General features: G+C 69.2%; 45 protein-coding genes and 1 pseudogene. 15 read left to right on the top strand and 31 right to left on the bottom strand.

The window, feature by feature from the left end:
• Positions 1-87: 87 nt before the first annotated feature.
• From ACFYWI_RS26945 to ACFYWI_RS26900, 10 genes are all read right to left on the bottom strand, one after another.
• The gene (locus tag ACFYWI_RS26945) at positions 88-1,635 is read right to left on the bottom strand and encodes an alpha/beta hydrolase (RefSeq protein WP_389237318.1); all 1,548 of its coding nucleotides are present in this window, start codon (positions 1,633-1,635) and stop codon (positions 88-90) included.
• Between the two features lie 89 nt (positions 1,636-1,724).
• Positions 1,725-2,933, bottom strand: coding sequence for a DNA polymerase III subunit delta' (locus tag ACFYWI_RS26940; protein ID WP_389237315.1), 1,209 nt, complete (start codon positions 2,931-2,933; stop codon positions 1,725-1,727).
• A gap of 345 nt (positions 2,934-3,278) precedes the next feature.
• Positions 3,279-6,428 carry a dTMP kinase gene (tmk, locus tag ACFYWI_RS26935; protein WP_389237313.1) on the bottom strand — a complete coding sequence of 1,050 codons (3,150 nt, stop codon included), beginning with the start codon at positions 6,426-6,428 and terminating at the stop codon, positions 3,279-3,281.
• Between the two features lie 132 nt (positions 6,429-6,560).
• Positions 6,561-9,410 carry a type I DNA topoisomerase gene (topA, locus tag ACFYWI_RS26930; RefSeq protein WP_389237311.1) on the bottom strand — a complete coding sequence of 950 codons (2,850 nt, stop codon included), beginning with the start codon at positions 9,408-9,410 and terminating at the stop codon, positions 6,561-6,563.
• 200 nt (positions 9,411-9,610) lie between these two features.
• Entirely contained in the window at positions 9,611-9,808 is a 198-nt protein-coding gene (locus ACFYWI_RS26925) for a hypothetical protein (RefSeq protein WP_389237309.1), read from the bottom strand.
• A 198-nt stretch (positions 9,809-10,006) separates the two neighbouring features.
• A complete protein-coding gene (locus ACFYWI_RS26920) occupies positions 10,007-11,506 on the bottom strand; it encodes a methyltransferase (RefSeq protein WP_389237307.1) in 1,500 nt (499 codons plus the stop codon).
• A 120-nt stretch (positions 11,507-11,626) separates the two neighbouring features.
• Complete coding sequence (locus tag ACFYWI_RS26915) at positions 11,627-12,262, bottom strand: small secreted protein (RefSeq protein WP_389237305.1); 636 nt, start codon at positions 12,260-12,262, stop codon at positions 11,627-11,629.
• Positions 12,263-12,482: 220 nt separating this feature from the next.
• Positions 12,483-14,888: a sodium-translocating pyrophosphatase gene (locus ACFYWI_RS26910; protein WP_389237303.1), complete on the bottom strand. Its 2,406-nt coding sequence runs from the start codon at positions 14,886-14,888 to the stop codon at positions 12,483-12,485.
• Positions 14,889-15,230: 342 nt separating this feature from the next.
• Positions 15,231-15,674, bottom strand: a complete 444-nt coding sequence (locus tag ACFYWI_RS26905; RefSeq protein WP_389237301.1) for an ATP-binding protein — start codon at positions 15,672-15,674, stop codon at positions 15,231-15,233.
• 92 nt (positions 15,675-15,766) lie between these two features.
• Positions 15,767-16,120: an STAS domain-containing protein gene (locus ACFYWI_RS26900; RefSeq protein ID WP_389237299.1), complete on the bottom strand. Its 354-nt coding sequence runs from the start codon at positions 16,118-16,120 to the stop codon at positions 15,767-15,769.
• A 78-nt stretch (positions 16,121-16,198) separates the two neighbouring features.
• Between ACFYWI_RS26900 and ACFYWI_RS26895 the strand changes: the two genes are divergently transcribed.
• On the top strand, positions 16,199-18,871 hold the full coding sequence (locus ACFYWI_RS26895; protein ID WP_389237297.1) for a DEAD/DEAH box helicase: 2,673 nt from the start codon (positions 16,199-16,201) through the stop codon (positions 18,869-18,871).
• 40 nt (positions 18,872-18,911) lie between these two features.
• Here ACFYWI_RS26895 and ACFYWI_RS26890 read toward each other — a convergent pair.
• The 7 genes and pseudogenes from ACFYWI_RS26890 to ssd form a co-directional block, all read right to left on the bottom strand.
• Positions 18,912-19,133 (bottom strand): annotated as a pseudogene (locus ACFYWI_RS26890) (Rv3654c family TadE-like protein); the annotation flags it as partial.
• Between the two features lie 35 nt (positions 19,134-19,168).
• Complete coding sequence (locus ACFYWI_RS26885) at positions 19,169-19,555, bottom strand: TadE family type IV pilus minor pilin (protein ID WP_389237295.1); 387 nt, start codon at positions 19,553-19,555, stop codon at positions 19,169-19,171.
• Between the two features lie 19 nt (positions 19,556-19,574).
• On the bottom strand, positions 19,575-19,805 hold the full coding sequence (locus ACFYWI_RS26880; protein ID WP_389237383.1) for a DUF4244 domain-containing protein: 231 nt from the start codon (positions 19,803-19,805) through the stop codon (positions 19,575-19,577).
• Positions 19,806-19,835: 30 nt separating this feature from the next.
• Positions 19,836-20,672 carry a type II secretion system F family protein gene (locus ACFYWI_RS26875; RefSeq protein WP_389237293.1) on the bottom strand — a complete coding sequence of 279 codons (837 nt, stop codon included), beginning with the start codon at positions 20,670-20,672 and terminating at the stop codon, positions 19,836-19,838.
• On the bottom strand, positions 20,669-21,502 hold the full coding sequence (locus ACFYWI_RS26870) for a type II secretion system F family protein (protein ID WP_389237381.1): 834 nt from the start codon (positions 21,500-21,502) through the stop codon (positions 20,669-20,671). Before ACFYWI_RS26870 ends, ACFYWI_RS26875 begins: the two co-directional genes overlap by 4 nt.
• A 14-nt stretch (positions 21,503-21,516) precedes the next feature.
• A complete protein-coding gene (locus ACFYWI_RS26865; RefSeq protein WP_389237291.1) occupies positions 21,517-22,665 on the bottom strand; it encodes a TadA family conjugal transfer-associated ATPase in 1,149 nt (382 codons plus the stop codon).
• Entirely contained in the window at positions 22,662-23,762 is a 1,101-nt protein-coding gene (ssd, locus tag ACFYWI_RS26860; protein WP_389237289.1) for a septum site-determining protein Ssd, read from the bottom strand. The genes ACFYWI_RS26865 and ssd overlap by 4 nt, the downstream gene beginning before the upstream one ends.
• A 547-nt stretch (positions 23,763-24,309) precedes the next feature.
• Here ssd and ACFYWI_RS26855 point away from each other — a divergent pair.
• Positions 24,310-25,155, top strand: a complete 846-nt coding sequence (locus ACFYWI_RS26855) for an HAD family hydrolase (protein WP_389237287.1) — start codon at positions 24,310-24,312, stop codon at positions 25,153-25,155.
• Positions 25,156-25,513: 358 nt separating this feature from the next.
• Here the strand turns inward: ACFYWI_RS26855 and ACFYWI_RS26850 are convergent, their stop codons facing one another.
• The gene (locus ACFYWI_RS26850) at positions 25,514-26,344 is read right to left on the bottom strand and encodes an oxidoreductase (RefSeq protein ID WP_389237285.1); all 831 of its coding nucleotides are present in this window, start codon (positions 26,342-26,344) and stop codon (positions 25,514-25,516) included.
• Between the two features lie 102 nt (positions 26,345-26,446).
• Between ACFYWI_RS26850 and ACFYWI_RS26845 the strand changes: the two genes are divergently transcribed.
• Entirely contained in the window at positions 26,447-27,433 is a 987-nt protein-coding gene (locus ACFYWI_RS26845) for an ATP-binding protein (RefSeq protein ID WP_389237283.1), read from the top strand.
• Positions 27,434-27,555: 122 nt separating this feature from the next.
• Here the strand turns inward: ACFYWI_RS26845 and ACFYWI_RS26840 are convergent, their stop codons facing one another.
• Positions 27,556-28,776 carry a hypothetical protein gene (locus ACFYWI_RS26840; protein WP_389237281.1) on the bottom strand — a complete coding sequence of 407 codons (1,221 nt, stop codon included), beginning with the start codon at positions 28,774-28,776 and terminating at the stop codon, positions 27,556-27,558.
• A 285-nt stretch (positions 28,777-29,061) separates the two neighbouring features.
• On the opposite strand from ACFYWI_RS26840, the gene ACFYWI_RS26835 reads away from it, so the two are divergent.
• The 5 genes from ACFYWI_RS26835 to ACFYWI_RS26815 all read left to right on the top strand — a co-directional run bounded on the left by ACFYWI_RS26835 (position 29,062) and on the right by ACFYWI_RS26815 (position 36,785).
• Entirely contained in the window at positions 29,062-31,422 is a 2,361-nt protein-coding gene (locus tag ACFYWI_RS26835) for a SulP family inorganic anion transporter (RefSeq protein WP_389237279.1), read from the top strand.
• Positions 31,423-31,698: 276 nt separating this feature from the next.
• Positions 31,699-33,657, top strand: coding sequence for an acetate--CoA ligase (gene acs, locus ACFYWI_RS26830; RefSeq protein WP_389237277.1), 1,959 nt, complete (start codon positions 31,699-31,701; stop codon positions 33,655-33,657).
• 239 nt (positions 33,658-33,896) lie between these two features.
• Positions 33,897-35,294 (top strand): Na+/H+ antiporter NhaA, encoded by a 1,398-nt coding sequence (nhaA, locus tag ACFYWI_RS26825; protein WP_389237275.1) that lies wholly within the window; start codon positions 33,897-33,899, stop codon positions 35,292-35,294.
• A 49-nt stretch (positions 35,295-35,343) separates the two neighbouring features.
• Positions 35,344-35,847 carry a phage holin family protein gene (locus ACFYWI_RS26820; protein ID WP_389237273.1) on the top strand — a complete coding sequence of 168 codons (504 nt, stop codon included), beginning with the start codon at positions 35,344-35,346 and terminating at the stop codon, positions 35,845-35,847.
• The gene (locus ACFYWI_RS26815; protein ID WP_389237271.1) at positions 35,844-36,785 is read left to right on the top strand and encodes an alpha/beta fold hydrolase; all 942 of its coding nucleotides are present in this window, start codon (positions 35,844-35,846) and stop codon (positions 36,783-36,785) included. The genes ACFYWI_RS26820 and ACFYWI_RS26815 overlap by 4 nt, the downstream gene beginning before the upstream one ends.
• 37 nt (positions 36,786-36,822) lie before the next feature.
• Here the strand turns inward: ACFYWI_RS26815 and ACFYWI_RS26810 are convergent, their stop codons facing one another.
• From ACFYWI_RS26810 to nth, 4 genes are all read right to left on the bottom strand, one after another.
• Complete coding sequence (locus ACFYWI_RS26810; protein WP_389237269.1) at positions 36,823-37,011, bottom strand: hypothetical protein; 189 nt, start codon at positions 37,009-37,011, stop codon at positions 36,823-36,825.
• Between the two features lie 146 nt (positions 37,012-37,157).
• A complete protein-coding gene (locus ACFYWI_RS26805) occupies positions 37,158-38,357 on the bottom strand; it encodes a MarP family serine protease (protein ID WP_389237267.1) in 1,200 nt (399 codons plus the stop codon).
• Between the two features lie 80 nt (positions 38,358-38,437).
• Positions 38,438-39,127: an NUDIX hydrolase gene (locus tag ACFYWI_RS26800; RefSeq protein ID WP_389237265.1), complete on the bottom strand. Its 690-nt coding sequence runs from the start codon at positions 39,125-39,127 to the stop codon at positions 38,438-38,440.
• Between the two features lie 106 nt (positions 39,128-39,233).
• Positions 39,234-40,076, bottom strand: a complete 843-nt coding sequence (nth, locus tag ACFYWI_RS26795) for an endonuclease III (RefSeq protein ID WP_389237263.1) — start codon at positions 40,074-40,076, stop codon at positions 39,234-39,236.
• A 305-nt stretch (positions 40,077-40,381) separates the two neighbouring features.
• Between nth and ACFYWI_RS26790 the strand changes: the two genes are divergently transcribed.
• Positions 40,382-41,056 (top strand): Crp/Fnr family transcriptional regulator, encoded by a 675-nt coding sequence (locus ACFYWI_RS26790; protein WP_187741560.1) that lies wholly within the window; start codon positions 40,382-40,384, stop codon positions 41,054-41,056.
• A 68-nt stretch (positions 41,057-41,124) separates the two neighbouring features.
• Here ACFYWI_RS26790 and ACFYWI_RS26785 read toward each other — a convergent pair whose 3' ends face one another.
• The 5 genes from ACFYWI_RS26785 to ACFYWI_RS26765 form a co-directional block, all read right to left on the bottom strand.
• Positions 41,125-42,009 (bottom strand): prohibitin family protein, encoded by an 885-nt coding sequence (locus tag ACFYWI_RS26785; RefSeq protein WP_389237260.1) that lies wholly within the window; start codon positions 42,007-42,009, stop codon positions 41,125-41,127.
• Between the two features lie 80 nt (positions 42,010-42,089).
• Positions 42,090-42,929, bottom strand: a complete 840-nt coding sequence (locus ACFYWI_RS26780) for an MBL fold metallo-hydrolase (protein WP_389237258.1) — start codon at positions 42,927-42,929, stop codon at positions 42,090-42,092.
• A gap of 106 nt (positions 42,930-43,035) precedes the next feature.
• A complete protein-coding gene (locus ACFYWI_RS26775) occupies positions 43,036-43,899 on the bottom strand; it encodes an NUDIX hydrolase (RefSeq protein WP_389237256.1) in 864 nt (287 codons plus the stop codon).
• Between the two features lie 277 nt (positions 43,900-44,176).
• On the bottom strand, positions 44,177-44,647 hold the full coding sequence (locus ACFYWI_RS26770) for a RidA family protein (protein ID WP_389237254.1): 471 nt from the start codon (positions 44,645-44,647) through the stop codon (positions 44,177-44,179).
• Positions 44,644-44,805, bottom strand: a complete 162-nt coding sequence (locus tag ACFYWI_RS26765; protein WP_389237252.1) for a DUF4177 domain-containing protein — start codon at positions 44,803-44,805, stop codon at positions 44,644-44,646. Before ACFYWI_RS26765 ends, ACFYWI_RS26770 begins: the two co-directional genes overlap by 4 nt.
• Before the next feature lie 96 nt (positions 44,806-44,901).
• Between ACFYWI_RS26765 and ACFYWI_RS26760 the strand changes: the two genes are divergently transcribed.
• Positions 44,902-45,864, top strand: a complete 963-nt coding sequence (locus tag ACFYWI_RS26760) for an ArsA family ATPase (protein ID WP_389237250.1) — start codon at positions 44,902-44,904, stop codon at positions 45,862-45,864.
• Positions 45,861-47,198: an ArsA family ATPase gene (locus ACFYWI_RS26755; RefSeq protein ID WP_389237248.1), complete on the top strand. Its 1,338-nt coding sequence runs from the start codon at positions 45,861-45,863 to the stop codon at positions 47,196-47,198. Before ACFYWI_RS26760 ends, ACFYWI_RS26755 begins: the two co-directional genes overlap by 4 nt.
• 12 nt (positions 47,199-47,210) lie before the next feature.
• On the opposite strand, the gene ACFYWI_RS26750 is transcribed toward ACFYWI_RS26755, so the two are convergent.
• Positions 47,211-47,555 (bottom strand): WhiB family transcriptional regulator, encoded by a 345-nt coding sequence (locus tag ACFYWI_RS26750; protein WP_187283156.1) that lies wholly within the window; start codon positions 47,553-47,555, stop codon positions 47,211-47,213.
• A gap of 395 nt (positions 47,556-47,950) precedes the next feature.
• On the opposite strand from ACFYWI_RS26750, the gene ACFYWI_RS26745 reads away from it, so the two are divergent.
• Positions 47,951-50,194: a transglycosylase domain-containing protein gene (locus ACFYWI_RS26745; protein ID WP_389237246.1), complete on the top strand. Its 2,244-nt coding sequence runs from the start codon at positions 47,951-47,953 to the stop codon at positions 50,192-50,194.
• Positions 50,195-50,357: 163 nt separating this feature from the next.
• Here the strand turns inward: ACFYWI_RS26745 and ACFYWI_RS26740 are convergent, their stop codons facing one another.
• Positions 50,358-50,822, bottom strand: a complete 465-nt coding sequence (locus tag ACFYWI_RS26740) for a GatB/YqeY domain-containing protein (protein ID WP_389237244.1) — start codon at positions 50,820-50,822, stop codon at positions 50,358-50,360.
• A 22-nt stretch (positions 50,823-50,844) separates the two neighbouring features.
• Between ACFYWI_RS26740 and ACFYWI_RS26735 the strand changes: the two genes are divergently transcribed.
• Both ACFYWI_RS26735 and ACFYWI_RS26730 read left to right on the top strand, forming a co-directional pair.
• Positions 50,845-52,347, top strand: coding sequence for a recombinase family protein (locus ACFYWI_RS26735; RefSeq protein WP_389237242.1), 1,503 nt, complete (start codon positions 50,845-50,847; stop codon positions 52,345-52,347).
• A gap of 455 nt (positions 52,348-52,802) precedes the next feature.
• Positions 52,803-53,315 (top strand): hypothetical protein, encoded by a 513-nt coding sequence (locus tag ACFYWI_RS26730; RefSeq protein WP_389237379.1) that lies wholly within the window; start codon positions 52,803-52,805, stop codon positions 53,313-53,315.
• On the opposite strand, the gene ACFYWI_RS26725 is transcribed toward ACFYWI_RS26730, so the two are convergent.
• The gene (locus tag ACFYWI_RS26725; RefSeq protein WP_389237240.1) at positions 53,251-54,063 is read right to left on the bottom strand and encodes an IS5 family transposase; all 813 of its coding nucleotides are present in this window, start codon (positions 54,061-54,063) and stop codon (positions 53,251-53,253) included. The two genes, ACFYWI_RS26730 and ACFYWI_RS26725, sit on opposite strands and share 65 nt — an antisense overlap.
• Positions 54,064-54,822: 759 nt before the next feature.
• On the opposite strand from ACFYWI_RS26725, the gene ACFYWI_RS26720 reads away from it, so the two are divergent.
• A complete protein-coding gene (locus ACFYWI_RS26720) occupies positions 54,823-57,246 on the top strand; it encodes an ATP-binding protein (RefSeq protein WP_389237238.1) in 2,424 nt (807 codons plus the stop codon).
• The last annotated feature ends 425 nt before the right edge of the window (positions 57,247-57,671 follow it).

The raw sequence follows: 57,671 nt of genomic DNA, 5'->3' as shown, positions 1-57,671 counted from the left end.
AGGACACGTTCGCATCCGCAGCGGCGCCAAGTCTACAGGGTTGTTTCGGGTGCCCCTGACCACCTCCCGGAGCCCCCGCGCGGCTGGTCAGCAGCGCTTGCCGTCCGGCGGAGGCGTCCCCTCGAGGAGGAAGGTGTTGATCGCCGTGTCGATGCAGCCGCTGCCGCGGCCGTACGCCGTGTGGCCGTCGCCGTCGTACGTCAGCAGCGTCCCGGACGAGAGCTGCTTCGCCAGGCCCTGCGCCCACTTGTACGGGGTGGCCGGGTCCCGGGTGGTGCCGACGACCACGATCGGCGGTGCGCCCTTCGCCTCGATGCCGTGGGCCTTGCCGGTGGCCGGGACGGGCCAGTAACCGCAGTTCAGGGAGGCCCAGGCGAAGCCCTTGCCGAAGACCGGGGAGGCCTTCTCGAACTCGGGCAGGGCCGACTGCACGGCCTCGGGGCCGGTGAAGGCCGGCGGAAGGTCCAGGCAGTTCACGGCGGCGTTGGCGAACATCAGGTTCGCGTACGAGCCATCGGCGTCGCGCTCGTAGTAGCTGTCGGCCAGCGCGAGCAGCGGCGCGCCCTCGCCGGCCTGGGCGCTGGTGAGGGCCTCGCGCAGCTGGGGCCAGGAGGACTCGTCGTACATCGCGGCGACCACACCCGTTGTGGCCAGCGATTCCACGAGCTCGCGGCTCTCGCCGGTCGGGACGGGCTTCTTGTCGAGCTCCGCGAAGAACGCCTTGAGGCGGGTGGTGGCGTCCGCGACGGACTCGCTGCCCAGCGGGCAGTCCGGCTGCTCGATGCAGTCCGCGGCGAAGGATCTGAAGGCCGTCTCGAAGCCGGCCGTCTGGTCACGGTTCAGCTCGCGGGCAGGGAGGGCGGGGTCCAGCGCGCCGTCGAGGACGAGACGGCCTGTGCGGTCCGGGAACAGTTCCGCGTACGTCGCGCCGAGGAAGGTTCCGTACGAGGCCCCCACGTACGACAGCTTCTGGTCGCCCAGCGCAGCGCGCAGGATGTCCATGTCGCGGGCCGCTTCGATGGTGGAGACATGGGGCAGGACCTGGCCGGAGCGCTTCTCGCAGCCCGCGGCGAAGTCCTTGTACGCCTTGGCCAGCCGCGTTCGCTCGGCCGCGTCGTCGGGAGTCTGGTCGACCTGGATGTACGCGTCCATCTCCTTGCTCGTGAGGCATTCGACGGGTTCGCTGCGGGCGACACCGCGCGGGTCGATGGCAACCATGTCGTAGCGGGCCCGGACGGGGGCGGGGTAGCCGATGCCCGCGTACGCCTGGAGATAGCCGATGGCGGAGCCGCCGGGACCGCCCGGGTTGACCAGGAGCGAGCCGATGCGCTTGCCGGGTCCGGTGGCCTTCTTGCGGGCCACGGCCAGCTTGATGGTCTCGCCCTCGGGCTCGGCGTAGTCGAGCGGGGCCTTCATCGTGGTGCACTCGAAGCCAGGGACACCGCAGGCCCGCCACTTCAACTGCTGGGTGTAGTACGGCTCGAGCGCGGGGGACGAACCGGAGGCGGCGTCGGAGGCGGAAGGCGAGGCCGCGGAGCCACCGGGCAACGAGCTTTCGGCGGTGCAGCCGGAGGCGAGCAGGCCGGCTGTGGCCAGCGTGAGGGCGGTGGTGCGCAACAGGCGCCTGGTGTCCATCTCCAGGAGCGTAACGGCCGCGGGGCGTCTGTGCCTGTTTGTGCTCGTTAGGGTGATCCGGTCAATCGCCCGGCGCCGCCCGTACGGCGTCAGCCGGCGCGCAGCGCCACGGTCATGGCCTCGATCGCCAGCAGCTGCGCCACATTGCTCTCCAGCGCCTGGCGGCATGCGACCACGGCCTCTATCCGGCGCAGCGTGCTCTCCGGGGTGGAGGCGCGGGCGATGCGGTCCAGGGAGTCCCGTACGTCCTCGTTGGCGAGCTCGACCGAGGAACCGAGCTGGAGCGCCAGCACATCGCGGTAGAAGCCCGTCAGATCGGTCAGGGCGAGGTCGAGGCTGTCCCGCTGCGTACGGGTCTTGCGGCGCTTCTGCTTGTCCTCGAGATCCTTCATCGCGCCGGCCGTCCCGCGCGGCATACGCCCCCCGGCGGCCGCGCCGAGCGCCGCCTTGAGGTCCTCCGTCTCCTTGATGTCGATCTCCTCGGCGAACTGCTGGGCGTCCTCGGCGGCGGCGTCGATCAGTTCCTGGGCGGCCTTGAGGCAGCCGCCGATGTCGTCGACGCGCAACGGCAGCTTGAGAACAGCGGCACGGCGGGCACGGGCCCGCTCGTCGGTGGCGAGCCGGCGGGCGCGGCCGATGTGCCCCTGGGTGGCGCGGGCGACGGAAGCAGCGACGTCGGGCTCGATGCCGTCGCGCCGGATCAGCACGTCGGCGACGGCGGCCACCGGGGGCGTACGGAGGGTGAGGTGGCGGCAGCGGGAACGGATGGTGGGGAGCACGTCCTCCAGGGACGGCGCGCACAGAAGCCAGACCGTCCGGGGCGCGGGCTCCTCGACCGCCTTCAGCAGCACGTTGCCGGCGCCTTCGGTGAGGCGGTCGGCATCCTCCAGGATGATCACCTGCCAGCGGCCGCCGGCCGGGGAGAGCTGGGCGCGGCGTACGAGATCACGGGTCTGTGCGACACCGATGGACAGCAGGTCCGTACGGATCACTTCGACGTCGGCGTGCGTACCGACGAGGCTGGTGTGGCAGCCGTCGCAGAATCCGCAGCCGGGTACGCCGCCGAGGGCACGGTCGGGGCTGGTGCACTGCAGTGCGGCGGCGAAGGCCCTGGCGGCCGTCGCCCGCCCGGAGCCGGGCGGGCCGGTGAACAGCCAGGCGTGCGTCATCCTCGACGCGGCGGTGGAGGCCTGCGCGGAGGCGTGCTCGGCGGTGACGCGGGCGTCGGCGTCCCGGGCGGCGGCGGCCAGCTCCGTCTGCACCCGCTCCTGGCCGACCATGTCGTCCCATACGGCCATGTGCCGTCACCGCCCTTTCGTACTGCGGTCTCCCATTGTGGGGGAGGGGGCCGACAATCCCTGCGGTGCGGGCCGGGGACGCGCTCTTTCCCTACCAGGCTCCGTCCCGGAACGTGGCGGCGAACACCGGGGCGCCCTCGGGGACGGAATGCGGGACGCCCGGCACCACACCACGCCCGATTCGCAGGGCGCGGCGCGCACTTCTCCGGCCCCGCGTCGGCTGAGGGGCGGACCGTCAGCGGCGACGCCGCCCCACCGGACTCATCGGACCCGGAGCAACCGGCCGCCAGGCTGCGCTCGGCCCCTCGCGCACTGCGCGAGGGGCCGAGCCGCGTCCCGCCGGGGTCAGCGGCGCCGGCCCCCGCGGTCGTCCTCGTCGTCGGGGCGCGGGCCCAGGAGTTCGTCCGCCAGGGTCGGGAGGTCGTCCAGAGGGGTTTCCTCCGCCCACTCCGAGCGGCGGCGCCCGCGGGGCGCGTCGGGGTCGACCTGGGGGATCTCACGGGTGCGTTCGTTCGAGGGTTCGTCGCGGAAGATGCCCGGCGGAACCCGGTCCGCGGGATTCTCGCCCGCCGCGGCGCCGTCCCGGACCGGCGGCAGCACCGCGGTTTCATCGGCCGCGGCGGAAGCCTCCGAGTCCCGCACGGGAGGCATGACAGCGGTCTCGTCGGCCCCCCGCGCATCGCGGACCGGCGGAAGCACAGTCGTCTCTGCCGCGTCCGGGACCTTGGGAAGCACCGTCGTCTCATCGGCGCCGGGCCTCGCGACCTCCTGCGTCACCTCGTCCGGCTTCACGACCGGGGTGGGCATCGTCGTCTCGGTCGGAGAAGCCGCCGGAGCCGGGGCTGCCGACGAAGCGGCCGTAGCTGCCGCGGCTGCCGCAGCCGCCGCCTCGGCCTGACGGCGCGCCTCCTCCGCCCTCAGCAGTGCCTCTTCCGCCTTGCGCTGCTTCTCCAGGCGGCGCGCCTCCGCCTCGGCCCGCAGCCGGGACTCCTCCTCCGCCTGCTTGCGGCGGCGTTCCTCTTCCTGGCGGCGGGTCTTCTCCTCGGCCTCTCGCCGACGGCGTTCTTCCTCGGCGCGCAGGCGCGCCTCCTCCGCCCGCTGCCGGGCCTCTGCCGCCTGCCGTTCGGCCTCGCGCTGCCGCGCCTCTTCCAGCTCGCGGCGCTTGCGCTCCTCCTCCTCGGCGCGGAGCTTGGCGAGCTGTTCCTGACGCTCGCGCTCCAGGCGCTCCTCCTCAGCCTTGCGGGCGGCCTCTTCCTCGGCCTTGCGGCGTGCCTCTTCCTCGGCCGCCCTGCGTGCCTCTTCCTGGGCCTTGATCTCGGCCTCGGACAGGGGCAGCAGCTGGTCGAGACGGTGCCGTACGACGGTGGCGACCGACTCGGGCTCCTGGCCCGCGTCGACCACGAGATAGCGTCCGGGATCGGCCGCGGCCAGCGTCAGGAATCCGGCACGTACCCGCTGGTGGAACTCCGCGGGCTCGGACTCCAGCCGGTCCGGCGCCTCGGTGAAGCGCTCGCGCGCGGTCTGCGGGGAGACGTCCAGCAGTACGGTCAGGTTCGGCACGAGGCCGTCCGTGGCCCACCGCGAGATACGGGCGATTTCGGTCGGCGACAGATCGCGGCCCGCGCCCTGGTATGCGACCGACGAGTCGATGTAACGGTCCGAGATGACGATCGCTCCGCGCTCCAGCGCCGGGCGGACCACCGAGTCGACGTGCTCGGCGCGGTCGGCCGCGTACAGCAGTGCCTCCGCGCGATTCGACAGACCGGCCGACGAAACGTCGAGCAGGATCGAGCGCAGCCGCTTGCCGATGGGCGTCGCGCCGGGCTCGCGGGTGACGACCACCTCGTGGCCCTTGGCGCGGATCCACTGGGCGAGTGCTTCGACCTGGGTGGACTTTCCGGCTCCGTCGCCGCCTTCCACCGCGATGAAGAAACCGTTCGCCGCGGGTGCCTGCGCGGGGTCTGCGCCGCGGCGCAGCGCGTCGCCGAGGTCGCGGCGCAGCGGCACGCCCGACCGGTCGTCCGTCTTGGCGAGAACGATCACCGCGACGGGCAGCAGCAGCGCGCCGACGAGCATCAGCGTGAACGCAGCCCCGCCGTGCGCGAAGACGAAGTCGCCGCTGGCCAGCCGGTGCGGCCCGATCGCGGCGGAGAGCAGCGGCGCGGCGATCGCGGCGAGCGCGATGGCGACGCGTACGACCGCTTGGAGGTGCTCGTTGATCCGGGCCCGCCGGAACTCCTCGGTCTCCTGGTCGATGAGCGTGTGCCCGGTGGCGGCGGCGACACCGGCCGAGAAGCCCGCGATTGCCGCGATGAACAGCACGGTGGCGGTGTCCGGCACCAGCCCCATCGCCAGCAGCCCGATACCCGTCGACGCGAGCGCGAGGGCGAGCAGCCGGCGCCGGGAGAGCGAGGGCAGCACGGCCTTGGCGCCGCGGATGCCGAGCCCGGTGCCGCCGATCAGCGCGAGGATGAGCAGGGCGAAGGCCGCGGGACCGCCGCCGAGGTCCGCGGCGTGCAGGACGGCGACGGCCGCGGCGGACGCGATCGCGCCGGTGACGGCGGCGCAGGCAAGGACGAACAGCGGCAGGGCGCCGGTGCGTCCCTTGTCCGGAGCGCTCCCGGTGGCGGGCCGGCGCAGGCCCTCGAGCGGCGAACGCGGACGGGGGGTCTGCCCGCCGGGCAGCTCCACGAAATACAGAGTCGACACGGACGCGGCGAACAGGCCGGCGGCGAGGTAGGAGCCGAGAGCGGCCTGATGCAGCGAGAACCATTCGATGCCGGAGCCGAGCGCGTTGCCGACCAGCGTGGCCACCAGCAGAGCGAGGGCCGCCACGGGGATCACGGCGAAGCTGGTACGCAGCCACAGCCTGCGCAAGGCGTCGAGGTGGTCGGGCAGCGGACGTACGGCCGCGCCCTCCGGCGGGGGCGCGGGCAGCAGCGCCGGAGCGGCACCCTCCCGGGCGACGGTCCAGAACCGCTCGGCCACTCCCATGACGAACACGGTGACCAGCACCATCGCGAGCGCCTTGTCGGGCGTCCAGTCGATCCACAGGGGTGCGATGACGAGGAGGACGAGCCGTACGGCGTCCGCACCGATCATCGTCCAGCGCCGGTCGAGCGGCCCGCTCGGCGAGGTGAGCGTGGTCATCGGGCCGAGCAGTACGGCTCCGAACAGCAACGTGGCCAGTACACGCGCACCGAACACGGCGGCGACGGCGAGGGCCGCCCCGCGGTAGCCGTCCCCGAACGCGCCGGCCTGCACCGCCGCCTGGAGCGCCAGCAGTACCAGCACAAGCATTGCGAGTGCGTCCCCGACACCGCCGGTCACCTGCGCGTTCCACAGCCTCCTCAGCGGCGGGAAGCGCAGTAGGGCGCGCACGGCGCGCTCGCGTGAGTCCGCGGCAAGGGCCTCGGACGCATCGGAGTCTGAGGCAGTCTCTGCAGCGGTACTCATGACCGCCTGCTGCTCGGCTGGCTGCTCGGCTCGCGTCATCCGCCCAGCCTATCCGGAGCGACTCGCTCCCCGGAGGCCCGCCCGAACATACAGGCGTACGATGCGGGCGCTTTGCGCACAGAACGGGAATCCTCCCGCCCGCGCAAAGCGCCCTGCGCGCCCGAAGAAGTCCTACTCCTCCGTCGACGCCTTGGCCGACGCGGCAGTCTTCTTCGCCGCGGCCGCGCTCGTCGTCTTCTTGGCGGCCGTCTTCTTCGCGGTCGTCTTCTTCGCCGCTGTCGTCTTCTTCGCGGCAGTCTTCTTGGCCGTCGTCGCCTTCTTCGCCGGGGCCTTCTTCGCGGGAGCCTTCTTGGCCGTCTTCTTGACCGGTCCCTTGGCGCGCTTCTCGGCCAGCAGTTCGTAGCCGCGCTCGGGCGTGATGTCCTCGACGCTGTCGCCGGTCCGCAGGGTCGCGTTGGTCTCGCCGTCGGTGACGTACGGGCCGAAGCGGCCGTCCTTGACGACCACCGGACGCTCGCTGACGGGGTCGGTGCCCAGCTCCTTCAGCGGCGGCTTGGCGGCGGCCCGGCCCCGCTGCTTGGGCTGCGCGTAGATCGCCAGCGCCTCTTCCAGCGTGATCGTGAAGAGCTGGTCCTCGCTCTCCAGGGAGCGCGAGTCCGTGCCCTTCTTCAGATACGGGCCGTACCGGCCGTTCTGCGCGGTGATCTCGACGCCGTCCGCGTCCTTGCCCACCACACGCGGCAGGGACATCAGCTTCAGCGCGTCCTCGAGCGTGACCGTGTCCAGCGACATGGACTTGAAGAGGGAGGCCGTGCGCGGCTTGACCGCGTTCTTGCCGGTCTTCGGGGTGCCCTCGGGCAGGATCTCGGTGACGTACGGACCGTAACGGCCGTCCTTCGCGACGATCTGGTGCCCGGTGACCGGGTCCGTGCCGAGCTCGAAGTCTCCGCTCGGCTTGGCCAGCAGCTCCTCCGAGTACTCCACGGTGAGCTCGTCCGGCGCCAGGTCCTCGGGGACGTCGGCGCGCTGATGGCCCTCCGCCTCCTTCTCACCGCGCTCGATGTACGGGCCGTAACGGCCGACACGCAGAACGATCCCGTTGCCGACGGGGAAGCTGGAGATCTCCCGGGCGTCGATCGCGCCCAGGTCCGTCACCAGTTCCTTGAGGCCGCCGAGGTGGTCGCCGTCGCCGTTGCCCGCCTCAGAGGCGGCGCCGGTCGACTCGCCCACGCCGAAGTAGAAGCGCTTCAGCCACGGCACCGCCTGCGCCTCACCGCGGGCGATGCGGTCGAGGTCGTCCTCCATCCTCGCGGTGAAGTCGTAGTCGACGAGCCGGCCGAAGTGCTTCTCCAGCAGGTTGACCACGGCGAAGGACAGGAAGGACGGAACGAGCGCCGTCCCCTTCTTGAAGACGTAACCGCGGTCGAGAATGGTGCCGATGATCGAGGCGTACGTCGACGGGCGGCCGATCTCGCGCTCTTCCAGCTCCTTGACCAGCGAGGCCTCGGTGTAGCGGGCGGGCGGCTTGGTCGCGTGGCCGTCGACCGAGATCTCCTCGGCCGACAGGGCGTCGCCCTCGGCGACCTGCGGCAGGCGCCGCTCGCGGTCGTCCAGCTCCGCGTTCGGGTCGTCGGCGCCTTCCACGTAGGCCTTCATGAAGCCGTGGAAGGTGATGGTCTTGCCCGACGCGGTGAACTCGGTGTCCCGGCCGTCGCCGGCGGTGCCGCCGATCCGGACGGTGACGCTGTTGCCGACCGCGTCCTTCATCTGGGAGGCGACGGTCCGCTTCCAGATCAGCTCGTACAGCCTGAACTGGTCGCCGGTGAGTCCGGTCTCGGCGGGAGTGCGGAAACGATCACCCGAAGGGCGAATCGCCTCGTGCGCCTCCTGAGCGTTCTTGACCTTGCCGGCGTACACCCGCGGCTTCTCGGGCAGGTAGTCGGCGCCGTACAGCTGCGTCACCTGTGCCCGCGCCGCCGAGACGGCGGTGTCGGAGAGCGTGGTGGAGTCCGTACGCATATAGGTGATGAAGCCGTTCTCGTACAGCTTCTGCGCGACCTGCATGGTGGCCTTGGCCCCGAAGCCCAGCTTGCGCGAGGCCTCCTGCTGCATCGTCGTCGTACGGAAAGGAGCGTACGGAGAGCGGCGGTAGGGCTTGGACTCGACCGAGCGGACCGCGAACGACGTATCGGCGAGCGCGGCGGCCAGGGCCCGGGCGTTCGCCTCGTCCAGGTGCAGCACCTGGGCGGACTTGAGCCGCCCGTCCGAACCGAAATCGCGGCCCTGCGCGACGCGCTGCCCGTCGACCGTGTTCAGGCGGGCAGTGAAGAGGGAGGGGTCCGAGACGTCGCCGGCCCGGCCGGTGGAGAACGTACCGGTCAGGTCCCAGTACTCCGCGGAGCGGAACGCGATGCGCTCACGCTCCCGCTCGACGACGAGCCGGGTCGCGACGGACTGGACACGCCCGGCGGACAGCCGCGGCATGACCTTCTTCCACAGGACCGGCGAGACCTCGTAGCCGTAGAGACGGTCGAGGATACGGCGGGTCTCCTGGGCGTCGACCATGCGCTGGTTGAGCTCGCGCGGGTTGGCGACGGCCTCGCGGATCGCCTCCTTGGTGATCTCGTGGAAGACCATCCGGTGGACCGGGACCTTGGGCTTGAGGACCTCGAGGAGGTGCCACGCGATGGCCTCGCCCTCGCGGTCCTCATCGGTGGCGAGGTAGAGCTCGTCGGATTGGGCGAGCTGCTCCTTGAGCTTCCTGACCTGCGCCTTCTTGTCGGCATTGACGACGTAGATCGGCTGGAAGTCGCGCTCGACGTCGACGCCGAGGCGGCGCACCTCACCGGTGTACTTCTCCGGGACTTCGGCGGCGCCGTTCGGCAGGTCGCGGATGTGCCCGACGCTCGCCTCGACAACATAGCCGGGGCCGAGGTAACCCTTGATCGTCTTCGCCTTGGCAGGCGACTCGACGATCACGAGTCGGCGGCCGCCCTGTGCGGTCTCGCTGGTCGGGGACAACTTCGCTCTTCTCTCCGGTCGACGCTCGATGGGCGCTCACGGCAGTACGGCACTGCTGCGGCGCTGCTGTCGCTGCGGAGTGTGACGGTACAACCCGCCCCCGTGTCAAACGGCAAAAGCCCGCAACGGCCACTCGAACGGTAACCCGACTCCAGCCATTCCTGCCGCCCGGACCGGCAGGTCGTCGGCCGGGGGCCCGGTCAGAGGCGGCCGAAGCACCACACCCCGAGAGCGAGGAAGACCACGCCGAAAAGCGTCCCGAAAGCGACGGCCGTGGGGGCGCTCACTCCATGGGCGACGGGCGCGCGGTGCAGAAGACGCATCCCCGTCCACAGCAGCAGTGCGCCTCCGAACAGCGCGAATGCCGTCCCGGCGAAGATCGCCGGCCCGCTCTCCATGTCCGTACCCGGTCCTTCCCTGGCGCCGAGGTGTGCTCGGACCGAGGCTGGCACCTGCGGGCGTCGTGAGCACGAACTGCGGGTGAACGGAGTGTGGGTTCACCCACACGGTCGCGGGCGGTGACGGGAATCATGCGGGAAGCCGCCGGGAAACAGGCGGGTGAAGCCGCCGCAAACCGAACATTGGCCGGATTTCCCTCATGAAGCGGCCGGTTCCAGGAACCCCTCCTCCACCAGCAGCCGTAGTGCCTGCGGCGTACGGTCACGCAGCAGCACCGGGTCCTCGTCGATCAACTGGGCGATCGCATCCAGAATCCGCCCCGCGCTCAGCGTCCCGTCGCACACCCCCGCGAAACCCGCCCCGACCGTGTCGACCTTGGTGGCGCGCCGCATGCCGCGGTTCTGGCGCAGCACCACATGCTCGGGGTCCTCGGCGCCGGGCAGCCCGACCTGCTCCTGCACGACTTCCGGCGCCAGCGTGAAGTGCTCGGCGAGCAGCGCCGCGTCGTCGTGCGTGCGCAGATAGTCCTGCCGGTCGAAATGGGCCCGCACACTGCCGCCGAGGGGCTGCTCGACAGGGTGCGGCCACTCCTCGGTGACGATCGACGGGCGCTCGGCACCGGACTTGCGCAGCGTGATCCAGCCGAAGCCGACCGCCTTGGTCCTGCGCGCCTCGAACTCGTCCAGCCACGCGTCGTACCGCACCGCGTACTGCGCCGGGTCGGCGCGGTGGTCACCGCTGTCGCGCAGCCACAGCTCGGCGTACTGCGTCACGTCCTGCACCTCGCGCTGCACGATCCAGGCGTCGCAGCCGCGGGGCACCCAGGAGCGCAGCCGCTCCTGCCAGTCCTCCCCCTCAACGTGCTGCCAGTTGGCGAGGAACTGCGCATAGCCCCCGTCGTTCAGCCTCGCTCCCGCCTGCTGAACGAGCGAGCGGCACAGGTCGTCTCCGCCCATCCCGCCGTCGCGGTAGGTCAGCCGGGCACCGGGAGAGATGACGAACGGCGGATTCGACACGATCAGGTCGTAGGTGTCGTCCCCGACCGGCTCGAAGAGCGAACCCTCACGCAGCTCGGCCTCCTGCGCTCCGGAGAGCGCGAGCGTGAGCCGGGTGAAGTCCAGCGCGCGGGGATTGAGATCGGTGGCCGTCACCCGCGTCGCATGCTGGGTCGCGTGCAGCGCCTGGACACCGGAACCGGTGCCCAGGTCGAGCGCGGCGGTCACCGGCATCCGCACGGTGATACCGGCGAGCGTGGTGGACGCTCCGCCGACACCGAGAACGACTCCCTCGCCCTGGCCGCTCGCACCGCCCGCGCCGCCGACCGCACAGCCGAGGTCGGACACGATGAACCAGTCCTGGCTCTCCGGGCCGCCGTACGGCCGGACATCCACGGTGGCCCGGATCTCGTCGCCGTCGCGCACCACCCAGCCGCCGGCGAGGCACTCCTGCAACGGAAGTGCTGCTCGCGCCCGCTCGTACGGCACGGGGCACTGGAGCAGAAACAGCCGTACGAGCGTCTCCAGGGCGCTGTCGCCGCGCGTGGCGCGCAGGGCGGGCACGGTCTCGCTGCGGGCCAGCGCGGCATACGCGGGTGCGCCGAGCAGATCGAGCAGTCCGTCGGCGGTGAAGGCGGCGGCGAGCAGAGCTTCGCGGAGCCGGGGCGAGTGGTCGGGCGCGGGGAGGCTGGTCGTACTCACCCGCCCATTGTGGCCGTAGCCACCGGCGAACGCCGCACGGCCCGGCCCCTGTGCGGGGGGACCGGGCCGTGAGCCTGTACTTGTGGCGGCTGCGCGCCTGCATGTGCGGCGGCTGCGCGCCTACGACTTGGCGGAGCGTGACGCCGACGCGGACGGGGAAGCCGCCACCTTGCTGGGTGACGGGGTCGAGGACGCGCCCGGCGCCGGGCTCGCAACCTTCACCCTCTTGCAGCCCGGCTGCTTCGCCATGGCCTTGCCGACTTCGCTCTGTGCCAGCTTCTCCAGCGCGGCGTTGTCCATCCGGTCGATCCTCTTCAGGCCGTCCGCGATCTCCTGCAGGCCGTCCGCGAACTTCTGCTGGTCCTTCGGGTCGAGACTGTCGACCTTCTTCTTCAGCTCGAGATACGCCTTGGCGGTGGTGTCGAACTCCTTGGCGGCGTCCTGCTGGAGCTTCTCGCCGGTGTCGACCGGCGGCGTACCGGCGTTCCTGACCGCCTGGGCCAGAGCCTTGTCGACGTCGGCGATGTCCTGGAAGGCCTTGGAGTCGGCGGCCTGGATGTCGGCCGGTTTGCCGTCGGCGGCCGTCGAGGCGATGGCCTGCTGGGCGGCTGCTCTCTTCTGGAACTGCGGCTGGGCCTGGTCGCAGAACTTCTTGGCCCAGGCGTCCACCTTGTCGTTGCCGTCGTCCGTGCAGCCCGACAGCGCCAGTACCAGTACCGCACCGCCGGACAGTGCGGCTGCAAGCTTCTTGTTCAACGGATCGGTCCCTTCCGAGGCTCTCGGCCCCGGAACATACACGCCGAATGGGCGACGGCCGCATGCCGTACGTCCGGTCAATGGGCTATTGCAGCCATTTGCACCAAGGGAGACAAGGCTCACCCGGGAGCGGACGAACGGGCGGGCAGCGCATCAACACGCGCTGCCCGCCCGGTCTTTGAGCCTTCGAACCGTGAACTTTCGAAGGCTCGGGGTGACGTCAGGAAACCACCGCCGGATCGGGCTTCTTCGCGCTCCGCTCCGCGGAGTTGCCTTCGTCACCCACGGCGATACCGCGCCGCTTGGAGACGTACACGGCTCCGACGATGACCAGGATCGCGAGCACCGCGACGACCGCCCGTACGCCCGCGCTGGCATCGTCCCCGTAGCTGAACTGGACGACCGCGGGCGCAATCAGCAGCGCCACCAGGTTCATCACCTTCAGCAGGGGGTTGATGGCAGGACCCGCGGTGTCCTTGAACGGGTCACCCACCGTGTCACCGATGACCGTCGCGGCATGCGCCTCGCTCCCCTTGCCGCCGTGGTGGCCGTCCTCGACCAGCTTCTTGGCGTTGTCCCACGCGCCACCGGAGTTGGCGAGGAAGACGGCCATCAGCGTGCCCGTGCCGATCGCGCCGGCGAGGAACGAGCCGAGCGCCCCGACGCCGAGCGAGAAGCCGATCGCGATCGGGGTCAGTACGGCGAGCAGGCCGGGCGTGGTCAGTTCGCGCAGGGCGTCCTTGGTGCAGATGTCGACGACGCGCCCGTACTCCGGCTTCTCGGAGTAGTCCATGATCCCGGGGTGCTCACGGAACTGCCGCCGCACCTCGTAGACCACGGCGCCCGCGGAGCGGGACACCGCGTTGATCGCGAGCCCGGAGAAGAGGAAGACGACCGCGGCGCCGAGGACCAGTCCCACCAGGTTGTTGGGCTGCGAGATGTCCATCACCAGATTCATCGGCGCGCCGTCGCCGACCTTCTCTCCGACCTCCCGGGCCGCGGTCGCGATGGCGTCGCGGTAGGACCCGAAGAGTGCCGCTGCCGCGAGAACGGCGGTGGCGATGGCGATGCCCTTGGTGATGGCCTTGGTGGTGTTGCCGACGGCGTCCAGGTCGGTGAGGACCTGGGCGCCCGCACCCGTGACGTCACCGGACATCTCGGCGATGCCCTGGGCGTTGTCGGAGACCGGACCGAAGGTGTCCATGGCGACGATGACGCCGACGGTGGTGAGCAGGCCGGTGCCGGCCAGCGCCACAGCGAAGAGCGCCAGCATGATCGACGTACCGCCGAGCAGGAACGCCCCGTAGACAGCGAGGCCGATCAACAGCGCGGTGTAGACGGCGGATTCGAGGCCGATGGCAATACCGGCCAGCACGACGGTCGCAGGTCCGGTGAGCGAGGACTTGCCGATGTCGCGCACGGGACGCCGGTTGGTCTCGGTGAAGTACCCGGTCAGCTGCTGGATCAGCGCGGCCAGCACAATGCCGATGGCGACGGCCACGAGCGCCAGGACGCGCGGGTCGCCGTCGTGCGCCCTGACCACGGCGTCGGTGACACCGGTCAACTCGGCGTAGGACGAAGGCAGATAAGTGAAGGCCGCAAGCGCCACCAGAGCAAGCGAGATCAGCGCGGAGATGAAGAAACCGCGGTTGATGGCGGTCATCCCGCTGCGATCGGCGCGCCGCGGGGCGACCGCGAAGATGCCGATCATCGCGGTGACCACGCCGATCGCCGGCACGATCAACGGGAAGGCGAGTCCGGCGTTGCCGAAAGCCGCCGTGCCGAGGATGAGCGCCGCGACAAGCGTGACGGCGTACGACTCGAACAGGTCGGCAGCCATACCCGCGCAGTCACCCACGTTGTCGCCCACGTTGTCGGCGATGGTGGCGGCGTTGCGGGGGTCGTCCTCGGGGATGCCCTGCTCGACCTTGCCGACGAGGTCGGCGCCGACGTCGGCGGCCTTGGTGAAGATGCCGCCGCCGACACGCATGAACATGGCGATGAGTGCGGCGCCGAGGCCGAAGCCCTCGAGCACCTTGGGAGCGTCCGCCGCGTAGACGAGAACCACGCAGGAGGCACCGAGCAGGCCGAGGCCCACCGTGAACATGCCGACCACGCCTCCCGTTCGGAAAGCGATCTTCATGGCCTTGTGCGCGACGGCTGTCAGATCCTTTTCCGGCTCGCCTTCCCTCGGCGTCGCCTCACGCGCGGCCGCGGCCACACGCACATTGGCTCGTACGGCAAGACGCATGCCGATGTATCCGGTGGCTGCCGAGAAGAGCGCGCCCACCAGGAAGAACACCGAACGCCCGGCCCGCTGTGACCAGTCGTCGGCCGGAAGAAGCATCAGCAGGAAGAACACCACGACGGCGAAGATGCCGAGCGTGCGCAACTGCCGTGCGAGATAGGCATTTGCGCCTTCCTGCACCGCTGCCGCGATCTTCTTCATGGAATCGGTGCCCTCGCCGGCGGCCAGCACCTGGCGCACCAGCAGCTGGGCGACGACCAGCGCCGCCAGCGCGACGGCCGCGATGACAAAGACGATCAACCGGTTGTCGTCCGTGAGTACCGCTGCGGCGAGAGAAGTGGGTTGATCGATCAGTTCAGGGTTGAAGAGCCCCGCCATTCGTCCTCCTTGACGCTCAGAGCTCAAGATGTGGACGGATTGTAGGGAGCGGAACCTGATCAAAACAGTGCGCGGTAAATGTAATTGACCTTGACTTGCTACTCAGCAAATGATCGCGCCCTGAAACTGGCCCCGAAAGCAGTAATGGGGCAAAAGCATTGACGCTTGATCGACGATCTAGGAAATGCGAAAGAGGCCCTGCTCAGCAGGACCCCTTTCGGATCAAAATGACTGAAGAATCAAAAGATCAATAGGCTGAACGGGTGATGGAGGAATGGCAGGGCTGCGATCGGCCGAACGGGTGAGTGGCGGAACGAACGGCCGAAGGGCGACGGGTCGCCGTCAGCGCGTCGCGGCACCCGGCGTCACCGGCCAGCTCATCCGGATCACCCCGCCGTCGTCGGTGGAGGAGACCTCCACGTCGTCGACGAGGCCGCTGATCACGGCGAGGCCCATCTGATCCTCGCCCTCGCCGTCCACGTCCTCGTCCGCCGTGGAACGCACGCCGGGGACGTCCGTGGCCCCGCCCACCGCGCTCGGGACCTCGTCACCGACCTCGATGGAGAAGGTCTTCTCCTCCTCGGACAGCACGACCCTGACCGGGGCGGTGATGCCATGGCTGCGATGCAGCCCGACCGCGCGACTGCATGCCTCACCCACCGCGAGCCGGACCTCGTCCAGCACCGCCTCGTCGACCCCGACCCGGCGAGCCACGGCAGCGGCCACGAGACGGGCCGTCCTGACGTGCTCCGGCTGGGCACTGAAGCGGAGCTCAACGGTGGCCATGCAAGATCCCCCTCGGACGTACGAGCGTGCCTCTCAGGGGCCCGGGCTGGATGCCCGGTGCCCCTCCTGCTTCCGACAGTCGCCGGCCGACGTCAGTCGGTCGCGGCGACGGCTTCGTCGACCGTGGTGTGGATGGGAAACACCTTGGTCAGGCCCGTGATCCGGAAGATCTTGAGAATGCGCTCCTGGTTGCAGACCAGGCGCAGCGACCCCTCGTGCGCACGCACACGCTTGAGGCCGCCCACGAGCACGCCGAGGCCGGTGGAGTCGAGGAAATCCACGCCCTCCATGTCGACAATCAGGTGGTAGTTGCCGTCGTTCACCAACTCGACCAACTGCTCCCGCAGCTTGGGCGCGGTATACACATCAATCTCGCCACCGACCTCGCCGACCGTACGGTCGCCACCAGGGCCGGACACATTGCGAGTCGACAGGGACAGGTCCACGGATCCTCCAGCACCTTGCTATCGGGCGCCCGTCCCTCAGGACTCCCCGACGGAGCCGGAGAACGGTCGCCAGCCGCCATGGCATTCAATCACTTACCAGCAGCCATGCACGACGCCTTGGGACCATTGTCCGTCACGCCAGTGCGACACTCGGTGCCGATGGCCAAGAAAGTTCGTCCCAGTCGACCTCCCGAGAGCGGGGAAACCCGCCCCTCCCCCGGTACGGTCCTCGACCGGCTCACCGCAGGGGCGAACCGGGCTGCGCGCATCACTCATACGGAGCACCTGCCCCCGCGACCGGGCAGGCATGCCGTCTGGCCGGACCGCATCCGGGCGGAAGTGATCAACGCCATCCAGCAGGCCGGCATCGACCACCCGTGGGCCCACCAGGCGACCGCCGCCGAGCACGCCCTGGACGGCGAGTCGGTCGTGATCGCCACCGGCACCGCCTCCGGCAAGTCCCTGGCCTATCTCGCGCCCGTCCTCAGCACCCTGCTCGACGGGTCCGAGGCCGCGAACGGCCGGGGCGCCACCGCCCTGTACCTCGCGCCGACCAAAGCCCTCGCCGCCGACCAGTGCCGCGCCGTGAAGGCCCTTGCCGCGCCCCTCGGCAACCGCGTCCGCCCCGCTGTCTACGACGGCGACACCCCCGTCGAGGAACGTGAGTGGGTCCGGCAGTACGCCACCTACGTCCTCACCAACCCGGACATGCTCCACCGCGGGATACTCCCGTCCCACCCGCGCTGGTCCTCCTTCCTGCGCTCCCTGCGCTATGTCGTGATCGACGAGTGCCACACCTACCGGGGCGTCTTCGGCTCCCACGTCGCCCAGGTGCTGCGCCGCCTTCGCCGCGTATGCGCCCGCTACGGCGCGAACCCGGTCTTCCTGCTCGCCTCCGCCACCGCGGCGGAACCCTCACAGGCCGCCGGCCGGCTGACCGGTCTGCCCGTCCAGGAGGTCGCCGACGACGCCTCCCCGCGCGGCGAGCTCGTCTTCGCTCTCTGGGAGCCGCCACTCACCGAGCTCCACGGCGAGAAGGGCGCCCCGGTCCGCCGCACCGCGACCGCCGAGACCGCCGATCTGCTCACCGATCTGACCGTGCAGGGCGTCCGCAGCGTCGCCTTCGTACGCTCGCGGCGTGGCGCCGAGCTCATCTCCGTGATCGCGAAGGAAAGGCTGGCCGAGGTCGACCGCTCCCTGCCCCGGCGTGTCGCCGCCTACCGCGGCGGCTACCTCCCCGAGGAACGCCGCGCCCTGGAACGAGCACTGCACTCCGGCGAGCTCCTCGGCCTGGCCGCCACCACCGCGCTCGAGCTGGGCGTGGACGTGTCCGGCCTCGATGCCGTCGTGATCGCCGGCTATCCCGGCACCCGTGCCTCCCTGTGGCAGCAGGCGGGCCGGGCAGGACGCTCGGGCCAGGGTGCCCTGGCCGTCCTCGTGGCCCGCGACGACCCGCTGGACACCTTCCTCGTCCACCACCCCGAAGCGCTCTTCCAGCAGCCGGTGGAGTCCACGGTCCTCGACCCGGACAACCCGTATGTCCTCGCCCCCCATCTGTGTGCGGCGGCGGCCGAACTCCCTCTCACGGAGACCGATCTGGAGCTCTTCGGCCCGGCCGCCGCCGGTCTGGTGCCTCAGCTCGAAGCCGCGAAGCTGCTGCGCCGGCGCACCTCCGGCTGGCACTGGACCCGGCGTGAACGGGCCGCCGATCTCACCGACATCCGCGGCGGGGGCGGGCGCCCGGTGCAGATCGTCGAGGCCGCCACCGGCCGGCTGCTCGGAACGGTCGACGAGTCGGCCGCCCACACCGCCGTCCACGACGGAGCCGTCCACCTCCACCAGGGCCGTACGTATCTGGTGAAGCACCTCGACCTGGAGGACTCGGCAGCCCTCGTCGAAGAGGCCGACCCTCCGTACTCGACCACTGCCCGCGACACCACCTCCATCTCCGTGCTCGAGACCGACACCGAGATCCCGTGGGGCGACGGGCGCCTGTGCTTCGGCTCCGTCGAAGTCACCAACCAGGTCGTCTCCTTCCTGCGCCGCAAACTCATCACCGGCGAGGTCCTCGGCGAGTCGAAGCTCGACCTCCCGCCCCGCACCCTGCGTACCCGGGCCGTGTGGTGGACGGTCACCGAGGACCAGCTGGACGCCGCCCGGGTGAACCCGGAACAGCTGGGCGGTGCCCTCCACGCCGCCGAGCACGCCTCCATCGGCATGCTGCCGCTGTTCGCCACCTGCGACCGCTGGGACATCGGCGGGGTCTCCGTCCCGCTGCACCCCGACACGCTGCTGCCCACGGTCTTCGTCTACGACGGCCACCCGGGCGGCGCGGGCTTCGCCGAGCGGGCCTTCCACACGGCCCGCGAGTGGCTGACCGCGACCCGTGAGGCCATCGCCTCCTGCGAGTGCGAGGCGGGCTGCCCGTCCTGCATCCAGTCCCCCAAGTGCGGCAACGGCAACGATCCCCTGCACAAGCGGGGCGCGGTCCGTCTGCTCACGGAACTCCTCCGCGAAGCCCCGGCCGCCCCTGCTGAGCCCCCGCAGCCCGGGGACCCGGCCACCCCGGGCCGGCCGCCGCAGCCCACGGACCCAGCTGTCCCGGCCGAGCCTCCGGAGCCCGGGGACCCGGCCGCACCTGGCGAGCCGTCGCAGCCCACGGACCGGGAAGACCGTGCGCGCCCGGGCCGGCCTCCGCAGTCGAGGCAGCCCGGGGGCCCTGGAGCTGCGGCGGGCCCGCCCGGGACCTGATCGTCGGGGCGTACGGGCCGAAGCGCGCCTGCGCCGTCACATCGGCGATCTCGCCCGTCACGGCGCACCGCACCACCTCCGCGCCCTGTGCTTGGGCCACCGCTGCCGCCTTCCCGCAGGCGATGGCCGCACCCCGCAGCGCGTGGTCGGCCGCGGCCAGCGCCGCCAGATCGGCGGCGGCGCCCGCGCGATGCCGGGCGACCACGGCCTGGCCCATCGCGAGCACCACCGCGAAGACCGCACACAGTGCCGTGGCCGCCATCGCCACCCACACGGTCGCCGACCCCCGATCCCGATTCACGGCGCCACCCCCAAAGCCCCCGGCGCCAGAACCGGTACGGCGGCGCCCCTGGCCTCGGTTCCCTCGGGCGCGGTGTCCTCGGCCGGCGCGGCCGCCTCCGCGCCGAGCGTGAGGGCCAGCGGGCCGGGCCCCGCCGTGTCCGCCTCGACGCGCACCCGCCACAGGTCTCCGGCCCTTGTGAGGCTGACCCGGGCGCCACTCGGAGCCGCGGACCGGGCGGCGGCGACGGCCGCCGCCCGCGGTTCCGACCTGGCCGCCGCACGGGCTCCCGCCCGCGCCGCATCGACACACTGGATCTGCGCACAGGCAGCCATCAGGGCCCACACCAGGGCTACGGCGAACAGCACCAGAGCCGGTACCGCAACGGCCGCCTCCGCCGTCACGGATCCTCGGTCACGGGCGTCAGAACTGCGCATTGAGCGCTTTTCCGATCACCGATTCGAGCGCGCCCGAGACGGTCCCGCTGGTGACGATCTTGTACAGGACGGCCGCGAACGCACAGGCGGCGATCGTCCCCATCGCATACTCGGATGTCGTCATCCCCTTGTCCGTACGCCACTTGCCCGTGAACCGGGCGTCCGTACGCATCCTGCGCGCGAGCCGGCGCAGTCGTCCTCGCATCGTCGTCCACATGTTCAACCCCAACTTCTCGCTGTTGATCGGTCAGTTGCCGTGCAGCAGGCCGCCCGCCAGAGCGATCACCACGGGCGCCACCCCGATCGCCAGAAACGCGGGCAGGAAGCACAGCCCCACCGGCGCGGTGATCAACACCTGCGCCCTTCGGCCACGGATGGCCACCGTCCGGGCCCGGTCGGCCCGGAAGCGCTCCGCCAGCCGCGCCACCGGCTCCGACGCCGGCGCTCCCGTGGAGTCGGCACGCTCCAGGCAGTGGGCCATCGGCCCGGCACCCGGTATCCGGCCGAACCACCCCCAGGCCTGGGCCGGTTCACCGCCGAGTCGCAGCTCGGCGGCCACCCGCGCCAGCCGCTCGCCGACCGGTCCGCCCAGGGACTCCCCCACCGCCTCCGCCGCCTCGCGTGGAGCGGCTCCGGCCGAGATGCATGCGGCCAAGAGGTCTGCGGCGAGCGGCAGTTGTCGTACCGAACCGGTAGGGCCTGCCCCCGTGTCCATGTCCGTGACACGGACAGCGACAGCGGTGCCTTCGTCCGCGCCCGCAGCCGCCGCACCCTGGATCTGCCCCCGCCGCCGCTGCCGGCGCCACACCCCATACGCCCCGGCCGCTCCCACCACAGCGCCGATCACCCCACCGGCAAGAACAAACCCGACGAGCATCGCCCCCGCGGGCCCCGCCCAGCGTCTGGCCCATTCTCCGTACTCCGGCCGCCATCGGCGCCGTGAGCGCTGCAGCGACAGCAGCGCTGCAGCCCTTGTGCGCACCTGGCGTTCACGCCGCCGGGCCGCGATCGCGAGGGCCAGGCACGCCGCCGCGGCGAGCACCGACACCGCCGTCCCCAGGCTGTGCCCGGCATCCCCGGTCATGCCTCCTCCCCGGTCCGCACGATCCGCGCGGCCCAGCAGAGACCCGCCGTCTCCAGCAGTCCGCCGATCACCAGGCACCCGATCCCCGCCGGAGTGTGGAAAAGCACCTTCAAAGGGTCCGCCCCGAGCGCCGCCCCCATCGCCAGGCCGGCCACCGGAAGCAACGCCAGAAGCACGATCGTCGACCAGGCCCCGGCCAACTGGGCACGCAGGTCCTCCCGCTGGTCCCGCTCGGCCCGCAGCGCCGCCTCCAGCCGGTCGAGCCCCGCGGCCAGCCCCGCGCCGCTGTCCACGGCCACCCGCCAGCAGGCCGCCACTCCCGCCAGCCCGTCCGCGCCCGGCTCCCCCGCCGCTTCTCGCAGCGCCTGCGGCACATCTCCCCCGAAACGGGCTGCCGCCAGGACCCCGGCCTCCGCGCCGCCCAGGACACCCGTGGACCTGACAGCCGACAGCAAAGCCTGTCCCGGCTGCAGCCCGGCCCGCAGCTCGCTCGCCACCGCGCCGCACAGCCCGATGACCCCCTCGGCCCGCCGCTCCTCCTCCTTCCGGCGCTTCACGGCACGCAACCGCCGCCGCGCCAACGGCACCGCCAACGCCCCTGCGACCAGGGGCAGGAGTGACTCCCCGAGCACGGCGAGCACCATCCCGACCGGGACACACAGCCACTCCCGCCGCTGCCTGATCACAGGCAGTACCCGCTCCCACGACCACCACGGAGGCATCTGCACCGGGCCGCCCCCAGCGAACAGCAGCCGCGCCCGCCGCAGGCCCTGGTCCCGACCGCCCACGAACCAAGCGGCGGCCCCCGCACACACCGCCGTCGCGCACATCGATGCGATGGCCGTCACAGCGCAGCCCCGATCAGCAAGCGCAGCCGCTCCCAGCCCTGCTGGTGGACGAAGCCCTCCGCACCCCACCGCAGCGCGGGCACCGTGACCACCAGTCCCGCCGTATCCCGCTCCAGCACACGGACCTCGTCGATCCGCCGTCGGCCTGCCCCGTCCCGTACGAGATGGATCACCACGGAGAGGGCAGCTGCCAATTGGCTGTGCAGCGCCGCCCGGTCGAGCCCCGCCGCCGTACCCAGCGCCTCCAGGCGGGCCGGCACATCCGCCGCCGCATTGGCGTGCACGGTGCCGCAGCCGCCCTCGTGACCGGTGTTGAGCGCGGCGAGCAGCTCGGTGACCTCCGCGCCGCGTACCTCACCGACGACCAGCCGGTCGGGCCGCATACGCAGGGCCTGGCGCACCAGGTCCTGCAGAGTCACCCGCCCCGCCCCCTCTTGATTGGCGGTGCGCGACTCCAGTCGCACCACATGCGGATGGTCGGGCTTGAGCTCCGCCGAATCCTCGGCCAGCACGATGCGCTCCCGCTCCCCCACCAGCCCCAGCAGGCTGGACAGCAGGGTCGTCTTGCCCGAGCCCGTGCCACCGCTGATCAGGAACGAAAGCCTGGCCTCGATCAGCGCCCGCAGCACACGGTCCCCGCCCGGCGGCATCGTCCCCGCCGCGACGAGCTCGCCCACCGTGAACGCCCTGGGCCGCACCACACGCAGCGACAGGCACGTCGACCCCACCGCCACCGGCGGGATCACCGCGTGCATCCGCGTCCCGTCCGGCAGCCGTGCGTCCACCCAGGGCCTCGCGTCGTCCAGCCGCCGCTCGGCCACAGCGGCGAGCCGCTGGGCCAACCGCCGTACCGACGCAGCGTCCGCGAAGGTCACCCGGGTGAGCTCAAGTCCCCGGCCCCGGTCCACCCACACACGGTCGGGTGCGGACACCAGCACATCCGTCACGGCCGGATCCGCCAGCAACGGCTCCAGCGGCCCCGTGCCCACCAGCTCGCAGCGCAACTGCTCGGTGCCGCCGAGCACTTCGGCGTCACCCAGCAGCCGTCCCTGCGCCCTCAGGGCCGCTGCCACCCGCGCCGGGGTGGGTTCGGCCCCGCTCTCCGCGAGCCGCTGCCGTACGGCATCGAGCAGTCCCGCGCTCATGAGTCCCCACCCCCCGCCAGCGCCCGATCCCAGAACGCCGTGCAGAACCTGGCGAGCGGCCCGCGTCCGCCGCCCGGCGGAGCTCCGCCGTCCTGTGCGGCCAGCAGCCCCGCCTCCAGGGGCAGTTCACCGGCGAGCGGCAGCCCCAGGGCGCCTGCCACCCATTGCTCGTCCAGCCCCGCGGCGTACGGCCCGCGCACCACCGCGCGCAGGTCCGGGAGCACCATGCCCACGGTCGAAGCCACCCGGTTCGCCGCGGCGACCGCACGCAGTTCGCCCGGCACCACCAGCAGCCCCAGATCCAGCTGGGCCAGCGCCTCCGCCACCCCCTCGTCGACCCGGCGCGGCAGGTCCACGACCACCACCCCGCCGCGCCGGCGCGCGGCGGCCAGTACCGACCGCATCGCCTCCGGCGGGATGACCACCGAATCGCCGCGGTCCCAGCTGAGCACCCTCAGGGCATGGAGCTCGGGAAGCGACTCCTCGAGCGCCCCGCCCGCGACTCGCCCTTTGGACGCGGCGAAATCAGGCCATCGCCTGCCCTCGGCCTGTTCACCGCCGAGCAGCACATCGAGCCCTCCGCCCAGCGGATCGCCGTCCACCAGCATGGTGCGCCGGCCGCTGCGCGCCGATGTCACCGCCAGTGCGCACGCCAGCGTCGACGCTCCGGCGCCACCGCGCCCGCCGATCACGCCGACGGTCAGCGCCTGACGCCCGACGCCCTCGACGACATCGGCGATCCGGTCGACGAGCCAGCTCTCCGCGTCGGGCAGCCGCAACACGCAGTCGGCGCCGATCTCCACCGCACGCCGCCATACGTCCGGGTCGTCCTGGTCGCGGCCTACCAGCAGCACGCCGCGTCTGCGCGTGGCTCCGCGACAGCGCGCGGCCGCGTCGTCCCCGACGAGGACCAGAGGTGCACCCTCCCAGCTGCCTCGTCGCTCCGGCACCGAATGGTGCACATCCGGCTCGGCCCCCGCCGCGGCGCACAGCCGCAGCAGATCGTCGAGCAGGTCCATGTCCTCGGTCACGATCAGCGGTCCGTCCCGCCGGCCTTCGGCGACCGGCGGACGGTCCGATGTGAGGGATCCAGCCACGATCTCCACCCCTCCCACTGCGATCTCGCATCACAACGAGATCCGCGATTCCTTCGATCCGCGAACTCCGCGGCTGGAATGAGCGTGCAGTGCCCTGAAAAACCATGTGGATCTTGCTGAAAAACTGTGGACAACCGGCCACTTGTGAATAACTCGATCGCCCATACCGGTGACTGACGGGCCGCTCGCGGACGGACCTTCCCGCACTCCTCCGGGCGGCTCGTGCAGACTTTCCTCGATGGCTCCCGGAGAGCAGCCTTACGGCTACGCAGAGTGACAAAATCGGGGCGTCGGAGTCCGGTGCCGGCGAGGCGTGCGCGAGCCGGGACAGAGCGGGGCAGGGGCCCGAGAAGAGGAGAAAACCCCTCCGGACATGCGACGACCCCCGCCGGGGGGGAGAGCGGGGGTCGTCTCTCCGGCCGACTCGGGGGGGGAGGAGCCGGACCGGGTTAGCACGGTCGCGAACGATCCGTGACTTCCATGGTGTACCCGAGAGCCTTCTCAGGCAAACCCACGCGCCACAGCGTACGCCGAATGGCGGGCACCTATGCTCAGGCTCGTGGAAAACCACTCCTTGCCGCGCACAGCCGCCTTCTTTGACCTGGACAAGACGGTCATTGCGAAGTCATCGACTCTGACCTTCAGCAAGTCCTTCTACCAAGGCGGCCTGATCAACCGGCGCGCCGTACTGCGCACCGCCTATACCCAGTTCGTTTTTCTCGCGGGCGGTGCGGACCACGGCCAGATGGAGCGGATGCGCGAGTACCTGTCCGCGCTCTGCAAGGGCTGGAACGTCCAGCAGGTCAAGGAGATCGTCGCCGAGACGCTCCACGGCCTCATCGACCCGATCATCTACGACGAGGCGGCGTCGCTCATCGAGGAGCATCACATCGCCGGCCGGGACGTCGTCATCGTCTCCACGTCCGGCGCCGAGGTGGTGGAGCCGATCGGCGAGCTGCTCGGCGCCGACCGGGTGGTGGCCACCCGCATGGTGGTCGGCGACGACGGCTGCTTCACCGGTGAGGTGGAGTACTACGCGTACGGACCGACCAAGGCGGAGGCGGTCAGACAGCTCGCCGAGTCCGAGGGGTACGACCTGGCGCGCTGCTACGCCTACAGCGATTCGATCACCGACGTGCCGATGCTCTCCTCGGTCGGCCACCCGTACGCCGTCAACCCGGACCGGGCACTGCGCCGCGAGGCGACCGCGCGGGGCTGGCCGATCCTGTTCTTCGACCGTCCTGTCCGGCTCAAGCAGCGACTGCCCGCATTCCGGGTCCCGCCGCGTCCCGCGCTCGTCGCGGTGGCCGCCGTGGGAGCGGCGGCGGCCACGGCCGGTCTGGTCTGGTACGCCAGCCGCCGACGCGGTGGCGCTGCCGGCACCATTGCCTAGCCGAACCGGTTCGCCCTTATTTGAACCTAAAAGTAAAGAAGCACGGCCAGGACTTCCGCTTCGCCCCGTGCCGGAGTACAAAGGATTTAACGGCCCGCGAGACCAAGGACATCCGAAAGGATCACCTTTAACGCATGAAGGCCCCACGGACCGAAGCATGAAAACCGAGCACCCACGCGACGTCGACCCGTCGATTACGGGCCAGCCGCACCAGGTGACGGGCAAAGTTCCCGACCTGATGGGCAACATTACGAGGACGCATGGTAACTGGGTAGACATGCCAGCGGCGGTACCACCATTGGTACCGCCGCAACCCTGTTCCAGGGGTTTTCCGTGCGCCCGGTGATGCGGGTGAGACTCAGGCCGCGCCGCGCTGCAGCGCCTCGCACACGGCCGTCGACTCCCTGACACCGAGTTCCACCGCACGTCCGCAGTGGGCGATCCAGGCAGCCATGCCGTCCGGCGTCCCCGACAGATAGCCCTCGAAGGCCGCGACATACGCGGCACGTCCCTGCTCCGCGTGACCGACCTCGGCAGGGCAGATCGACTTCGGGTCGAGCCCGCTGCCGATCAGCACGATCCGCTCGGCCGCCCTCGCGACCAGCCCGTTGTACGAGCCGAAGGGACGCAAGGCCAGCAGTTCGCCGTGGACCACGGCCGCCGTCACGAGAGCCGGCGCCGAACCGCCCGCGATGATCAGCTCCGACAGTCCGTCCAGGCGGCCCGCCACCTCTTTCGCCTCCGGCAGCGGCGCCTCGATCAGGGGCTCGTCGACACCCTCACCGGCCAGACGCGGACGGCCCACCGTCTCGTCCTCACGCGAACCGCTCGCCGCCACCAGATGAAGCCGGGCCAGGACGCGCAGCGGCGACTGGCGCCAGATGGACAGCAGCTGTCCGGCTTCGGAGGTCAGCCGCAGTGCCGCGCCGACCGTGCGCGCCTCGGGCTCCACGCCGAAGTCGGTACGGCGGCGCACCTCCTCAAGCGCCCAGTCCGCCCCCGACAGCGCGGCGGAGGCGCGGGCGCCGCGCAGCGCGGCCTCCGAAGTGATCTCGTTGCTGCGGCGACGCATGACGCGGTGTCCGTAGACCCGGTCGACCGCCTTGCGTACGGAGTCCACCGAGTCGGCGACGCCCGGAAGGGCGCCGAGGGCGGCGAGAGGGTCGGCCGCCGAGGCATTCGTACTCATAGGTAACGAGGCTACGCGCCCTGCGCGCGCGCCCCACGTTGGAGTGGTCTTCCTCACGCAGCCCGTGCACAGCGTGCAAGCGTGGCACTACGCTAGGTGAACATGAAGATCGCTTTCGTAGGGAAGGGCGGCAGCGGCAAGACAACCCTGTCCTCGCTCTTCATCCGCCACCTGGCCGCCAATGAAGCTCCTGTCGTCGCGATGGACGCCGACATCAACCAACACCTGGGCTCCGCGCTCGGCCTCGACGAGGCGCAGTCGGCTGCGCTGCCCGCGATGGGGACGCAGCTCTCGCTGATCAAGGACTATCTGCGCGGTACGAATCCGCGGATCGCCTCCGCCGAAACGATGATCAAGACCACCCCGCCCGGGCAGGGGTCGCGGATGCTGAGGATCACCGAGGACAACCCGGTGTACGACGCGTGCGCCCGCACCGTCCGGCTCGACGACGGCGACATCCGGCTCATGGTGACCGGCCCGTTCAGCGAGTCCGATCTCGGGGTGTCCTGCTACCACTCCAAGGTGGGCGCGGTGGAGCTCTGCCTGAACCACCTTGTGGACGGCGCCGACGAGTACGTGGTCGTCGACATGACTGCCGGTTCGGACTCGTTCGCGTCCGGCATGTTCACCCGTTTCGACATGACCTTCCTGGTGGCCGAGCCGACCTGCAAGGGGGTCTCCGTCTACCGCCAGTACAAGGAGTACGCACGGGACTTCGGCATCGGTCTGAAAGTCGTGGGCAACAAGGTGCAAGGCCAGGACGACGTGGACTTCCTGCAGGACGAGGTGGGTGAGGACCTGCTCGTCACCTTCGGCCACTCCGACTGGGTGCGCGCGATGGAGAAGGGGAGGCCGCCGCGCTTCGAACTGCTGGAGGCCGGCAACCGGATGGCGCTGCAGACCCTGCAGAACGTGGCCGAGGACTCCTACGCGCTCCGCGACCCGGAGCGCTACATGCGGCAGATGGTCCATTTCCATCTGAGGAACGCGGAGAGCTGGGGGAACGCGAAGACGGGGGCCGACCTGGCAGCGCAGGTCGACCCGGCGTTCGTGCTCGGCCGGCACGCGCCGGTTCCGCAGCCCAGCTGACGCTGCCCCCGTTGTGCGGTGCGGCCCCGGCCTGTGGGTGCAGGCCGGGCCCGATCGGCGGCCGTAGGACGCCGGGGTCAGCTCCGGTCGGCCGAGCGCGCCTGCCCGCTCGGGGCGGAGGGTCAGCTCCGGTCGGCCGACTGCGCGGCCAGATATCCGGACCAGCCGCCCTGGGGAGCCTCACCGACACCGAGCCGGCGCAGCTTCTCCAGCACCTCCGGGTCCTGGGCGTCCATCCAGTCGGCCAGCTGACGGAACGACACACACTTCACGTCGCGTTTCACGCACACCGCCGCGATCGTCTGCTCGACGGCGCGCATGTAGGTGCCACCGTTCCACGACTCGAAGTGATTGCCGACGATCAGCGGTGCGCGGTTGCCCTCGTAGGCCCGGTCGAAGGCCTTGATCAGGCCGTCCCTCATCTGGTTGCCCCAGTACTCGTGGTACGAGGGATCGCCACTGGAGAGACCCGACTGGTTGACCATGAAGTTGTAGTCCATCGAGAGCGTCTCGAAGGCACGGCCGGGCACCGGGACCATCTGGAGCGGGAAGTCCCACAGGTCCAACTTCTTCTTCGGCCAGACCTGGTTGCCGATTCCGCTGGTGTCGTAGCGGAAGCCGAGGTCGCTCGCGGCGCGCACGAAGTTCTCGCGGCCTTCGAGGCACGGGGTGCGGCCGCCGATGAGCTCGTTCTCGTAGTCGAACGGCAGCGGCTCCTCGCCGGTGAGGCCGGAGTTCGTCTTCCAGTTCTTCACAAAGGACTTGGCCTGGCTGATCTCGCTCTTCCACTCCTCGACCGACCAGGTGCCCACTCCGCCGTCGTCGCCGCAGAAGTGACCGTTGAAGTGGGTTCCCACCTCGTTGCCGTCCAGCCATGCGCCGCGCAGCTCACGGACGGTGTTCCTGATTCCCTGGATGTCGTTGAAGCCGATGTCGGATCGGCCGGGGTCATGTTGGGGCGGGTCGTAGAGAGTCGACTTGTCCTTGGGCAGGAGATAGACGCCGCTGAGGAAGTACGTCATGGTCGCGCCGTACTTCTTGCCGGCCGCGCGGAAGCGGGAGAACAGCTTCTGATCGTCCTCGCCGGCACCGTCCCAGGAGAACACGACGAACTGCGGGGGCCGCTGACCGGGCTTCAGGCGCTGGGGCACGGGCAGTCCGGGCTGGACTCCGGTAAAGGCGGTCGACCCGTCACCGATGAGACGCACTGCGCTCTGGGGGCCCGAGGCCCCCTCCTTCTCCGAGTTCCGCGAGCCGCTCGAACCGAAGCACCCGGCGAGCCCTGCGATGAGCGTCGCCGTGGCAACCGCCCCGATGGTGATCCTCTTTGTGGGGGCCAACATTCGTCCACCCTCTTTCTTATGCCCATACGACTGTCCGACTCCGATGCCTACGGAGCCGACAAGGTCGCATCGCGAGGGTGAAGGCGAAGGAGCGACCAGCCGTATCAAATGATTAATCACCGATTCGGGTGAACAATTGCCCTATTTGCCCTGAAAAGAATGCCCGACTCTTTACTCTGCATTACGATCCATTTACCGAGTGTTGAGTATCCCGCCGCTGCACGCCGTGACCCACGGCCGCGTCCCCCTTTCCGCGACCGCGCTGCCCCGGAGGAGACGGGAACCATGTCTGCCTGCGTCCCCACCCGCACCCCAGAAGAAGGGCCGTCCCGCTCAGGCCGGCCGTCCTCCACACCCCCGACGTCCGGTCAACAGCGACCGCACGGCCACCCACCCCCCGGCACAAGCCGCCGCTTCCATATCGCGGGCGCCGACCTCTCCGCGTCCATCTCCGTGTTCCTGATCGCGCTGCCGCTCTCCCTCGGCATCGCACTGGCCACCGGCGCACCGCTCCAGGCCGGGCTCGTGGCGGCAGCGGTCGGTGGCATCGTCGCCGGCCGGCTCGGTGGATCGCCGCTTCAGGTCAGCGGCCCGGCGGCCGGGCTGACCGTCGTCACCGCCGAGCTGATCCAGCACTACGGCTGGCGCACCACCTGCGCCATCACCGTCCTCGCCGGCCTTTGCCAACTGGGGCTCGCCGCGCTGCGGGTGGCCCGCTCGGCCCTCGCCGTCAGCCCGGCGATCGTCCACGGCATGCTGGCCGGCATCGGCGTCACCATCGCCCTCGCCCAGCTCCACATCGTTCTCGGCGGCACACCGCAGAGCTCCGCCGTCGACAACGTGCGCGCCCTGCCCGCCCAGTTGGCCGAGCTGCAGCAGGCCGCCCTGTCGACAAGCGTGCTGACCGTCGCCGTACTGCTGCTGTGGCCGCGGATCCCCGGGCGCACCGGCCACCTCGCCCGGAAGATCCCGGCCGCTCTCGCCGCAGTGGCCTTCGCGACCGCGCTGACCGTCTTCGCCGGGCTGAGCCTGCCACGGGTGGATCTGCCGTCCTGGCGCAGTCACGCCCTGCCCGAGCTGCCGCACGGGCCGACGCTCGGCCTCCTCGCCGCCGTGCTCACCATCACGTTGGTGGCCAGTGTGGAGTCACTGCTGTCGGCGGTCGCCGTCGACAAGCTCGCGGCGGCACGCAAGACGCCGCACGTACGCATTCCGCGGGCCAGGCTCGACCGGGAGTTGGCCGGGCAGGGTGCGGCGAACGTGGTCTCCGGCGCACTCGGCGGGCTGCCCATCACCGGTGTCGCGGTTCGCAGCGCCGCCAATGTGTCCGCGGGCGCTGTCAGCCGCCACTCCACCTTGCTGCACGGACTGTGGATCGCGGTCGCCGCCCTGCTGCTCGTCCCGGTGCTCGATCTGATTCCGCTGGCCGCCCTGGCTGCCCTGGTGATGGTCATCGGCGTCCAGATGGTCAACATCACGCATCTGCGCAACGTGAAGCGCAACCGCGAAATCGTGGTGTACGCGGTGACCCTGGGTGCGGTCGTACTGACCGGCGTGCTCGAAGGGGTGGTGATCGGTATCGCGGTGGCGGTCATCGTCGCGCTGCACCGGTTGACCCGGACCCGGATCACCGCGGAGGTGCACGAGGGCGTCCACCGAGTGCGGGTGCGCGGGCAGTTGACGTTTCTCGCGGTACCGAGACTGAGCCGGATCCTGGGGCAGGTTCCCCATGACGCGCGGTGTGTCGTCGAGCTGGACGGCTCCTTCATGGACCATGCGGCCCACGAAACCCTCCACGACTGGCAGAGCGCCCATCTCGCGCAGGGCGGGAGCGTGGAGTTCACCGGGCGTGCGGGAGCCAGGATCAGCGAGCCGGCCTCCGAGACACACGGCTGCTGCCGGCCCTGGACACCCTGGCGCAACCACCACTGCGACGACCGACCGCCGCAGTCCGACACCCATCAACTGGCCAGCGGGCTCAGCTCGTTCCAGCGCAACACGGCACCCCTGGTCCGCGACGAGCTCGCACGCCTGGCCCGGGAGGGACAGCAGCCCTCCCAGCTCTTCCTCACCTGCGCCGACTCCCGGCTGGTGACCAGCATGATCACGGCAAGCGGTCCGGGCGATCTGTTCACCGTGCGCAATGTGGGCAATCTGGTGCCCCCGCCGGGCGAGGAGTCCGGCGACGACTCGGTGGCGGCCGCGATCGAGTACGCGGTCGATGTGCTCGAGGTGGACTCGATCACCGTCTGCGGGCACTCCGGCTGCGGGGCGATGCATGCCCTGCTCAGCAGCCCGGCCGGCGGCGCCGGTACGCCGCTGCGGCGCTGGCTGCGCCATGGGCAGCCGAGCCTGGAGCGGATGCGGAGCAGACACCGTTCGTGGGCCCGGATCTCCGGACGGCTGCCCAACGACGCGGTCGAGCAGCTGTGTCTGACGAATGTGATCCAGCAGCTGGAGCATCTGCGGAAGCATGAGTCGGTGGCGCGGCGGCTCGCCGAGGGCACACTGCGGCTGCACGGCATGTACTTCCATGTGGGCGAGGCCCAGGCGTATCTCCTGGCGAGCAGCGACGAGCACGAGGTCGACGAGGTGTTCCACCGGGTCGCCCCCGCCCCGTCGGCGCTGCACGGGACCCGCGTCTGAGATCCGGCCTCACGGGTCCGTCCCGGCCGCCTGCGAGCCGCGTGGCTGAACCTCCCGCGCGTGGCGTACGTGAGAACGTATGGCCCCTCCTTCCCGCCGCCCGGGGACGAGGGGCCATCCCATAGGTCTAAACCAATATCCGGAGGGCTCTTGTCACCGGGCCCTCTGGCTGATGAGCTATGGCCTGGGACACATACGCACAGAAGACGCCCTGGGAAAGGGAGATGTCGTGAGCAACGAAAGCCTGGCCAACCTGCTCAGGGAGGAGATGGCCCCGTGAACGAGCATTCTTCTCTCTCCAACCTGCTCAAGGAGGAACGGCGGTTCGCGCCGCCGGCCGATCTGGCCGCGCACGCCAATGTGACCGCTGAGGCGTACGAGCAGGCCGCGGCGGACAGGCTTGGCTTCTGGGCCGAGCAGGCGCGACGGCTCAGCTGGGCCACCGAGCCGACCGAGACCCTCGACTGGACCAACCCGCCCTTCGCCAAGTGGTTCGCGGACGGCAAACTGAACGTCGCCTACAACTGTGTGGACCGCCACGTCGAGGCGGGCAACGGCGACCGGGTCGCCATCCACTTCGAGGGCGAGCCCGGCGACAGCCGCGCCGTCACCTACGCCGAGCTCAAGGACGAGGTCGCCAAGGCCGCCAACGCCCTGACCGAGCTGGGGGTGCGCAAGGGCGACCGGGTCGCCGTCTATCTCCCGATGATCCCCGAGGCCGCGGTCGCGATGCTGGCATGCGCCCGGATCGGCGCCGCCCACTCCGTGGTGTTCGGCGGTTTCTCCGCCGACGCCGTCTCCTCCCGTATCCAGGATGCCGACGCCAAGCTGGTGATCACCGCCGACGGCGGCTACCGGCGAGGCAAGCCCAGCGCGCTCAAGCCGGCCATCGACGAGGCCGTCGCCAGGTGCCCGCAGGTCGAGCATGTCCTCGTCGTACGGCGCACCGGTCAGGACACCGCCTTCACCGAGGGCCGCGACGTGTGGTGGCACGACATCGTGGGCCGTCAGTCCGCGGAGCACACCCCGGAGGCGTTCGAGGCCGAGCACCCGCTCTTCATCCTCTACACCTCCGGCACGACGGGTAAGCCGAAGGGCATCCTGCACACCTCGGGCGGCTACCTCACCCAGGTGGCGTACACCCACGACGCCGTCTTCGACCTCAAGCCCGAGTCCGACGTCTACTGGTGCACCGCCGACATCGGCTGGGTGACCGGGCACTCGTACATCGTCTACGGCCCGCTGGCCAACGGCGCGACCCAGGTCATGTACGAGGGCACGCCCGACACCCCGCACCAGGGGCGGTTCTGGGAGATCGTGCAGAAGTACGGCGTCACGATCCTCTACACCGCACCGACCGCGATCCGCACGTTCATGAAGTGGGGCGACGAGATCCCCGCCAAGTTCGACCTGAGCAGTCTGCGGATCCTCGGGTCGGTCGGTGAACCCATCAACCCCGAGGCGTGGATGTGGTACCGGGAGCACATCGGCGCCGGCAGGACCCCGATCGTGGACACCTGGTGGCAGACCGAGACCGGAGCGATGATGATCTCGCCGCTGCCGGGTGTCACCGAGACCAAGCCCGGTTCGGCCCAGCGGCCGCTCCCCGGCATCTCCGCCACGGTCGTGGACGACGACGCCAACGAGGTGCCCAACGGAGGTGGTGGCTATCTCGTCCTCACCGAGCCGTGGCCGTCGATGCTCCGCACCATCTGGGGTGACGACCAGCGCTTCATCGACACGTACTGGTCGCGCTTCGAGGGCAGGTACTTCGCGGGCGACGGCGCCAAGAAGGACGACGACGGAGACATCTGGCTGCTGGGCCGCGTCGACGACGTGATGCTGGTGTCCGGCCACAACATCTCGACCACCGAGGTCGAGTCCGCGCTCGTCTCGCACCCGAAGGTCGCCGAGGCGGCGGTCGTGGGCGCGGCGGACGAGACGACCGGCCAGGCGATCGTGGCATTCGTGATCCTGCGCGGTTCGGCGAGCGAGGACGAGGGCCTCGTCGCGGAGCTGCGCAATCACGTGGGCGCGACGCTCGGCCCGATCGCGAAGCCCAAGCGGGTCCTGCCGGTGGCGGAACTGCCCAAGACCCGCTCCGGCAAGATCATGCGCCGTCTGCTGCGTGACGTCGCGGAGAACCGTCAGCTGGGTGATGTCACCACGCTCACGGACTCGTCCGTGATGGACCTGATCCAGACGCGCCTGCCGAGTGCGCCGAGCGAGGACTGAGTCGGTGGTGAGGGAGGGGTCCGGCCGTGCGGCGGCCGGACCCCTCCCTCATGGGTACCGGGAGCAACCCCGCGCGCCTGCCGTCCCCTCCGTACCTAAAGTGAAATTTGCCGGATGCGTCCCCGCGGTCTCGCGTAGAGTAAAGGCAGCGTCAAACACGCGACCGTAAGAACGAGGTGCGCCGGGAAGTCTGGTCGGCATGTGCTTTACCGTGCCCAACAGACCGGAGGTTCCACGACGTGGCCGCGCCCGACTCCACCCGCCGTATGTTTCTCGGGCGGCTCCCTCTGCCCGAGCGGAACTACCTCGCGGACGCGCTGCGAACCGAGACCGTCGGTGGTGTACTCCTCCTCCTCGCCGCGATCGTCGCGCTGATCTGGGCCAACACACCACTCGGCGACAGTTACACATCCGTGCAGGACTTCCATCTGGGCCCCGCTTCCCTGGGGCTCGACCTGTCCGTCCAGCACTGGGCCGCTGATGGACTGCTCGCCGTCTTCTTCTTCGTCGCCGGTATCGAGCTCAAGCGTGAACTCGTCGCCGGTGAACTGCGCGACCCTCAAGCCGCCGCGCTGCCGGTCATCGCCGCGATCTGCGGCATGGCCATGCCGGCGCTCGTCTATCTCCTGGTCACCACCGCCGGCGGCGGCTCCACCGACGGCTGGGCCGTCCCGACCGCCACCGACATCGCCTTCGCGCTCGCCGTCCTCGCCGTGATCGGCACCTCGCTGCCGTCCGCACTGCGCGCGTTCCTGCTGACTCTCGCCGTCGTCGACGACCTCTTCGCGATCCTCATCATCGCCGTCTTCTTCACCGAGGACCTCAACTTCGCCGCCCTCGGCGGTGCCTTCGCCGCACTCGCCGTCTTCTGGTTCCTGCTGCGCAAGCAGGTGCGCGGCTGGTACGTCTATGTGCCCCTCGCCCTCGTCATCTGGGGGCTGATGTACAACAGCGGCGTCCACGCCACCATCGCCGGTGTCGCCATGGGCCTGATGCTGCGCTGCACCCGGCGCGACGGTGAGCAGCACTCCCCGGGCGAACAAATCGAGCACCTCGTACGCCCTCTCTCGGCCGGCCTCGCCGTACCGCTGTTCGCCCTGTTCTCGGCGGGTGTCACCGTCGGCGGCGACGCGCTCGGCCATGTCTTCACCAGGCCCGAGACGCTCGGCGTCCTCCTCGGCCTGGTGGTCGGCAAGGCGATCGGCATCTTCGGCGGCACGTGGCTCGCGGCCCGCTTCACCAGTGCACAGCTCAACCCCGACCTGGCCTGGCCCGATGTCTTCGCCGTCGCCTCCCTCGCCGGGATCGGCTTCACCGTCTCGCTGCTCATCGGCGAGCTCGCCTTCGAGGGCGACGCGGCGCTGACGGACGAGATCAAGGCATCGGTCCTGGTCGGCTCGCTGATCGCCGCCGTACTCGCCTGCATTCTGCTGAAACTGCGGGTCCGCACCTACCAGTCCCTGTATGCGGAGGAGGAGCGCGACGACGATCTGGACGGCATCCCCGACATCTACGAACAGGACAATCCGGAGTACCACCTCCGGATGGCCGCGATCTACGAGGAGAAGGCCGCGGAACACCGAAGAAGGGCACAAGTGGCGGGGGCATCGCGCGACGGCGGCGACAGTCCGGCATGATCTGACATCGGATGCGTAGAAGACCCGTAGAGACGAGAGGGAGTCAGCGATGAGCGATCCCGGCAACTACACAGTGAACGCTGTGGGCGCCGACCGCAGTCTCGGTCAGTTGGTCGCCTCGGCGACCGCCGAGATGTCCGCGTTGGTACACGACGAGATCGCGCTGGCCAAGGCGGAGCTGCGACAGGACGTCAAGCGCGGCGCCGTCGGCGGCGCGGCCATGACCATCGCCGGAGTGTTCGCGCTCTTCTCGCTGCCGGTACTGAGCTTCGCCGCGGCGTACGGGATCCACAACCTGGGACTCGGTCTCGCCTGGTCGTTCCTGATCGTGGGTGCGGCGTTCCTGCTGCTCGCGGGCCTGCTGGCGCTGCTGGCCGTCTCCAAGTTCAAGAAGGTCAAGCCGCCGGAGAAGTCGATCGCGTCGGCCAAGCAGACGGCTGCGGTGCTGCAGGGCGTCAAGCCGCACCCCCGGCCCGCGAGCGCCCGTGCGCTCGATGTCCGGGCCGACGGGCACCCCGTTCAGGACACGGCCCAGGCCAGGGTCTCGGTATGACCGACGACATCACCGGTGGCTTCACCAGCCTTGGCAGCCCCGCACGCCTCGATGGTCCTTGGACCCACCGCGACGTGGCGGCCAATGGTGCCCGCTTCCATATCGCGGAGATGGGCGACGGGCCACTGGTGATGCTGTTGCACGGCTTCCCCCAGTTCTGGTGGACCTGGCGGCATCAGCTGACCGCACTCGCCGACGCGGGCTTCCGCGCGGTGGCGATGGACCTGCGGGGCGTGGGCGGCAGCGACCGTACGCCGCGGGGCTACGACCCCGCGAACCTCGCGCTCGACATCACCGGCGTGGTGCGGTCGCTGGGCGAGCCGGACGCGGCCCTGGTCGGGCACGACCTCGGCGGCTATCTGGCATGGACGGCAGCCGTGATGCGCCCCAAGCTGGTGCGCCGGCTCGCCGTCTCGTCGATGCCGCATCCGCGGCGGTGGCGCTCGGCGATGCTCTCCGACGTCGCGCAGAGCCGCGCCGGTTCGTATGTCTGGGGCTTCCAGCGCCCATGGCTGCCGGAACGTCAGCTGGTCGCGGACGACGCGGCGTTGGTGGGCAGGCTGCTCCAGGACTGGACCGGACCGCGGCCGATCGATGACGAGGCCGTGGACGTCTACCGGCGGGCGATGTGCATCCCGTCCACGGCACACTGCTCGATCGAGCCGTACCGGTGGATGGTGCGCTCACTGGCCAGGCCGGACGGCATCCAGTTCAACCGTCGTATGAAGCGCCCGGTGCGGGTGCCGACCCTGCATCTGCACGGCTCCCTGGACCCGGCCATGCGCACGCGCAGCGCGGCGGGCTCCGGTGAGTACGTCGAAGCACCGTACCGCTGGCGGCTGTTCGACGGTCTCGGGCACTTCCCCCACGAGGAGGACCCGGTGGCGTTCTCCACCGAGCTGATCAACTGGCTCAAGGACCCCGAGCCCGACCGGTAGGCGCTCCTGCCGGGGGCCGGGACCTCGGCCGCAGCCGTCAGCCCCTGGGATGCCGCAGGCGCGCGGAGACCCAGCGCGCCCGGCGGCGGAGGATGCGCGGAATGCCGATCCCCTGCCCCGGATGCTCGGGACCCTCGCCCTGAGGGCCGCCCCTCTCGTGGGTGATCGGCCCATTGGCCGAGCGGCGGTTGCGTGCTGTGTCACCGTAGTCGTACGTCCAGCCCATACACCGACGTGTGCCCGTGCCCCATGGTCGGTAACCGCGTCAGGGGCGGCCAATTGGCCTATGCGCCAGGCATTTGGCTGTTCGTAGGACAACCGTTCCCGCGAACGGCGCAACCCACTGTGCGCCGGCGTGTACGGCAACTGCGCCTACAGCGCGCACCCCTGGCTGTCGACCTCCTGGTTGGCGGCCCGGCCCTGGGCGATGTCGGCGCGGATCTCATCGACCGTCAGGGCATAGCCGGTGTCGGCGTCGTCCAGCGACCTGGCGAAGATGACCCCGTACACCTTGCCGTCCGTGGTGAGCAGTGGCCCGCCGGAGTTGCCCTGGCGGACGGTCGTGAACAGCGAGTAGACGTCGCGGCGGACGGTGCCCCGCCGGTAGATGTCCGGGCCGTTGGCGTTGATACGGCCGCGGACCCGGGCCGAGCGCACGTCGTACGAACCGTTCTCGGGGAAGCCCGCGACGATCGCGCTGTCGCCGCTGCGGGCGTCGCGTTCGCTGAACTCGAGCGGGCGAGCCTTGAGGTCGGGAACGTCCAGCACCGCGATGTCGCGCTCCCAGTCGTAGAGCACGACCTTGGCGTCGTACAGCCGCCCCTCACCGCCTATCTGCACGGTCGGCTCGTCGACACCGCCGACCACATGCGCGTTGGTCATCACACGGCGCCGGTCGAAGACGAATCCGGTGCCTTCGAGGACCTTGCCGCAGCCCGGGGCCGTGCCGACGACCTTGACGATCGACTGCTTGGCGCGGGCGGCGACGGGACTGCCGACCAGTGCCGCGTCCGGTGCCTTGACCTCGGTGATGGGCTCGTTGGCGAACGGGCTGAAGACCTGCGGGAAGCCGTTCTGAGCCAGTACGGAGGAGAAGTCGGTGAACCAGGTGTTGGCCTGGTCGGGCATCACCCGGGAGACCCCGAGCAGCACCTTGGAATTGCGGACCTCCTTGCCCAGTGTGGGCAGCGAGGTGCCGGCGAGGGCGGAGCCGATCAGCCAGGCGACCAGCAGCATGGCGACGACGTTGACCAGCGCACCGCCGGTGGCGTCCAGGGCCCGGGCCGGTGACCAGGTGATGTGCCGACGCAGCTTGTTGCCGAGGTGTGTGGTGAATGCCTGGCCGACGGAGGCACAGACGATCACGATCACGATGGCGACTATCGCGGCCGTCGTGGACACCTCGGAGCCGTCGGTCGCCGCGTCCCAGATCACGGGAAGCAGATAGACGGCGACGAGTCCGCCGCCGAGAAAGCCGATGACCGACAGGATGCCGACGACGAAGCCCTGGCGATAGCCGACGATCGCGAACCATACGGCGGCGACCAGCAACAGGATGTCCAGCACGTTCACCGTCTATAGCCTCGCAGTTTCGTCGCCGGTCTCTGTCCGGCTGGTTGGTCCGGGCACCCTGTGGCCCAGCCGCCAGCCTGTCATGCGCGCCAGTCCAGCGGGACCTGCCTGGAGCGGTCCCATGGTCGTTCCCAACCGGCGAAGTGCAGAATCCTGTCGATCACGCCGGCCGTGAAACCCCAGACCAGAGCCCCTTCGACCGTGAATGCGGGCCCGCGGTGACCGCTCGGGTGGACGGCCGTCGCACGATTGGCCGGGTCCGTGAGATCCGCCACGGGCACGGTGAAGACACGCGCGGTCTCGGCGGGATCGACCGCTCCGACCGGGCTCGGGGTGCGCCACCATGCCAGTACGGGTGTGACGACGAAACTGCTCACCGGGATGTAGAGCCTGGGCAGGACGCCGAAGGCCTGGACGCCCGCCGGGTCGAGGCCGGTTTCCTCCTCGGCCTCCCGCAGCGCGGCACGCAGCGGCCCGGTGGTGGCCGGGTCGCCGTCCTCCGGGTCGAGCGCGCCGCCGGGGAACGAGGGCTGCCCCGGGTGCGAGCGCAGGCTGCCCGCGCGCTCCATCAGCAGCAGCTCGGGGCCGTGGGCGCCCTCGCCGAACAGTACGAGGACGGCGGACTGGCGGCCGCGGCCGCTCTCGGGGGGCAGGAAGCGGCTGAGCTGCTCCGGCTGGACGGTGCCGGCGGCGTGCACGACGGGGTCGAGCCAGGTCGGCAGACCGTCGGTGGTGACGATCACCTCGCCGTTGCTCACGCCCTTGCTCATGCCGCCGCCTTCTCGTACATCTCCCGTTCGCCTCATGGGCACCCCCTGGGGCTCAACGCCCCGGGGTACGTGGATCGTTCCGCGCATCGGGGGGCGCCTGAGCGCCTCACTCGATCGCACCCAGGGCCGGGGCCGGTGTGCCGGGGTAGTCGGGCGGGGGGTTCAGACGCTGGCCCGGGTAGCCCCCCATTTCGTACTTGAGCAGCTTCTTCGCCTTCTCGGGATCCGTCTCGCCCTCTCCGTACGCGGGGCAGAGGTGGGCGATCGGGCAGGCGCCGCAGGCGGGCTTGCGAGCGTGGCAGATACGGCGGCCGTGGAAGATCACCCGGTGCGAGAGCATGGTCCACTCGCTCTTGGGGAAGATCGCGGCGATCTCCGCCTCGATCTTCACCGGGTCGTCCTGGTCGGTCCACTTCCAGCGGCGTACGAGCCGCATGAAGTGCGTGTCCACGGTCAGGCCGGGGACGCCGAACGCGTTGCCCAGGACGACGAAGGCGGTCTTGCGGCCCACGCCCGGCAACGTGACCAGGTCTTCCAGCCGGCCGGGCACCTCACCGCCGAAGTTGTCCCGGACTGCCGCGGAAAGGCCCATGATCGACTTGGTCTTGGCCCGGAAGAAGCCGGTCGGGCGGATGAGCGCCTCCACCTCGGCGGGGTCCGCGGCCGCCAGGTCCTCCGGCGTGGGGTATTTGGCGAACAGCGCCGGGGTGGTCTGGTTCACCCTCAGATCGGTCGTCTGCGCGGACAGGACCGTCGCGATCAGCAGCTCGAAGGGATTCCGGAAGTCCAGCTCCGGGTGGGCGTACGGAAAGACCTCGGCGAGCTCGCGATTGATACGGCGGGCGCGGCGGACCATGGCCAGACGCGATTCCGATTTGTTCGGTTTCTTCCGTTTGCCCGGACTGGGCAATGACTGTTCGCCCACAGCGGAACTCTGCTTCCCGGACATGCTTCCAGCCCCCTCTGCCTGCGTGCTCACGGCGAATTGGACACCCGGCCAGCCTAAAGGTCACCACTGACATCCGCCCCGGTCACCGCTCATCCGGACCCAATCGGGCCCCTGCCGTAGGGACCGGCGCGTTCGTGCGTCAAACTTGTTGTGATTGATCGCACGATATTTACTACCGGGGTCCGTTCCCCGGGGATGCCGCAGCGGTGCACAGTGTCCCGGAACAGCACAGCCCGGACCAGCACGGCCCGGTCCGGCATCATGGGGACCAAGGTCCCCTGGTCAGGTCGACAAGGAGAGAACTCGTGGACGACGTTCTGCGGCGCGCCCCGCTCTTCGCGGCGCTCGATGACGAGCAGGCCGCGGAGCTCCGCGCCTCGATGAGTGAGGTGACGCTCGCCCGTGGCGACGCGCTCTTCCACGAGGGCGACCCGGGCGACCGCCTGTACGTGGTCACCGAGGGCAAGGTCAAGCTTCACCGCACGTCCCCCGACGGCCGCGAGAACATGCTCGCCGTCCTCGGCCCGGGCGAGCTGATCGGCGAACTGTCCCTCTTCGACCCCGGCCCGCGCACCGCCACCGCCACCGCGCTCACCGAGGTCAAGCTCCTCGGCCTCGGGCACGGCGACCTCCAGCCCTGGCTGAACGTCCGCCCGGAGGTGGCCACCGCGCTGCTGCGTGCGGTCGCACGCCGGCTGCGCAAGACCAACGACCAGATGTCCGACCTGGTCTTCTCCGACGTGCCGGGCCGTGTGGCCCGTGCGCTCCTCGACCTCTCCCGCCGCTTCGGTGTGCAGTCGGAGGAGGGCATTCACGTCGTCCACGACCTGACCCAGGAAGAGCTGGCCCAGTTGGTCGGCGCCTCCCGCGAGACCGTGAACAAGGCGCTGGCCGACTTCGCACAGCGCGGCTGGCTGCGCCTGGAGGCACGGGCCGTGATCCTGCTGGACGTGGAGCGCCTGGCCAAGCGGTCCCGCTAGGCGCGTCCGCGCCCGTACGCATACGAAGGGGGCCGCCCGCACGCCGCGGGCTGCCCCCTTCGCGTGCGCTAGTTCTTCGTACCGTCCACGATCAGCGGATTCCCGGAGCCGGAGCCGCACGGCACGGCGTACACCGGGTTCTTCGCCGCGGCTTCCTTGAACGCGTCGATGCACTGGTTGGCCAGGACCTTGTCGCTCAGCGAGTCGTTGAGGATCTTGTTGGCCCGGGCGATGCCCTCCGCCTCGATCCGGCGGCGCTCGGCCTCCGCCTTGGCGGTGCGCGCCGCCTCCGTCGCCCGTTCGGTGGCCTGCTGCTGCTGGATCTTGCGGTCGATCTGGTCCTGCAGCCGGTCGGACGGCTTCACATTGCGCAGGTTGACCGTCGTGACGTCGATTCCGCGCGGGGCGAGCCGCTCCTTGATCAGGTCACCGATCTCGGTGTTGATCTTCTCCCGGGCCGAGCTGTAACCCTGCTCGCTGGTGTGGCGGGCGAACACGTTGCGGATGATCTCCCGGCTGTCCGGGAAGACCAGCCGCTGCTGGATGGCGTCCTCGCTGCCGGCCAGCCGGTAGAGCTCGACTGCCTTGGCCGGGGTCACCGCCCACTTCACGGTGAGCTCCACATACATCACACCGCCCTGCGAGGAGCGCACCTCGACCACGTCCTTGTCGGACAGGTTGAGGTCCACCGGACGGGTCGAGAAGGTGGTGACGTTGGTGAACGGCGAGGTGAGATTGACGCCCGGGTTCATGGGCGTGCCGACCTTGCCGAAGGTCACGGGGACGCCGACCTCATAGGCGCTGATGACATGCACGCAGCTGGTGATGCCGGCGAACAGGCCGGCTATGAGTGCGCCGAGGGCACCGAGCTTGAGACCTCGGTTGTCGCTGCTGCGAGCGACGAGATACATCACCACGGCAGCGATGGCGAGCACGATGAACAGCACGAACACGGGATTCCCCCCAGGGACGGATGCCGCAAATAAGCGGAGCGTAAAGCAATCGTCTGCGACAGGACGCCTTGGGGTGGCCCCTAGTTCCGCTCGATCAGCCCGTGCTCGCGCAGGTATTCGAGCTGTGCCCGCACCGACAGCTCCGCCGCCGGCCACAGGGTGCGGTCCACGTCCGCGTACACATGCGCCACCACCTCGGCAACGGTGCGGTGCCCGTTCTCGACCGCCGTCTCCACCTGGGCGAGCCGGTGCGCCCGGTGCGCCAGATAGAACTCGACCGCGCCCTGGGCGTCGTCCAGCACCGGTCCGTGACCCGGCAGCACAGTGTGCACCCCGTCGTCGACGGTGAGCGAGCGCAGCCGCCGCAGCGAGTCCAGATAGTCGCCGAGCCGGCCTTCGGGGTGTGCGACGACCGTCGTACCGCGCCCCAGGATCGTGTCGCCGGTCAGCACGGCCCGGTCCGCGGGCAGATGGAAGCAGAGCGAGTCGGCGGTGTGGCCGGGAGTGGCGACGACGCGCATCTCGAGCCCACCGACGCGGATCACGTTCCCGGCGGCGAGCCCTTCGTCGCCGAGCCGCAGCGCGGGGTCGAGCGCGCGGACATGGGTGCAGGTCAGTTCGGCGAAGCGCGCCGCGCCCTCGGCGTGGTCGGGGTGGCCGTGGGTCAGAAGGGTCAGGGCGACCCGCTTGCCCGCCTTCTCGGCGGTGTCGATGACCGCCTGCAGGTGGGTGTCGTCCAGCGGCCCGGGGTCGATGACGACCGCAAGCTCGGAGTCGGGCTCCGAGACGATCCAGGTGTTGGTGCCGTCGAGGGTCATCGCGGATGGGTTCGGCGCGAGGACATTGACGGCACGGGCAGTGGCGGGACCGGACAGCACGCCGCCACGGGGCTGCCCGGGAAGGCTCTGGGCGTCGCTCATCGGGCACCTCCGGCGGATACGGCGGGCAGGCCGGTGCGCCCCGGGGCAGCGGCCCGGCCGGCTGCCCACGGCGAGGGCACCCGGGCAGGCCCGGCGGACGCGTTCGTCATCGCGGACCTCCCGTCGGGATGTGCTTGGTGAATTCGTCGTGGCCCGGCCAGCTCAGGACCAGTGCGCCGTCCTCCAGCCGTGCCTTCGCCAGTACGGGCGTCAGGTCGCGGTCGCCGGCGGCCGCGAGCGCCACCGTGGCCGCCGCGTACGGCTCGAGGGACCGCAGGGTCGAGATCGTCGGCGGCATCATCAGCAGATCGCCCTTGTCGTAACCCGCGGCCGCCTCGGCCGGTCGGATCCAGACCGTGCGGTCCGCCTCTGTCGACGCGTTGCGGGTGCGCTGGCCCTCGGGCAGGACCGCCACGAAGAACCAGGTGTCGTAGCGCCGTGGCTCGAACTCGGGGGTGATCCACCGCGCCCAGGCGCCCAGCAGGTCCGAGCGCAGCACCAGGCCCCGGCGGTCCAGGAAGTCCGCGAACGACAGGTCGCGGTCGACCAGCGCCTGCCGGTCCGCCTCCCAGTCGTCGCCCGTCGTGTCCCCGACGACCGTGTCGGCGGTGCTGCCGGCGAGTAGGACACCCGCCTCCTCGTACGTCTCACGCACCGCCGCGCACACGATGGCCTGCGCGGATGCGGTGTCGGTGCCCAGGCGGGCCGCCCAGGTGTCCAGAGAGGGGCCCGCCCATTGCACCGGCCGGTCGTCGCGCGGGTCCACTCCTCCGCCGGGGTAGACGTACGCGCCTCCGGCGAAGGCCATGGAGGCGCGGCGGCGCAGCATGTGGACAGCGGGGCCGTCCGCCGTGTCACGCAGCAGCATCACCGTCGCGGCGCGTTTGGGTGCCACGACGGCGAGTGTGCCATCCGCGAGGGCTCGGATCCGGTCGGGCCATTCCGGCGGGTACCACTGACCATTGGACATGGGCGGATGCTATGCGCTCACGCGCGGATGTTCGAGGGGTGGCCGGATCGCCGGCCACCCCTCGGCCCCTCACGTGGCGGCGTCGGCGTCTCCGCGCTTCACCTGCGCCGTGCTCGCGTTCTTGTCCGCCGCCGCGATCCGGTGGCGCTGCCCTGTTGTCCGGTCGTACGCGTACGGCCCCGCGACCGCCGCACCAGCGGCAGGCCACGGGGCCGTACGGACGGACCTGCGTTCCCGTTCCGATCCCGGGTTCCGGACGCGGGTCCCGGACCGGACCTCAGTCCTGGATGAGCTCCACCTGGATCTCGACCTCGACCGGCGCATCCAGGGGCAGCACCGCGACACCGACCGCGCTGCGCGCGTGCACGCCCTTGTCTCCGAGCACTGCGCCCAGCAGCTCGCTCGCACCGTTGAGCACACCGGGCTGACCGGTGAAGTCCTGGGCGGAGGCGACGAATCCGACGACCTTGACCACCCGGGCGATCCGGTCCAGGTCGCCGACGACCGACTTCACGGCGGCCAGCGCGTTCAACGCACAGGTACGCGCCAGCTCCTTGGCCTCCTCCGGCGTGACCTCGGCGCCCACCTTGCCGGTGACCGGAAGCTTGCCTTTCACCATCGGGAGCTGCCCCGCGGTGTAGACGTACGCACCCGACACCACGGCCGGCTGGTACGCGGCCAGCGGCGGCACGACCTCCGGCAGCGTCAGCCCGAGCTCGGCGAGCTTCCTGTCGACAACTCCGCTCACGAGGCCTTCTCCCGCTTCAGATAGGCCACCAGCTGCTCGGGGTTGTTCGGCCCGGGAACGACCTGGACGAGCTCCCAGCCGTCCTCGCCCCAGGTGTCCAGAATCTGCTTGGTCGCGTGCACGAGAAGGGGCACGGTCGCGTATTCCCACTTGGTCATGGAGCCGACTGTAGCCGCACCCGGGACCTGTCCCGTGACGCAGCCCGCAGGCAGCCTCGTGCGTAGCCGGCCCGACGACTGGTTAGTCTCGAATACGTGAGCAGGCTCCAGGTCGTCAGCGGCAAGGGCGGTACCGGTAAGACCACGGTGGCCGCCGCCCTCGCGCTCGCCCTCGCGACCGAGGGAAAGCGCGTCCTCCTCGTCGAGGTCGAGGGAAGACAGGGCATCGCCCAGCTTTTCGAGACAGAGGCACTTCCGTACGAGGAACGCAAGATCGCCGTCTCCTCGGGCGGCGGCGAGGTGTACGCACTGGCCATCGACGCCGAGCGCGCCCTCCTCGACTACCTCCAGATGTTCTACAAACTCGGCGGCGCGGGGCGCGCCCTCAAGAAGCTCGGCGCGATCGACTTCGCGACGACCATCGCGCCCGGCGTACGCGATGTACTGCTGACCGGCAAGGCATGCGAAGCCGTACGCCGCCGGGACAAACAGGGTCGCTACGTCTACGACTACGTGGTGATGGACGCCCCGCCCACCGGCCGCATCACCCGCTTTCTGAACGTCAACGACGAGGTCGCGGGCCTGGCCAGGATCGGCCCGATACACAATCAGGCCCAAGCCGTGATGCGGGTCCTCAAGTCCGCCGAGACCGCGGTGCATCTGGTCACGCTGCTCGAGGAGATGCCGGTCCAGGAGACCGCGGACGGTGTGGCCGAACTGCGCGCTGCCGACCTTCCCGTCGGCAACGTGATCGTGAACATGGTGCGCCCCCACCTCCTCGACGAGGAGGCGGTGCGCGACGCGTCCAACGGCCGGCGCGCCGCCATCACCAAGGCACTCACGGCGGCGGGCGTCGGAGGCGGTGCGAAACTGGTCACCCCGCTCCTCCAACAGGCCGCCGAGCACGCCCAGCGCGTCGAGCTGGAGCGCCGGCAGCGGAGGGTGCTGGGCGCTCTGGACCTTCCCGCGTACGAACTCCCGCTGCTCAGCGAGGGAGTCGACCTGGCGGGCCTGTACGGACTGGCGAAGGAACTGCGAAAGCAAGGGGCCGGCTCATGACCCTGGACGCATCGGACTTTCTCGAGGTCGATCCGCTCATCGACGATCCGGCCACCCGCATCATCGTGTGCTGCGGCGCCGGCGGCGTCGGCAAGACGACGACCGCGGCGGCCATCGGTGTACGGGCGGCCGAGCGCGGCCGCAAGGTCGTCGTCCTCACCATCGACCCGGCCCGGCGGCTCGCGCAGTCCATGGGCATCGACTCGCTGGACAACACTCCGCGCAGGGTCAAGGGCATCGAGGACCCCGGCGGCCGCGGGGAACTGCACGCCATGATGCTCGACATGAAGCGCACCTTCGACGAGATCGTCGAGGCGCACGCGGACCCCGAGCGGGCCCGCGCCATCCTGGAGAACCCCTTCTACCAGTCCCTGTCGGCCGGTTTCGCGGGCACGCAGGAGTACATGGCGATGGAGAAGCTGGGGCAGCTGCGCGCCAGGGACGAGTGGGACCTGATCGTCGTCGACACCCCGCCGTCCCGCTCGGCGCTGGACTTCCTGGACGCGCCCAAGCGCCTCGGCTCCTTCCTGGACGGGAAGTTCATCAAACTGCTGATGGCCCCGGCAAAGATGGGGGGCCGGGCGGGGATGAAATTCCTCAACGTCGGCATGTCGATGATGACCGGGACGCTGGGAAAGCTGCTCGGCGGCCAACTCCTGCGCGACGTACAGACTTTCGTGGCTGCCATGGACACGATGTTCGGCGGTTTCCGGACCCGCGCGGACGCCACGTACCGGCTGCTGCAGGCTCCCGGCACCGCGTTCCTCGTGGTCGCGGCGCCGGAGCGGGACGCGCTGCGCGAGGCGGCGTACTTCGTGGAGCGGCTGGCGGCGGAGGACATGCCGCTCGCCGGCCTGGTGCTCAACCGGGTGCACGGCAGCGGAGCCGCAAAGCTCTCCGCCGAGCGGGCACTTGCCGCCGCAGAAAATCTTGCCGAGGGTGGCATTGTGGATCAAACGTCCGGGAAGACTGGTGTTCGTGACGCCACGGCCGTCTCTCCCGAATCCCCGGCCGTGGAGCACACCCCCGGCTCTGACCCAGCCCCCGAAGCCCTCGTGGAACACCCCGGATCAGGCCCCGCCGCGCACGACAGTGCACAACAGGACCAGCAGACCACGCAGCAGTTGACCGCCGGCCTGCTGCGTCTGCATGCCGAGAGGATGCAGGTGCTCGCCCGCGAGCAGCGCACGCGTGACCGCTTCACCGCACTGCACCCCGAGGTGGCCGTGGCCGAAGTGGGCGCGCTGCCCGGCGACGTACACGACCTCGAGGGGCTTCGGGCCATCGGTGACCGGCTCGCGACCGGGGGTCGTACACCGGCCGGAGCTGTGTAGCCGCGCGGGCGGCTAACCCACGGCGGCGTACGCCTCGTAGGTCTCGTCGTCATCAAGCCCCACAGGCAGAATGCCCGCGCTGCGCTCGTATTCTGTACGCGCGGTTTCGAGCAGTCTGCGCCAGGAGGTGACCGTGGGGCGCCTGCGCAACAGTGCGCGCCGCTCCCGCTCGGTCATACCACCCCAGACGCCGAACTCGACACGGTTGTCGAGCGCGTCGGCCAGGCACTCGGTCCGCACCGGACATCCGGTGCACACCGCCTTGGCCCTGTTCTGCGCTGCCCCTTGTACGAACAGTTCATCCGGATCGGTAGTGCGGCAGGCTGCCTGCGCACTCCAGTCGGTTACCCAGCCCATGCCGGCGCCGTCCTCTCCCGAATCGAGGCTCCCCCACGGCGGCAGCGGCATATTCACCGCTGCCAGTTGAGGACGTTACGGAAGGCGGGGACAGCGCAACACCCCCGTGGGGCCCAATCTTGAATGGCCCGAACGGACTATGCGTACGCGGCAGATCACCCAGGGGAGTGACCTGAGGGCATACGTAGCATTCCCGTCAAACTGAGACACTTCGGCTGAGTCACATCGGACGCCGGATGACGCAAAGGGCGGATTCGGACACAACGCCGCCGGATTCGGGTACAGCGAAGGTTGCGTCGGGGACTTGATACAAAACCGCACTGCTGTGACAGTTGAGAGCAGCTTAGGCCAAGGCATATACGCGTGTCCGGCGAATGAGAACGTAGGCTGCCCCCATGCCAAACAAGCGCTCGGGCGGAGGTCTGACCGGGACCCAGCAGGCCGCCAAGTTCCTCGGTGTCAGTGTGCTCTCCGGAGCAGTGCTGGCAGGCATCGCCCTGCCCGCCTTCGGCGCTCTGGGGCTGGCGGCCAAGGGAACGGTCGAGGGGTTCGACGAGATCCCCTCCAACCTCAAGACCCCGCCGCTGAGTCAGCGCACCACCATTCTCGACTCCAAGGGCGGGCCGATCGCCACGGTCTACTCACGCGACCGTACGGTGGTGCCGCTCAAGGACATCTCCCCCTACATGCAGAAGGCGATCGTCGCGATCGAGGACGCCCGCTTCTACGAGCACGGGGCGATCGACCTCAAGGGTGTGCTGCGCGCGCTCAACAAGAACGCGCAGTCGGGCGGCGTCTCCGAGGGCGCTTCCACCCTCACCCAGCAGTATGTGAAGAATGTCTTCGTCGAGGAGGCGGGTGACGACCCCGACAAGGTCGCCGAGGCCACCCAGCAGACCATCGGCCGCAAGATCCGCGAACTCAAGTACGCGATCCAGGTCGAGGAGGAACTGGGCAAGAAGAAGATCCTCGAGAACTACCTCAACATCACCTTCTTCGGGCAGCAGGCGTACGGCGTGGAGGCGGCGGCCCACCGCTACTTCTCCAAGTCGGCCAAGGACCTGAAGCTGGAGGAGGCGGCGATGCTCGCCGGCGTCGTCCAGTCGCCGAGCCGCTACGACCCGGTCAACGACGCGGAAGAGGCCACCAAGCGCCGCAACACTGTGCTGCAGCGCATGGCGGACACCCGCGACATCTCCCAGGAGGAGGCGGACCGGGCGAAGGCCGCCCCGATCAAGCTCAAGGTCAGCAAGCCGAAGAACGGCTGCATCACCGCCGTCAGCGGCTCGGGCTTCTTCTGCGACTACGTGCGCAAGACCATCCTCTCCGACCCCGCCTTCGGGAAGACGGAGAAGGAGCGGCAGAGGCTGTGGAACCTGGGCGGTCTGACCGTCAGGACCACGCTCGACCCGCGGGCCCAGAAGGCTGCCAACGAGGCCGCCACCTCCAAGGTCAACAAGACCGACAAGGTCGCGGCATCAGTGGTGCAGGTCCAGCCGGGCACCGGCAAGATCCTCTCGATGGGCCAGTCCCGCCCGTACGGCCTGGACCAGAAGCAGCACGAGACGGTCCTGAACCTCGCCGTCGACAACAAGATGGGCGGCACGACCTACGGCTTCCAGGTCGGCTCGACGTTCAAGCCGATCACTGCCGCGGCCGCGCTGGAGAAGGGGCTCAGCCCGGCCCAGTCGTTCTCCACGCCGTGGAAGATCTCCCTGCCGATGCGCTCCTTCACCAACTGTTCGGGCTCCCCCGCGGGCACCGGCACCTGGGACCCCCAGAACGAGCTGCGGACGGAAGCCGGCACCTGGGACATGACGAGCGCGCTCGGCAAGTCCATCAACACCTACTTCGCCCAGCTGGAGCAGATGACCGGGCTGTGCGAGACGGTCGAGATGGCGAAGAAGATGGGCTACCAGCGGGGCGACGGCAAGAAGCTCGGCGAGAACCCGTCGATCACGCTCGGCGGTGAGGAGAGCACCCCGCTCTCGATGGCCGCCACCTACGCCACGTTCGCCAACCGCGGCACGTACTGCACGCCGATCGCCATCGAGTCCATCACGGACCCCGAGGGCAAGAGCCTGGGCGTGCCGAAGACCCAGTGCTCACAAGCAATGAGCGAGCAGACCGCGGACACCGTCAACCAGATGCTCAAGGGCGTGGTCGAGGACGGCACCGGTACGCAGGCCGGTCTGAGCGACCGCGACAACGCCGGCAAGACCGGTACGACGAACGACCGCAAGGACGCCTGGTTCGTCGGGTACACGCCCAACCTGGCCACGGCGGTGTGGGTCGGTGACGACATCGGTGAGAAGACGTCGATGTACCGGATCACCATCGGCGGCCAGTACTACGACAAGGTCTGCGGCGGCTGCCTCCCGGGTCCCATCTGGAAGATCGCGATGACCGGGGCGCTCAACGCCTCCGAGACCCCCGCCTTCAACCCCATCTCGGTACCGCGAGGCAGGGTGAAGGAGAGGGACAAGGAGAGGCCGGGCGACCACGAGAAGCCCGGCAACGGCGGTCGCCCCGGTGGGCAGGAGCCGTGGCCCGGGATCTCGATCCCGCCGGACCTGATCGGTGGCGGCAACAACCGCGGTCAGGGGAACGGCGGCTCGACCGGCGGCGACTGGCCGTGACGGTGAGGTAGTACGCGCAGCGGAGCCGTACGCACGGATCGGGGCCCGGCCCAAAACTTCAGGCCGGGCCCCGATTCGTATCCGCGGGCGCTGCTGGTGCCGGTACCAGCGATGCCGGTACGAGCAGTGCCGGTACGAGCAGTGCCGCTCTGCCGGTACGGCTTCAGCCCGCGAGCAGCTGCTTCACCGCGGCGGCGACCCGGCCACCCTCGGCCCGGCCCGCCACCTTCGGATTCACGATCTTCATGACGGCGCCCATGGCCCGCGGCCCCTCGGCACCGGTGGCCTTGGCCTCCTCGACGGCCTGCGCCACGATCCGGTGAAGCTCGTCGTCCGTCAGCTGCTGCGGCAGGTAGGCGTCGAGGATGACCCCCTCCGCCTTCTCCCGCTCGGCCTGCTCGGCGCGACCACCCTGGGCGAACGCGTCGGCGGCCTCACGGCGCTTCTTCGCCTCCTTGGCGATCACCTTCTGCACCTCGTCGTCGGAGAGCTCCCGGGCCGTCTTGCCCGAGACCTCCTCCTTCGTGATGGCGGAGAGGGTCAGCCGGAGCGTGGAGGAGCGCAGTTCGTCGCGCGCCCTGATCGCCTCGGTGAGGTCTTCCTGCAGCTTGGACTTGAGCGTTGTCATGACTTCTTCATAGCCTTTTCTCATGGACCCGGTCAACGAGGATTCACAGGTCAACAATGACTCGGAACGGCTCCGCAGGCCGGCCCGGATTACCGGGTCTCAGCGGGACAAGCGCAGTCGTGCCGACTGGACAGGGGAACCGGCGGCGATCTACTGCCGGATTTCCCACGTCAACGACGACGATCAAACCGGTGTCGACCGACAAGAGCGTATCTGCCGTGACATCGCCCAGCGCCTCGGTGTGACGGTGGATCAGCACATGGTCTTCGTGGACAACTACCGATCGGCGTGGCAGCGCAACCGGAAGCGGAAGGGGTGGGATGCCCTGCTCGATGCGGCACGGTCCGGTGGCGTCCGGCACATCCTGACCTACCGCCCGGACCGGCTGATGCGGCAGCCGCGCGATCTTGCGGAGCTGCTGCAGATCGCGGACGACCACAGCATCGCCCTGCACGGTCAGGCGAACCAACGGGATCTTGCCGACCCCGACGACCGGTTCCTTCTGCGCATCGAGGTAGCGCACGCTTGCAGGTCCAGCGACGACACCTCCCGACGGCTCAAAGACGCACTGATCGACCGCGCCCAGGACGGGAAGCCGCACACCGGCAAGCGGCGGTACGGCTACGACAAGAGCGGCACGGCCATCATTGCCGCAGAAGCCGAGATCGTGCGCGAGATTTTCTCCCGGTACCTCGTCGGGGAGACGACCACAGCCATAGCCATGGACCTCAACCGGCGGGAGGAACGGACCGCACTCGGCAGGGGATGGAACAGCTTCACCGTCCGGGCGATCCTGGACAGCCGCCATGTGGCCGGCATCCGCGTGTTCCGAGGGGAGGAGCTCGGCCAGGGTGAATGGCCGGCGATCATCCCTCGCGGCACATGGGACGAGGCACAGGAGCGCCGCAGCTACCGCACCGCAGTGGGCTGGGGTCGGAGTGCGCCCAAGCACCCCTACATCCTGCGCGGGCTGGTCGTCTGCAAGGGATGCGGCAACCGCATGGGTGGGAGCGGCGGCAAGTACATGTGCAACCGCGCGGCTCGTTCCGACTCGTTGCGCTGCTACCGGACTGCCAGCAGTGGGCCGCTGGAGGAGTTCGTGACCGACGCTGCGATCGGGCTGCTGGAACGCCTTGACGTGAACGGCCAGGAAGAGGCCGCCGTAATTTCACCGGAGGATCAGGCGGCGATCGCCGCCGACCGGGAAGAGCTGGTCGAGCTCAAGGACATGTGGAACAGCCGTGAGCTGAAGACCCAGGACTACCGCGCCATGAAGAAGACGGTCGAGGAGCGCATCGCGAAGATCGAGCGCAAGCCGGTCGTCCGCCCGGCGGTCGAGGTGCTTCGGGGGCTGGTCGGGCCGGACGCCGAGAAGGGTTGGGCGAAGCTGGTGAAGGCCAAGGACTACGACCGCATGAATGCTGTCCTGCGGTTCCTGTTCAACGCGGTCATCATCGCCGAGCCGAGCACGAAGGGCCGATACTTCGACTTCTCACGGGTGGAGATAGAGCCGAACCCGCTCTGACGGTCGATGAGGGGACAGACGATGGGGCCCGCGGTCAGGCGGGCCCCATATCGCTATCTGTGCTGCTCGTCGCCGCGAGGCATGAGCAGGTGACGGCCGGCGGGCGTTGTCCGGGCTGATCCTTCAGGTTCGTCACCCACGCCCCGCCGGATTCCAGCGCACTCAGAAGCGCGCAGTGCAGATCGGCAGGCGTGGAGACGGGACCAGGCCGCTCCAGCGGGCCCCGGCTCCGCCCCGCTCCAGCCCGGCCGCCGCCCGTGTCGCGCGCACAGCAATCAGCCAATTGCCGTAGGAGGGTTACGTCGTGGCTGGATCGATCAGCTCCACGGCTTTAGAAGTCGTGCTCTTTCCGAACCTCGTGTGCGACTTTTGCTGGTCAGACATGAGATCGCAGCTGTCGCGGAAGTCTCGGCTCGTTGCTGGCCGAGATGTCGTGGGGGTGGCGGATGCCGTCGATGCGGGCGGTCCTGGAAGCGCGGCAGAAGGCCGCGGCGGTGCGGGTGGAACAACTCGAGGCCGAGCTGGAGCGGGTGCGGGCGGCTCTGGCGGACGCGGAAGAGGTGCTCAGGCGCCGGGTGATCGGCCTGGAGCAGTATCTGGAGGCGCTGTCCGAGGGGGATGCGCCCGCCGTGGTGGCCGACGGGGCGTCGCAGAGGAAGCCGGTGGGACCGCGCCGGGCGGTGCCTCATCGGCAGAACGCGGGCGGGGTTGAGGGTTTGTCGGTGGACTACCAGGCGTTGATGGCCGCCGCTGTGGAGGCGGGAGGCGACGGGCTGGGGGCCCGGCGGGCAGCGGTGGTGCTGGGCTGGGACAGCGCGTCCGCCTCCCGGGTCGAGGGAGCGAGGGCACGGCTGAAGCGGCTGGTGGAGCGGGGCTGGCTGGTGGAGGAGAAACCGGGCAGGTTCACGCTGCCCGCACCGGAACAGGTTCCTGGTGCTGGTGCTGAGCGGCCAGACGGCGGCTCATGAGCGTGGTCATCGACCACAGGATGACGGCTTCGCTGGTGTCGGTGCGCCGCTCGTAGTCACGGACCAGACGCCGGCTGCGCAGGAACCAGGCAAAGGATCTTTCCACGACCCAGCGGCGGGGCAGGACCTGAAAGCCGCAGGCGTCATCGCTGCGGCGGACGACGTCGAGAACGAGTCCGAGGTGCCGGGCGGTCCAGTCGGCGAGATGGCCGGTGTAACCGCCGTCGGCCCAGACCCGCGACAGCCGCCGCAAGCGGCTCTTCGCCGTCGGCAGCAGGATCCGGGCGGCGTCCCGGTCGGTCGTGGAGGCTGGCGTGACCAGCACGGCCAGAAGGAGCCCGAGCGTGTCGGTGAGCAGGTGCCGCTTGCGTCCGTTGATCTTCTTCCCGGCGTCGTATCCCCGGGAGGCGAGGGTGACGGTGGCGTCCGCCTTCATCGACTGCGAGTCCACGACCGCCGCACTCGGCTCCTCCTCACGGCCCTCCACGTCGCGGACGGCTCCGCGCAGCCGGTCGTGCAGCTCGGCCACCAGTCCCGCATCCCGCCAGCGGGCGAAGAAGGCGTACACGCGCGGCCAGGGCGGGAAGTCACACGGCATAGCCCGCCACTTGATGCCGCTGTCGACGAGGTAGCGCACCGCGTCGATCATCTGCCGGTGGCAGTAGCCCTCCGGACACCCGCCCCGGCCCGCCAGCCATCCCGGCACCGGCAGCAGATCCCGCACCCATGCCCACTCGGCATCGCTCATGTCCGAGCCGTACCGGGGCCGGCGCTCCGGCCGGTCGGCCGCGTTCCCGAACCTATGGGCGAGACAGTCACACCCAGGAGTGGACGCACTGGACCCGGCAACCGCGACCACGCAACACTTCGACAACAGGGCCTCTTGCTTCTCGCTGGACTCAACAACCGCGAGCTACCAAGAGGCCCTTCCTTCATGCCGCCGCACCGGCCAACTCACCCGATCCAGCACCCCGTTCGAATCGGACCGACCACGCGAACGGATAGAGAACAGCCAGTTACACAGCCGCTGTGGCGCGAGCCGCGAAGATCATGGCCCAAACATCATGTTCTACCGGGCAGGTCTACGGACCCCCGACGTGCCGGAATCTTACGAGGCCGTGATCACTCGCGCCAAGGCAGCTCCTACCCAAAGCCACTACGCCGACCTGCGTACACACCGGCACTTTCAAATTCCTTACGACAGACACGACGCTTTGAGTACGCCTTCAAAGACCTCTGGCCGAGAGAGCTCGTGTTGATCTCCCTTACTCGTCTCATCACCCTTTGGCCGGCACATGCGAAGGCTCGAACTAGTGCACCAACCAGAATCGCTGCAAGCACGGGAAGGCTCTGGATGATCAGGTGAATGAACCTGGTGGCCACGTAGGCTGTCGTGCCAAAATACCTGCGGCGGCAGGGCATCAGGGCACCGTGCGAAACCTCAGGGCTACATGATTTCCGTCGACCACACTTCTACTCGACACTCAACCACCAAGGAAATTCACGCATGGCGCGTTATGGCTTCGAGACGAACATTCCTGAACTGACCCGCCGCCTGGGGATCAATCTCTACAACGACCCAACCATTTCACTGCGAGAACTCTTGCAGAACGCCAACGACGCATGCATTCTCGCAGAGGGGCTCCTGGGTGCACCAAAAGGGCGCATCGACATTTCCGTCGACCCTCACAGCCACAGGTTATCAATCACCGACAACGGAATTGGAATGGATGAAAAATGCCTTAAAGAGGTACTGAGCACCATCGCCTCCTCCACGAAGGCAGAGCTTCGAAAGGAGTTGGAAAAGAAGCATTTCAAGCCGGCTCGAGGAATCGCCGGACAGTTCGGAATCGGCTTTCTTTCCACATTTATTATCGCCGATGATGTCCACATTGAAACTCGTCACCAGCAAGAAAGCGGGCCGGGGTCTCTGTGGCACTCGAAAGGGGACGGCTACTACGACATTCACCCAAGTCCGAAGATTCTACCCCGAGGCACGACCGTGACGCTTGTCCTCAAGGAGGAATTCCGAAACAAGATAAGCACCATGACCATCACCGAGGCACTGGCGAAATATTGCCCGTTCATTCGAACGCCCTACTACATCAACAACTCAACTCTACCGGCAAACCACGAGTTGCCTCCCTGGAGAGACACTGACAATCAAGGCCTTGCCGACGCCTATCTGCGTTCGAATTTCAACAAAAGGCCCTTGGTGAACTTCTTCATCGAGCATGACGGCCCGGTTATCATCGGCTCAGAATCCGTTCCGCACCTAAGCATCTCCGGGTACCTCGCTATCCCTGATCAGCCGCGTTGGAGTCAAGAGCCTCGGCTCTACACGTCAGGTCTCTACGTGGGCGAGATCAGGGATGGCCTTCCTTCATGGGCACGCTTCGTTCTCGGAGGTATCGAGTGCCCAGATCTTGACTTGACCCTTGGTCGCGACAACGTGATGAAGAACACCATATGGCAGGCGGTCAAGAAGGTTGTGGCGGAAAAGCTGACTCAGGCCATGGTGCGTGACCTATCAGACCGTAGATCCCGTATACGGCAACGGTGGAACAGCGTATTCGATATCCACGCAGAGCACATCATGCGATCCGCAGTAGAAGATGCGCGCTACGGCGAGGGAGATTTCTACCGGTCAGTGCGAGACATCGTACCGTTCCGCATTGGCGGAGAACGAATGTCTCTTGCAACAGCAATCGCACAAGGAAAGTGTATGGAGGAGGGCGGCAGGAGGATTCTCTTTTACTTCGCACAAGGATTCCGGCGCCATGAAAGTGCGGGAGTACAGGAGAGCCTGCTGTTCGATGAACGCGGACTCCACTTCATCGATGCACGAAACTTCTACGAGCGCGACTTTCTCCAACAATACGGGGCCGACAACTCGTCACTCTCCCTGGTCCCAATAGAGGACGGACTTGAGTACGTCCTGAATTTCGAGTGTGACACTGACGACGCCAGGATCATTTCGGAGACCTGCCGCGCGCTTGGCTATAACGCTCGATTGAGTAAATTCGAGCCGTCGGAGCTGGCGGGTGTCATCGTCCCGGTTGGCGACCAAGACCGCCATGACAGGGAGTTCGACTGGTCAACGCCCGAAGGGCGGGAGGAAGTAATACAACTACTCGTGGGTGCAGCCAGTCCGGGAAACTATCGCCCTTACACCCTGTGCATCAACGCCAACAATATCCTGGTTCAGGAAATATTGCGCTACGCCAGGGAACACGGCGTTGATTCGCACATCAAATTGGCGCTCAAGCAGATCTACTTCATGTCGGTCCTGGTGTTCGGCGATACAAACACTCGCGTCATTGCTGAAATGGCGCCCAGCCTGTCCAGCCTGATGCTGAGTTTCCTGCGGCGTTCAACGGATCTGGATTCAGAGTTGGCGCGGCTGCGTCAAATGCTCTCCGAGGCCCAGAAAAGGGTAGCAGAAAAGGAGGCAGAACTTCTCAGGAGTGGGATATTGAAGAAGGAAAACGAAACGGTATTTCTCGCCTATGGGTACGATCAGCCGACAGCTAGTCTTGTCCAAGGATTCAAGCACCTGCTCCAGGACCGAGGCATATCGGTCATCGACGGACAGGTAGACGCCGCCGGATCGCTTTCTGAGCAGATACTTAGTCGGATCAGGTCTTCTTCTATGTTCGTCGGAGTCCTGACACCTCGCGACAAGATAGAGGGGGATGGGGGGTCAATTGCTTCTACTTGGGTAATTGAGGAGAAAGGAGCTGCGCGCGCATGTGGCGTCCCGGTCCTGCTCATCGTCGACAGAGGTGTTGCTCAACAATTTTACGGTAATTTGGACGGCGACAATGTCCGAATTACAGTTGGAGATCAGCCTGCAGACTGGGTCGACGCCTTTCGGAGGGCGACCAATATGATCGCGGAGACTCTGCGTCAGACCCTGGATCGCGATTGAACTATTCCTGGGTGCTCCTGCACAGGGCTGGTGCTACGGACGCGCATGGCCTTGACGATGAGGCCGCCGATGAGTCGACACAGTCGCCCTGGCGGTGAACGCCGTGTACGAACCCACGATGATGCCTATTCGGGACTGAGGAGCGCGAGGAGTTGTGCAACTACGTCAATGGGGATGTCAGCCGGCGCAGCGGGCCTTGCCCAGATGGTCGGTGCGTGGGGGAACGGTCGTTGCCGCACTTCTCACCCGGGATCCACCCTGAACCGTCACAGCCAAGCTCAGGACGGCTTGGATTCCCGTTACTCGCTTCAAAGGGAGGCCTTCAGCCCAAGGCCCAGGGCTTTCAGACTGGCCGACTCGCCTTCTTCACGGCACAGAGGCGCTGATCGGGCGCAGGGTGCACGTGGAGACATGGGACGAGAACA

The organism is Streptomyces sp. NPDC002889, assembly GCF_042888425.1.
In the GTDB taxonomy this organism is placed as follows: Bacteria; Actinomycetota; Actinomycetes; order Streptomycetales; family Streptomycetaceae; genus Streptomyces.
The sequence above is the reverse complement of the archived record's forward strand: the minus strand, read 5'-3'. Positions and strand labels throughout refer to the sequence as shown.

Coding starts and splice junctions, on each gene's coding strand:
- nth (WP_389237263.1), bottom strand. CDS start 40,076: ATGTCCGGGAAGCAGAGTTCCGCTGTGGGCGAACAGTCATTGCCCAGT.
- ACFYWI_RS26870 (WP_389237381.1), bottom strand. CDS start 21,502: ATGTGCGCGACGGCGGTGTGTGCGGGGGCCGCCGCTTGGTTCGTGGGC.
- ACFYWI_RS26865 (WP_389237291.1), bottom strand. CDS start 22,665: ATGAGCGCGGGACTGCTCGATGCCGTACGGCAGCGGCTCGCGGAGAGC.
- ACFYWI_RS26810 (WP_389237269.1), bottom strand. CDS start 37,011: ATGGGCTGGACGTACGACTACGGTGACACAGCACGCAACCGCCGCTCG.
- ACFYWI_RS26740 (WP_389237244.1), bottom strand. CDS start 50,822: ATGACAACGCTCAAGTCCAAGCTGCAGGAAGACCTCACCGAGGCGATC.
- ACFYWI_RS26775 (WP_389237256.1), bottom strand. CDS start 43,899: ATGTCCAATGGTCAGTGGTACCCGCCGGAATGGCCCGACCGGATCCGA.
- tmk (WP_389237313.1), bottom strand. CDS start 6,428: ATGACGCGAGCCGAGCAGCCAGCCGAGCAGCAGGCGGTCATGAGTACC.
- ACFYWI_RS26840 (WP_389237281.1), bottom strand. CDS start 28,776: ATGTTGGCCCCCACAAAGAGGATCACCATCGGGGCGGTTGCCACGGCG.
- ACFYWI_RS26755 (WP_389237248.1), top strand. CDS start 45,861: ATGACCCTGGACGCATCGGACTTTCTCGAGGTCGATCCGCTCATCGAC.
- ACFYWI_RS26875 (WP_389237293.1), bottom strand. CDS start 20,672: ATGACCGGGGATGCCGGGCACAGCCTGGGGACGGCGGTGTCGGTGCTC.
- ACFYWI_RS26905 (WP_389237301.1), bottom strand. CDS start 15,674: ATGGCCACCGTTGAGCTCCGCTTCAGTGCCCAGCCGGAGCACGTCAGG.
- ACFYWI_RS26780 (WP_389237258.1), bottom strand. CDS start 42,929: ATGAGCGACGCCCAGAGCCTTCCCGGGCAGCCCCGTGGCGGCGTGCTG.
- ACFYWI_RS26895 (WP_389237297.1), top strand. CDS start 16,199: ATGGCATTCAATCACTTACCAGCAGCCATGCACGACGCCTTGGGACCA.
- ACFYWI_RS26820 (WP_389237273.1), top strand. CDS start 35,344: ATGAGCGATCCCGGCAACTACACAGTGAACGCTGTGGGCGCCGACCGC.
- ACFYWI_RS26750 (WP_187283156.1), bottom strand. CDS start 47,555: ATGGGCTGGGTAACCGACTGGAGTGCGCAGGCAGCCTGCCGCACTACC.
- ACFYWI_RS26815 (WP_389237271.1), top strand. CDS start 35,844: ATGACCGACGACATCACCGGTGGCTTCACCAGCCTTGGCAGCCCCGCA.
- ACFYWI_RS26745 (WP_389237246.1), top strand. CDS start 47,951: ATGCCAAACAAGCGCTCGGGCGGAGGTCTGACCGGGACCCAGCAGGCC.
- ACFYWI_RS26800 (WP_389237265.1), bottom strand. CDS start 39,127: ATGAGCAAGGGCGTGAGCAACGGCGAGGTGATCGTCACCACCGACGGT.
- ACFYWI_RS26850 (WP_389237285.1), bottom strand. CDS start 26,344: ATGAGTACGAATGCCTCGGCGGCCGACCCTCTCGCCGCCCTCGGCGCC.
- ACFYWI_RS26925 (WP_389237309.1), bottom strand. CDS start 9,808: ATGGAGAGCGGGCCGGCGATCTTCGCCGGGACGGCATTCGCGCTGTTC.
- ACFYWI_RS26945 (WP_389237318.1), bottom strand. CDS start 1,635: ATGGACACCAGGCGCCTGTTGCGCACCACCGCCCTCACGCTGGCCACA.
- ACFYWI_RS26940 (WP_389237315.1), bottom strand. CDS start 2,933: ATGGCCGTATGGGACGACATGGTCGGCCAGGAGCGGGTGCAGACGGAG.
- ACFYWI_RS26765 (WP_389237252.1), bottom strand. CDS start 44,805: ATGACCAAGTGGGAATACGCGACCGTGCCCCTTCTCGTGCACGCGACC.
- ACFYWI_RS26880 (WP_389237383.1), bottom strand. CDS start 19,805: ATGTGGACGACGATGCGAGGACGACTGCGCCGGCTCGCGCGCAGGATG.
- ACFYWI_RS26835 (WP_389237279.1), top strand. CDS start 29,062: ATGTCTGCCTGCGTCCCCACCCGCACCCCAGAAGAAGGGCCGTCCCGC.
- ACFYWI_RS26720 (WP_389237238.1), top strand. CDS start 54,823: ATGGCGCGTTATGGCTTCGAGACGAACATTCCTGAACTGACCCGCCGC.
- ACFYWI_RS26910 (WP_389237303.1), bottom strand. CDS start 14,888: ATGGCGGGGCTCTTCAACCCTGAACTGATCGATCAACCCACTTCTCTC.
- ACFYWI_RS26725 (WP_389237240.1), bottom strand. CDS start 54,063: ATGAGCGATGCCGAGTGGGCATGGGTGCGGGATCTGCTGCCGGTGCCG.
- ACFYWI_RS26730 (WP_389237379.1), top strand. CDS start 52,803: ATGCGGGCGGTCCTGGAAGCGCGGCAGAAGGCCGCGGCGGTGCGGGTG.
- ACFYWI_RS26845 (WP_389237283.1), top strand. CDS start 26,447: ATGAAGATCGCTTTCGTAGGGAAGGGCGGCAGCGGCAAGACAACCCTG.
- ACFYWI_RS26855 (WP_389237287.1), top strand. CDS start 24,310: ATGCTCAGGCTCGTGGAAAACCACTCCTTGCCGCGCACAGCCGCCTTC.
- ACFYWI_RS26735 (WP_389237242.1), top strand. CDS start 50,845: ATGGACCCGGTCAACGAGGATTCACAGGTCAACAATGACTCGGAACGG.